This is a genomic window from Dysgonomonas sp. PH5-45, from assembly GCF_029893235.1.
Lineage (GTDB): Bacteria > Bacteroidota > Bacteroidia > Bacteroidales > Dysgonomonadaceae > UBA1309.
On record NZ_JARXWE010000012.1, the window covers coordinates 1 to 57,671 of the forward strand.

At 41.8% G+C, this 57,671-nt stretch carries 56 protein-coding genes and 1 tRNA gene (1 of these 57 running past the window's edge); 22 read left to right on the forward strand and 35 right to left on the reverse strand.

What is annotated here, in order from left to right:
* Positions 1-271: 271 nt before the first annotated feature.
* From M2132_RS05920 to recF, 4 genes are all read right to left on the reverse strand, one after another.
* Entirely contained in the window at positions 272-895 is a 624-nt protein-coding gene (locus M2132_RS05920; RefSeq protein ID WP_280672280.1) for a hypothetical protein, read from the reverse strand.
* A 157-nt stretch (positions 896-1,052) separates the two neighbouring features.
* Positions 1,053-1,484: a thioesterase family protein gene (locus tag M2132_RS05925; RefSeq protein WP_280672282.1), complete on the reverse strand. Its 432-nt coding sequence runs from the start codon at positions 1,482-1,484 to the stop codon at positions 1,053-1,055.
* A gap of 8 nt (positions 1,485-1,492) precedes the next feature.
* The gene (locus M2132_RS05930) at positions 1,493-1,786 is read right to left on the reverse strand and encodes a DUF721 domain-containing protein (RefSeq protein WP_280672284.1); all 294 of its coding nucleotides are present in this window, start codon (positions 1,784-1,786) and stop codon (positions 1,493-1,495) included.
* Entirely contained in the window at positions 1,783-2,895 is a 1,113-nt protein-coding gene (gene recF, locus M2132_RS05935) for a DNA replication/repair protein RecF (protein WP_280672286.1), read from the reverse strand. The genes M2132_RS05930 and recF overlap by 4 nt, the downstream gene beginning before the upstream one ends.
* 278 nt (positions 2,896-3,173) lie before the next feature.
* On the opposite strand from recF, the gene M2132_RS05940 reads away from it, so the two are divergent.
* From M2132_RS05940 to M2132_RS05950, 3 genes are read left to right on the forward strand one after another with little or no spacing between them, the layout of a single operon-like run.
* Positions 3,174-3,773: a LuxR C-terminal-related transcriptional regulator gene (locus M2132_RS05940; RefSeq protein ID WP_280672288.1), complete on the forward strand. Its 600-nt coding sequence runs from the start codon at positions 3,174-3,176 to the stop codon at positions 3,771-3,773.
* A 4-nt stretch (positions 3,774-3,777) separates the two neighbouring features.
* Positions 3,778-4,473, forward strand: coding sequence for a hemerythrin domain-containing protein (locus tag M2132_RS05945; protein ID WP_280672290.1), 696 nt, complete (start codon positions 3,778-3,780; stop codon positions 4,471-4,473).
* A 14-nt stretch (positions 4,474-4,487) separates the two neighbouring features.
* Entirely contained in the window at positions 4,488-4,775 is a 288-nt protein-coding gene (locus M2132_RS05950; RefSeq protein WP_280672293.1) for a GNAT family N-acetyltransferase, read from the forward strand.
* 17 nt (positions 4,776-4,792) lie between these two features.
* On the opposite strand, the gene M2132_RS05955 is transcribed toward M2132_RS05950, so the two are convergent.
* Positions 4,793-5,287 (reverse strand): metallophosphoesterase, encoded by a 495-nt coding sequence (locus M2132_RS05955; protein WP_280672295.1) that lies wholly within the window; start codon positions 5,285-5,287, stop codon positions 4,793-4,795.
* A gap of 348 nt (positions 5,288-5,635) precedes the next feature.
* Here M2132_RS05955 and M2132_RS05960 point away from each other — a divergent pair, with 348 nt between their 5' ends.
* Positions 5,636-9,484, forward strand: a complete 3,849-nt coding sequence (locus tag M2132_RS05960) for a hypothetical protein (protein ID WP_280672297.1) — start codon at positions 5,636-5,638, stop codon at positions 9,482-9,484.
* Between the two features lie 79 nt (positions 9,485-9,563).
* Here the strand turns inward: M2132_RS05960 and M2132_RS05965 are convergent, their stop codons facing one another.
* From M2132_RS05965 to rpmB, 20 genes are all read right to left on the reverse strand, one after another.
* Positions 9,564-10,115: a LemA family protein gene (locus M2132_RS05965; protein WP_280672298.1), complete on the reverse strand. Its 552-nt coding sequence runs from the start codon at positions 10,113-10,115 to the stop codon at positions 9,564-9,566.
* A 119-nt stretch (positions 10,116-10,234) separates the two neighbouring features.
* The gene (locus M2132_RS05970; protein WP_280672299.1) at positions 10,235-11,857 is read right to left on the reverse strand and encodes a DUF3137 domain-containing protein; all 1,623 of its coding nucleotides are present in this window, start codon (positions 11,855-11,857) and stop codon (positions 10,235-10,237) included.
* 175 nt (positions 11,858-12,032) lie between these two features.
* Positions 12,033-12,965, reverse strand: a complete 933-nt coding sequence (locus M2132_RS05975; RefSeq protein WP_280672300.1) for a TIGR01212 family radical SAM protein — start codon at positions 12,963-12,965, stop codon at positions 12,033-12,035.
* Positions 12,966-13,067: 102 nt separating this feature from the next.
* Positions 13,068-14,363, reverse strand: a complete 1,296-nt coding sequence (locus M2132_RS05980; RefSeq protein ID WP_280672301.1) for an inositol-3-phosphate synthase — start codon at positions 14,361-14,363, stop codon at positions 13,068-13,070.
* Positions 14,364-14,568: 205 nt separating this feature from the next.
* On the reverse strand, positions 14,569-15,294 hold the full coding sequence (locus M2132_RS05985; protein ID WP_280672302.1) for an HAD family hydrolase: 726 nt from the start codon (positions 15,292-15,294) through the stop codon (positions 14,569-14,571).
* A 12-nt stretch (positions 15,295-15,306) separates the two neighbouring features.
* Complete coding sequence (locus M2132_RS05990) at positions 15,307-16,230, reverse strand: CDP-alcohol phosphatidyltransferase family protein (RefSeq protein WP_280672305.1); 924 nt, start codon at positions 16,228-16,230, stop codon at positions 15,307-15,309.
* Between the two features lie 16 nt (positions 16,231-16,246).
* Positions 16,247-17,119 (reverse strand): hypothetical protein, encoded by an 873-nt coding sequence (locus M2132_RS05995; RefSeq protein ID WP_280672307.1) that lies wholly within the window; start codon positions 17,117-17,119, stop codon positions 16,247-16,249.
* Positions 17,120-17,167: 48 nt separating this feature from the next.
* Positions 17,168-17,860, reverse strand: a complete 693-nt coding sequence (locus tag M2132_RS06000; protein WP_280672308.1) for a sugar phosphate nucleotidyltransferase — start codon at positions 17,858-17,860, stop codon at positions 17,168-17,170.
* Between the two features lie 25 nt (positions 17,861-17,885).
* Positions 17,886-18,977, reverse strand: coding sequence for a 4-hydroxythreonine-4-phosphate dehydrogenase PdxA (gene pdxA, locus M2132_RS06005; RefSeq protein ID WP_280672311.1), 1,092 nt, complete (start codon positions 18,975-18,977; stop codon positions 17,886-17,888).
* Positions 18,978-18,980: 3 nt separating this feature from the next.
* Positions 18,981-20,030: a 23S rRNA (adenine(2503)-C(2))-methyltransferase RlmN gene (rlmN, locus tag M2132_RS06010; protein WP_280672313.1), complete on the reverse strand. Its 1,050-nt coding sequence runs from the start codon at positions 20,028-20,030 to the stop codon at positions 18,981-18,983.
* 189 nt (positions 20,031-20,219) lie between these two features.
* Positions 20,220-21,569 carry a glucose-6-phosphate isomerase gene (locus M2132_RS06015; RefSeq protein ID WP_280672315.1) on the reverse strand — a complete coding sequence of 450 codons (1,350 nt, stop codon included), beginning with the start codon at positions 21,567-21,569 and terminating at the stop codon, positions 20,220-20,222.
* A gap of 8 nt (positions 21,570-21,577) precedes the next feature.
* Positions 21,578-22,579 (reverse strand): NAD(P)H-dependent glycerol-3-phosphate dehydrogenase, encoded by a 1,002-nt coding sequence (locus M2132_RS06020; protein WP_280672317.1) that lies wholly within the window; start codon positions 22,577-22,579, stop codon positions 21,578-21,580.
* 33 nt (positions 22,580-22,612) lie between these two features.
* A complete protein-coding gene (gene lysS / locus M2132_RS06025; RefSeq protein WP_280672319.1) occupies positions 22,613-24,343 on the reverse strand; it encodes a lysine--tRNA ligase in 1,731 nt (576 codons plus the stop codon).
* 5 nt (positions 24,344-24,348) lie between these two features.
* On the reverse strand, positions 24,349-25,710 hold the full coding sequence (locus M2132_RS06030; protein ID WP_280672321.1) for an HU family DNA-binding protein: 1,362 nt from the start codon (positions 25,708-25,710) through the stop codon (positions 24,349-24,351).
* The gene (locus M2132_RS06035) at positions 25,703-25,993 is read right to left on the reverse strand and encodes an HU family DNA-binding protein (RefSeq protein WP_280672323.1); all 291 of its coding nucleotides are present in this window, start codon (positions 25,991-25,993) and stop codon (positions 25,703-25,705) included. The genes M2132_RS06030 and M2132_RS06035 overlap by 8 nt, the downstream gene beginning before the upstream one ends.
* Before the next feature lie 26 nt (positions 25,994-26,019).
* Complete coding sequence (gene rimO, locus M2132_RS06040; protein WP_280672325.1) at positions 26,020-27,321, reverse strand: 30S ribosomal protein S12 methylthiotransferase RimO; 1,302 nt, start codon at positions 27,319-27,321, stop codon at positions 26,020-26,022.
* A 90-nt stretch (positions 27,322-27,411) separates the two neighbouring features.
* Positions 27,412-28,374: a signal recognition particle-docking protein FtsY gene (gene ftsY, locus M2132_RS06045; RefSeq protein ID WP_280672327.1), complete on the reverse strand. Its 963-nt coding sequence runs from the start codon at positions 28,372-28,374 to the stop codon at positions 27,412-27,414.
* Between the two features lie 140 nt (positions 28,375-28,514).
* The gene (locus tag M2132_RS06050; protein WP_280672329.1) at positions 28,515-28,676 is read right to left on the reverse strand and encodes a DUF4295 domain-containing protein; all 162 of its coding nucleotides are present in this window, start codon (positions 28,674-28,676) and stop codon (positions 28,515-28,517) included.
* A 20-nt stretch (positions 28,677-28,696) separates the two neighbouring features.
* A complete protein-coding gene (gene rpmG, locus M2132_RS06055; protein ID WP_280672331.1) occupies positions 28,697-28,885 on the reverse strand; it encodes a 50S ribosomal protein L33 in 189 nt (62 codons plus the stop codon).
* Between the two features lie 25 nt (positions 28,886-28,910).
* Positions 28,911-29,150 (reverse strand): 50S ribosomal protein L28, encoded by a 240-nt coding sequence (rpmB, locus tag M2132_RS06060; protein ID WP_280672333.1) that lies wholly within the window; start codon positions 29,148-29,150, stop codon positions 28,911-28,913.
* Positions 29,151-29,510: 360 nt separating this feature from the next.
* Between rpmB and M2132_RS06065 the strand changes: the two genes are divergently transcribed.
* Positions 29,511-30,881 carry an MATE family efflux transporter gene (locus M2132_RS06065; protein WP_280672335.1) on the forward strand — a complete coding sequence of 457 codons (1,371 nt, stop codon included), beginning with the start codon at positions 29,511-29,513 and terminating at the stop codon, positions 30,879-30,881.
* Positions 30,882-30,962: 81 nt separating this feature from the next.
* Here M2132_RS06065 and M2132_RS06070 read toward each other — a convergent pair whose 3' ends face one another.
* The 6 genes from M2132_RS06070 to tig form a co-directional block, all read right to left on the reverse strand.
* Positions 30,963-32,657, reverse strand: a complete 1,695-nt coding sequence (locus M2132_RS06070) for a S41 family peptidase (RefSeq protein WP_280672337.1) — start codon at positions 32,655-32,657, stop codon at positions 30,963-30,965.
* An 87-nt stretch (positions 32,658-32,744) separates the two neighbouring features.
* Positions 32,745-33,200, reverse strand: a complete 456-nt coding sequence (coaD, locus tag M2132_RS06075; protein ID WP_280672339.1) for a pantetheine-phosphate adenylyltransferase — start codon at positions 33,198-33,200, stop codon at positions 32,745-32,747.
* 9 nt (positions 33,201-33,209) lie between these two features.
* Positions 33,210-35,390 (reverse strand): DNA helicase RecQ, encoded by a 2,181-nt coding sequence (gene recQ / locus M2132_RS06080; protein WP_280672391.1) that lies wholly within the window; start codon positions 35,388-35,390, stop codon positions 33,210-33,212.
* Positions 35,391-35,573: 183 nt separating this feature from the next.
* On the reverse strand, positions 35,574-36,812 hold the full coding sequence (gene clpX / locus M2132_RS06085) for an ATP-dependent Clp protease ATP-binding subunit ClpX (protein ID WP_280672341.1): 1,239 nt from the start codon (positions 36,810-36,812) through the stop codon (positions 35,574-35,576).
* Positions 36,813-36,887: 75 nt separating this feature from the next.
* On the reverse strand, positions 36,888-37,553 hold the full coding sequence (gene clpP / locus M2132_RS06090) for an ATP-dependent Clp endopeptidase proteolytic subunit ClpP (protein ID WP_280672343.1): 666 nt from the start codon (positions 37,551-37,553) through the stop codon (positions 36,888-36,890).
* A gap of 246 nt (positions 37,554-37,799) precedes the next feature.
* Positions 37,800-39,185 carry a trigger factor gene (gene tig, locus M2132_RS06095; protein ID WP_280672345.1) on the reverse strand — a complete coding sequence of 462 codons (1,386 nt, stop codon included), beginning with the start codon at positions 39,183-39,185 and terminating at the stop codon, positions 37,800-37,802.
* Between the two features lie 400 nt (positions 39,186-39,585).
* On the opposite strand from tig, the gene M2132_RS06100 reads away from it, so the two are divergent.
* The 6 genes from M2132_RS06100 (at position 39,586) to M2132_RS06125 (ending at position 44,192) form a co-directional block, all read left to right on the forward strand.
* A complete protein-coding gene (locus tag M2132_RS06100) occupies positions 39,586-40,293 on the forward strand; it encodes a Crp/Fnr family transcriptional regulator (RefSeq protein WP_280672347.1) in 708 nt (235 codons plus the stop codon).
* Between the two features lie 8 nt (positions 40,294-40,301).
* Positions 40,302-41,819 carry a GH3 auxin-responsive promoter family protein gene (locus M2132_RS06105; protein ID WP_280672349.1) on the forward strand — a complete coding sequence of 506 codons (1,518 nt, stop codon included), beginning with the start codon at positions 40,302-40,304 and terminating at the stop codon, positions 41,817-41,819.
* Positions 41,820-41,971: 152 nt separating this feature from the next.
* On the forward strand, positions 41,972-42,799 hold the full coding sequence (locus M2132_RS06110; RefSeq protein ID WP_280672351.1) for an outer membrane protein assembly factor BamD: 828 nt from the start codon (positions 41,972-41,974) through the stop codon (positions 42,797-42,799).
* Positions 42,800-42,833: 34 nt separating this feature from the next.
* Complete coding sequence (locus tag M2132_RS06115; RefSeq protein WP_280672352.1) at positions 42,834-43,166, forward strand: DNA-directed RNA polymerase subunit omega; 333 nt, start codon at positions 42,834-42,836, stop codon at positions 43,164-43,166.
* An 8-nt stretch (positions 43,167-43,174) separates the two neighbouring features.
* Positions 43,175-43,627, forward strand: coding sequence for a DUF4293 domain-containing protein (locus M2132_RS06120; protein ID WP_280672354.1), 453 nt, complete (start codon positions 43,175-43,177; stop codon positions 43,625-43,627).
* A 136-nt stretch (positions 43,628-43,763) separates the two neighbouring features.
* Positions 43,764-44,192, forward strand: coding sequence for a PaaI family thioesterase (locus M2132_RS06125; RefSeq protein WP_280672356.1), 429 nt, complete (start codon positions 43,764-43,766; stop codon positions 44,190-44,192).
* Positions 44,193-44,313: 121 nt separating this feature from the next.
* On the opposite strand, the gene M2132_RS06130 is transcribed toward M2132_RS06125, so the two are convergent.
* Positions 44,314-44,979, reverse strand: coding sequence for a YceI family protein (locus M2132_RS06130; RefSeq protein WP_280672358.1), 666 nt, complete (start codon positions 44,977-44,979; stop codon positions 44,314-44,316).
* 302 nt (positions 44,980-45,281) lie between these two features.
* A complete protein-coding gene (locus tag M2132_RS06135; protein ID WP_280672360.1) occupies positions 45,282-46,550 on the reverse strand; it encodes a DNA recombination protein RmuC in 1,269 nt (422 codons plus the stop codon).
* Positions 46,551-46,809: 259 nt separating this feature from the next.
* On the opposite strand from M2132_RS06135, the gene aroQ reads away from it, so the two are divergent.
* The 11 genes from aroQ to M2132_RS06190 all read left to right on the forward strand — a co-directional run bounded on the left by aroQ (position 46,810) and on the right by M2132_RS06190 (position 55,158).
* Positions 46,810-47,238 (forward strand): type II 3-dehydroquinate dehydratase, encoded by a 429-nt coding sequence (gene aroQ, locus M2132_RS06140; RefSeq protein ID WP_280672362.1) that lies wholly within the window; start codon positions 46,810-46,812, stop codon positions 47,236-47,238.
* 9 nt (positions 47,239-47,247) lie between these two features.
* Positions 47,248-48,714, forward strand: a complete 1,467-nt coding sequence (gene pyk, locus M2132_RS06145) for a pyruvate kinase (RefSeq protein WP_280672364.1) — start codon at positions 47,248-47,250, stop codon at positions 48,712-48,714.
* A 16-nt stretch (positions 48,715-48,730) separates the two neighbouring features.
* The gene (locus tag M2132_RS06150) at positions 48,731-49,186 is read left to right on the forward strand and encodes a GNAT family N-acetyltransferase (RefSeq protein ID WP_280672366.1); all 456 of its coding nucleotides are present in this window, start codon (positions 48,731-48,733) and stop codon (positions 49,184-49,186) included.
* Between the two features lie 17 nt (positions 49,187-49,203).
* A complete protein-coding gene (locus tag M2132_RS06155; protein WP_280672368.1) occupies positions 49,204-49,848 on the forward strand; it encodes an O-methyltransferase in 645 nt (214 codons plus the stop codon).
* Positions 49,849-49,888: 40 nt separating this feature from the next.
* Positions 49,889-50,257 (forward strand): 30S ribosome-binding factor RbfA, encoded by a 369-nt coding sequence (rbfA, locus tag M2132_RS06160; protein ID WP_280672370.1) that lies wholly within the window; start codon positions 49,889-49,891, stop codon positions 50,255-50,257.
* Positions 50,254-51,498, forward strand: a complete 1,245-nt coding sequence (locus tag M2132_RS06165) for an FtsX-like permease family protein (RefSeq protein WP_280672372.1) — start codon at positions 50,254-50,256, stop codon at positions 51,496-51,498. The genes rbfA and M2132_RS06165 overlap by 4 nt, the downstream gene beginning before the upstream one ends.
* Before the next feature lie 121 nt (positions 51,499-51,619).
* A complete protein-coding gene (locus tag M2132_RS06170) occupies positions 51,620-52,612 on the forward strand; it encodes an acyltransferase (protein WP_280672374.1) in 993 nt (330 codons plus the stop codon).
* A 96-nt stretch (positions 52,613-52,708) separates the two neighbouring features.
* On the forward strand, positions 52,709-54,001 hold the full coding sequence (gene tyrS / locus M2132_RS06175) for a tyrosine--tRNA ligase (protein WP_280672393.1): 1,293 nt from the start codon (positions 52,709-52,711) through the stop codon (positions 53,999-54,001).
* Between the two features lie 29 nt (positions 54,002-54,030).
* Positions 54,031-54,101: transfer RNA gene (locus M2132_RS06180), tRNA-Gln, on the forward strand.
* A gap of 102 nt (positions 54,102-54,203) precedes the next feature.
* On the forward strand, positions 54,204-54,773 hold the full coding sequence (locus tag M2132_RS06185) for a SagB/ThcOx family dehydrogenase (RefSeq protein ID WP_280672376.1): 570 nt from the start codon (positions 54,204-54,206) through the stop codon (positions 54,771-54,773).
* Between the two features lie 16 nt (positions 54,774-54,789).
* Entirely contained in the window at positions 54,790-55,158 is a 369-nt protein-coding gene (locus tag M2132_RS06190; RefSeq protein WP_280672379.1) for a DMT family protein, read from the forward strand.
* Between the two features lie 77 nt (positions 55,159-55,235).
* Here M2132_RS06190 and M2132_RS06195 read toward each other — a convergent pair whose 3' ends face one another.
* Together M2132_RS06195 and M2132_RS06200 are read right to left on the reverse strand one after the other, a co-directional pair.
* On the reverse strand, positions 55,236-56,069 hold the full coding sequence (locus M2132_RS06195) for a hypothetical protein (protein ID WP_280672381.1): 834 nt from the start codon (positions 56,067-56,069) through the stop codon (positions 55,236-55,238).
* Between the two features lie 58 nt (positions 56,070-56,127).
* Positions 56,128-57,671: the 3' portion of a LuxR family transcriptional regulator gene (locus M2132_RS06200; protein ID WP_280672383.1), read on the reverse strand. Its footprint extends 205 nt past the window's final position; only the last 1,544 of its 1,749 coding nucleotides appear in the window; the start codon falls outside the window, past its right edge — the gene reads right to left on this strand; its stop codon occupies positions 56,128-56,130.

The following is a 57,671-nucleotide window of genomic DNA, read 5'->3' on the forward strand; positions in this document are numbered from 1 at the left end:
GCCGATGGTACTGCTTAAATGTGGGAGAGTAGGTAGCCGCCAACTTAAATCAGAGAGAGAAAGTCCTTCACCAACATATAGGTGAGGGACTTTTTCGTTGTATGTATATACTACTATATACATTGGAGGTGGAGGTGTGTATTGAATATGATGGGGCTATCCCCGCATATATAACCCTCAAACCTTACTTTAGTAGAAGAATCAACAAATAAGAAAGCGCCTCTAAATATTTAGAAGGCGCTTTTATGAATTTTATATATGTGATGTTGATTTACATTTGTTGTGTTGTAGATTGTTCTACATTAAAGCCATCAACAAATAGTTTTTTGTAAATAGTGGCAGTACATCCCAAGCTTATGGGGTAATAAAGTAAAAAAGCTATGAATGAAAGTATTCCGCCAATGGTATCACCTAATAATTTGAAAATAAAAGTGGCTACCAATAGTATAATTCCTAACGCTAAATTAACAAAGAATATAGTCCATTTATAACCATATGTTGCCTGATTGCTTTTTACAAGGGCTTCGCTGGGCGAAACGCCTTTATCTAATAATATGAATATAGCTAAAGACCAGCCTATACCTATTATATATGCCGGAATAACCATAAATAAAGCAGCCGGAATCAGCGATAGCATCATTAAGCCGATAAGAGTGAAGAACTCACCCATATATTGACGGTATTTAGCGTCAAAAATAAACAAAGGAGAAATGACATGCCCTTTGCTCAGTTCAACAGGTATTGAGCATATTGCTATTGTTGTACCCACATTAAGGTAGGGTATCCAGATTGTGATAAGCCACAATATAACGGCTCCGATAAGCGAAGCGATGTTTTTTAACCCAAGAGCAAAGCCTTCTTGCAACACTCCTGCAACAGTAATTTTTCTTTCCATATTAAGTAGTTTTATAAAAATGAACTCTAAAATATGGAAATATTGCAAATAATGCAAATTTTTACTTTAAAATGTGAATCAGCGGCATACCTCAAGCTCCAATTTGTCTTAATTGGAATATGCTGAAAACATAATTAGCATGCTTATAATGCGATTTTTAAAAAGTAACTTCCTCGAAACAGGAGATAACATCGCGCCATATTTGGGGGATAGGCATTGACTTTCCTTCGTCGGGATTGTAATAAACGAATGTCGATTTGCAGCGGCAACGTACTTCGTCTGTGTCGGTATTTCTGATTTGTTGCAAAAATACTCCGCTTTTGTTGCCTAAGTGCATAATTTTGGTGTCGACCGCTATATTTTCTTTGTAGAAGACGGGCGAAAAGAAATCGGTTTCGGAGCGGGCCAAAACAATGATGCCATCGGTCCAGTTTACAACACCGGCTTTCATGTCTTCAAAATAATGGCTTTTTCCCAAATCGAAATAACTGTAATAAATATTATTATTGATATGCCCTATGGCGTCGATATCGCCAAAGCGTATTTGAATAGGTATTGTTTTCTTAAAAACCTCTTGAGTAATTTCCATTGTTGTTTTCATCTAAATATTATGTCTGCTACAACATCCATGCCGGCATGGGTGTTCAGTGTTTTTATCATTTTTTCTTTTGCCATCATCAACTCCGAACGCAGTACTGAAGATGATAGATGTACATAAAGCACACCGTTGCGTAAATATACGTTTGTGGTATACGACTTTACCGTTGCTCCGAAAAGTGAGTGCCAACCGGATATAACACGGCTTTCGGCTATCTTTTTGCGGAAAAACGGATTTTCTTCAAAATATTGCCGCAGCACTTCGCCTATCGATTCGGTATTTTTTTTTCTCATAGACTGCCGCCTTCTGTTTTGGTAACACTTCCCTGCTCCACAAAAAAGAGCCTGTAATCTCCACCTATTTCCCGTAGCATTTCCGAAAGATGTTCCCTGTTGGTGTCGGTAATGAAGATCTGTCCGAAGTTTTCTTGCAAAACCAGCGTTATTATCTGCTTCACCCGTAGAGAGTCGAGTTTGTCGAAAATATCGTCGAGCAAGAGTATAGGGGTTGTTATTCCCGCGTTTACCAAGAATGCAAACTGTGCCAGCTTAAAGGCTATGGCATAGGTTTTTCGTTGTCCTTGCGAACCTGTTTTTTTTATAAGGTATTCGCCCAGATGCATTTCCAAATCGTCACGATGTATGCCCGCCGTTGTGAACCCCAGAATGGTATCCCTGCCACGGCTGTCTTTGAGCATGGAGGCCAAATCGCTTTCGTGCAGTTGCGAGCGGTATGTCAGTTCTACCTTTTCGTTCCGACAGCAAATAAAGTCGTAATAACGTTGAAATGTAGGTGTGAACTGCTCTATGAAGTTTTTACGGCGGCTAAAAACAATGGCACTTTCGTTCACCATTTGTTCTTCCCATAGATCAAAAAGTGTATCGTCGGCCATTCCATTTCCGGTTTTCAGCAAGGCATTGCGTTGTTGCAGGGCTTTGTTGTAACGTATCAGAGCGTGCAGGTATTCTTTATCGAGTTGCGAAAGTACCTGATCCATCAACTTACGGCGGGTATCGCTCCCTCCGGTAATAAACTCCGTATCTTCGGGCGATGTCATGACCAAGGGTAACGTTCCGATATGTTCCGATAGTTTCTCGTATTCTTTTTTATTACGTTTGAAAACCTTTTTGTGCCGGCGTTTCAGGCTGCAAAGGAATTCTTCTTTCCTGCCCTCCACGTCATACCACCCTTGTATAAGTGCCATATCCGAGTCGTGATTGATATTCTGGCTATCAACGGCATTGCTATGGCTTTTGCAAAACGAAAGATAATAGATAACATCAAGCAGATTGGTTTTCCCCATACCGTTATTGCCCAAAAAACAATTCAGTTTGGGTGAAAACGAAAGCTCACTTTGCCCTATATTTTTGAAATTGAGAATAGAAATCCGTTCTAATATCATTCTTCTTTGTTTTGCTTCTGCAAAGATACACATTTATTAGTTTACATCGCCGAAACCAAGAGGAAGCAACTTCTGCTTCGTGAAAACTGAACAATAGTGCAACGAAATTGGTTTAAGATGAATGAAGATATGGCGATAGGTTCAGACTGCTTATTTAGAAACATTCTAATATTTTGTCTGAGCTTTTAACAATCAATAGGGCATATTTTAAGAAATAATGGCGTACTTTGTTTGCCTGTAATAAAGAATGATTCTATATAAGCTATACTGAAATAGAAATGCGGAATATTAAAAAAATTCTGGCCGTTGCCGAAACATCATACATCATCCGTAAAGGACTGGTTTATGCCCTGTCGCAGTTACCGATGGTAGCAAAGGTTGTTGAAATAAAGGATTTTGAAGATATAAACCAACAGCTTAATATCATTAAGCCCGATGGGGTAATAGTGAACCCGATGTTGTTTGGGCATACTTCAAAACATGATGTGAAGCAACAACTGAAGCTCGATAAAGAAACGGCAGTGGTGGCACTTGTCTATAATATGATTGACGAACGCTTCTACCGCTCGTACGATGCCGTGATACAGATAAACGATTCGGAGCGGAAGCTGGAAGAAACTCTTAGCAATGCGCTCAACGACAACAAAGAACCGGAATCGGGGCAAGAAGATTTGAGCGACAGGGAAAAAGAGATATTGATAAGTATTGTGCGTGGTATGAGCAATAAGGAGATTGCCGAGCATCACAGCATTTCTATCCATACGGTTATCACACACCGCAGGAATATAGGGCGTAAGCTTGAGATACACAGTGTTTCGGGGTTAACGATTTATGCCATTGTGAATAAGCTTGTGGATATAAAAGAAATAAAGTATTAATGATATGATAAAGGATATAACGGTAGTGTTCAACAAGTCGATGAAAATGTCTGACCTTATAGATGCGGACTACAACCTTTTATTGTTGCTCAATAAATTGAATATCCGCTTGGGGTTTGGCGAGAAAAGCGTTGAAGCGGTTTGCCGCGAAAATAACTACGATGCCGATTGTTTCATATTTTTGGCTAATTTGCAGACAAACAAGTCGGTAACCGACCTTCAGGAAACCTTCAATACATTGCCTCTGAAGCCTATATTGAAGTATCTGAAAGGCGGGCATTCTTATTTTCTTGAATACAAACTGCCTCATATCCGCCGTAAGTTGCAGGCTGTTTTTGTGCAGGAAGACACAAATCTGGCAAGCCTTGTAATGAAATTCTTTGACGATTATACCCAAGAGGTAAGAGAACATATGGAGTACGAAGACGAAGTGGTTTTTCCGTACATAGAGTCTTTGCTGAACGGGCAAAAACAAGATTATTCGATCGGTATATTCGAGAGTCGGCATAACGATATAGAAGAAACGGTGAAAGAACTGAAGCAAATATTAATGAAATATATTCCCGATATAAAAGACCAGAGTCTGATAACGAATATATTGCTCGATTTGTATATGTGTCAGTCCGAACTTCGGGAACATACTTTCCTCGAAGATTTTTTTACCATACCCCGTATTAAAGAACTGGAAAAGGAAATCTAAAAAAAGAAAACGCTATGATAGAGTACGATGTTATTAATAATGATTTGCAGAGCCGCTTTGAGGCTGCGAGCGATGGGCAGGTTATAGGTCTTGCCGATTATGTATTGAGGGGTAATAATAAGGTGTATATTACCCACACCGAGGTTGATGATGCTTATGCCGGACAGGGCATTGCCGCAAAGCTGACCGCTGCCCTTCTGGATTGGATAAGACAGAACGGGTATCGCTTGGGCGAAAGGCCTATGTGCCCTTATACGGCTGCTTATCTGGAGCGTTATCCTCAGTATAAAGATTTGTTGTAGAAGCTTCCTCTTCCCTTTTATTTGTTTGCAATTTCAATCACTTCAAGGTCTTTGATATTGCCTTCGTCAATCACGAAGCGGAGCAGGGTGCGTACTTTATGAAAGCCATATATTCCGGCTGCCCCGGGATTCATGTCGAGGCATCCGTATTGCTTGTCGTACATCACTTTCAGTATGTGCGAATGCCCGCAGATAAACAATTTTGGGGGATTAATACGAAGAACATCCTGTACGGCAGGAGCGTATTTTCCGGGGTAACCGCCGATATGGGTCATCAGCACGTCCACGCCTTCGAGCGTGAACCGGAGAGATTCGGGAAAGGCCGCGCGTACTTTCATATCGTCAATGTTACCATATACGGCACGGAAGGGTTTGAAGGCCTCGAATTTTTCTACAAGGCGCATCGAACCAATGTCTCCGGCATGCCATACTTCGTCGCACGGAGCAAAATACTGAACATATTTTTCGTCCCAATGGCCATGTGTGTCTGATAATAATCCTATTTTTTTCATCTTCGCTCCGTAATGGGTTTACTTATACAAAGTTAATAAACAAACTTTGTTTTATTTCATTCCGTAAGCAGATTCCGCGTAGAAACGATGGTACAGCAGAACATTAAACCTGCATTTGGGGTTATATATAAATAAATATATCGGTGGTGCATTTAGAAAATAAAAACTAATAATTCGAGAAATAAGATATATTCATTTTGTCATCCTGAGTGTAACGAAGGTTCTTAAATAAAAGACACAGAGATTCTTCACTTTGTTCAGAAAGGCAAATACTATAAAATATTTATAATAAGCTATTTGATATAAATTCTCTAAATACACTATGGGTTAAATGATTATCTGTATATTTTGAAACGGACAACACGAAATAGAATTCTTTACGGGGCATTGGCAACGGTATGTTTGCTCATTGCGGTAGGCTTCGCTTTGAATTGGTATCTGACACACCGGCTCGAAAGCATGCTGCGCAAAACGTTGAGCGAAAAGATATTGACTGCCACCGATGGCTTTTATCGTTTCAATTTCAACAAGCTGGATATAGGTTTTTTTGATGGAGAACTGAAAATAGAGGGCATAAGCTTAGAACCCGACAGCCTGCGTTTGGCTCAGTTGGCGGCAACCGATAGCTTGCCTTCAACATATGTGAGGGCCAATGTAGGAATGATTCACTTTAAGGGTCTGAACCTGGCGTGGATGACAAGCCGCCGGAAATTACATTTCGACCTATTTGAAATCAAGAACCCCGATATTCAGATATTGGATTCATCTACCTCGCAGGCGGTCACTGCAAAGCACGATAAAGCCAATAAAACCTTGTTTGATGTGGTTGCGCCCTTTATAGACGAACTTACTGTAAAGGTAATAAACCTTGAACATGCAAATATTTCGTATACGGCTTTGGGGGCGGAGGTGCGGGCAACTTATGCTCTGAAGGACGCCAGTTTCCATGCCTATAAGTTCCGTCTTGACGAAAATTCTGCTAAAAGCGGTAAACTGTTGTATTCCGAGAATTTCGATTTTCAGGCAAACACGCCGCAACGCTTGCTCGATAGCGAATATTTTTCGCTGAATACAGACAATATACAACTCAGTACGCGCGATTCGGTGATACTCATTCAAGGTATTCATCTGATTCCCTACGATACAGATACAACAGAGCATACTAAAAGCATAGATGCTAAAGTATCTTCGATAGCCGTCAGGGGGATTGTTTTCAGCCGCCAGAATTCGCTCAATTATCTGGATGCGAATTCTTTTGTGATATCCGACCCCGATATTTTTCTGGCAGAAAAGAAAACAGGGGTACGCGATACACAGGATGATGAAATGTCGGATTTCACGGAATTCGAGGCTGATACAACCAATCAGCCGTGGTCTGTATATAAGATGATTAAACCTATTTTGAGAAGGGTATCTGTCAAGGAAATCAGGATAGATGCCGCCAAACTGAAATATACTGTTTCGACAAAAAATGGTATGGATACATACACGGTCAATCGTTTCGATTTTAATGCGCATGATTTTCTTGTCGATTCGCTTTCCGACTCCCGAAACCATTTTTGGTATACCTCTCATTTTATGATTGATGCCCAGAATATAAACGGAGAGGTACAGAGTAACAATCACAAGATAAATGTAGGGCGTTTCACCTTCGACATGATTAACCGCTACTTCGATATCAAAAATATCGAGGTGTCTCCTTTGTCAAGAAAATCGGAATCGGACTATCTTGATGGCACAATTGCTTCGATAAACGCTAAAGAACTGACCATAGAAAAAGGCATAGAAGCCGACGAACTGAATATTGTATCGCCAAACATAGAATATTTTAAACTGGGCAGTTCCTCCAAAACGTCCGTCACTGCTGCCGATACGCTTAAATTGCCCGTAGGTAAGGCCAAGAAAAATAACGCCTTAGGCCTTATTGAAGTATTTGTGAACCATCTTGCCATAAAACGAATCAGTTTGATGGGTGCAAACTTGGCTTATAACGACAGAAATGCCCGCATGAGGTATCGGTTGAACGATCTGAACCTTTTTGCCACAGATTTTTTCATGAATCACGAAACTCTGAAAAGGCAAGACCTGATATTCGATTATGAGGATTTTGGCCTTAGCTTCAGAAACTTCAACAATGTGCTGCCCGGTGGCCATTACAGACTGGTAATAGCCAATGCAAATATACAGAGCAAGGGTGGGGTGGTGCGTTTAGAAGGCGTCGATTTTGTACCGCAGGAGGGGAAATGGACTTCAGTTCCTCCTGTTTATTTAAGCCTTAAAGCTCCTTTGCTAGAAGTTAAGGGGGTGAACTTCGACCTCAAAAAAGAAGTGAATCGTTTTGATAATCTTTCGCTTGTCAATATACAGTCGCCCAAATTGCGGATTGTAAAGACCGCAGCCTCTGGCGCAAATAAAAAAACAGGTACGGCGTGGGAGGGGGATATCTTATCCCAGCCTCTTAAACTTGCTTTACTTAACCTGACGGATGCCGATATTGAATACGCTGACAAAACCAGCGGGCAGAATATGACTTCAACTTTCAAGACGTTTAAGTTGAAAGACATCAGTCTTGCTTCCGGTTCCCGGTTGAGAGTCGATGACCTTTTGCTCGATTCGCCTTCGTTGAAAATTACGGCAGGCGCACAAAACAATGGTACATCGGGCGGTTCTTCCACTCCGTTTTCCGGAGATATTGGCATAAATAAGGCGAATATCCGTAATCTGAATTTTCAGCAGAATAGTTCCGATAGCAGGTTGGCTGTTTCGCTACCTCAGTTGCGTATCGAGAAAGCACTCTGGAACACCTCTTTGCTGGAATTGGGTACGTTGAATGCCGAAGCGCCTCATATTGATTATAAAGTGCTTGGCAAAACACATGCCGCAGGAAAGGAATCGACAGAAAAATTCGATATTTATAAGCTTCTGGGTACTTATGCCGATAAAATATCTGTCGGAAGTATAAATATCAGTAACGCCGAACTGAACTATCAACACAACAAAACAAATAATGCTATAACCAAACAGAAGATAAATAAAACAAATTTTGGGTTGGAGCAACTCTCGGCCAATAACAAACAGCGCACAATGAGTTTGGGCGACCTTTATCTCGATACCGAAAATCTGGCGATACCTGTCGGTGATGGGTACTACACGCTCCGCTTTGGTAAAATAGCCGTCAGCAAGAAAAACGAAAGCCTTTCGGTGAGCGGCATTCACCTCGATCCATCTTATAGCAAAACGGAATTTGCATACAAGCATCCACGCCACAAAGATTGGTTCGATGTGCGGGTGGGTGGCCTAAGGCTATCGGGCATTGATGTGCCCCGTTATTTTTCGGAAAATATATTGGATGCTAAAAACTTGCATGTGAACGATGTTTATTTAAAAAACTTCAAAAACCAGCAAATTGAAATAGAGCATAACATCATGCCCATGATTTACGAAGGCTTGCAAACTCTTCCGCTTAAGTTTAGAATAGCAACGACGGACGTTAAGAACTTCAATGTTGAATACGAAGAGTTGCCCAAAAGCGGGAATGTTGCCGGAAAGATTTTCTTTACCGATATGAATGCTACTATTCCTGAACTGACAAACATCGCATCGCAACCCCATCAGTTTATCGACATAAATGCCGATGGTAAGCTAATGGGCGAGGGGTACTTCACCGCAAAATGGCAAATACCTGTCGATAAAAGTTATGACAGGTTTCTTTTAGGTGCGCATTTGCATAACTTTGATTTGCGAGAGTTGAATCGCCTGATAACCCCTATGGCTCCTGCCAAGGTGGTTAGTGGCACTGTTAAGGATGTCCGCTTCAACATAGATGCCTCGAGCCTTGGCGGAAAGGTTGATATGACGATGCTCTACAATGGATTGAATATAAATATATTGAAGGATTCGGAGGGGAAAACTCCCAATAAATTTATTTCGGGCTTAGCCAATCGGGTTATAAAGAGAGATAACCCCGACAAACCTAACAAGAAACCCCGTAGTTCGCATCTCGAAATTGAGCGCGACCCCTATCATTCCACATTCAATTATATGTGGCAATTGTTGCGTCCGCCGTTGGTAGAGTCGGTAGGGATTTCGCAAGGCAAGCAGAATTTCGTGAAGAAAGTTCAAGGCGTTTTTATCAGTGTCCGTAACTTCTTCTATCCTTCCCGAAAAGAAAAAAAGGACAGCAAAGAAAAGGAATAATGATGTTCGCCAAAGTGTGTTTTATTATGAAAAGGTATGTCCCTTTCGAGTGATAATAGCCAAACAGAAAAATGGAGATTTATTTAAAAAGCTCGTTTGCGTTCACGTTTTGGCGTTGAGCCTCGGTTGCTCTTTCCCATTCATGTTTTTTCATTCCGCTCATGCCAGCCACAATATTGCTGGGGAACAAGGCTACGGCATTGTTATAGTCGGTTATTGAGGCGCTCAGAAAGCGTCTGCCTGCCGCTATTTGTTCCTCGCATTCGTTAAAGCTGTATTGCAGGTTTGTAAACTGTTCACTGGCTTTTAATTGCGGGTAGTTCTCTACCTGAACCATCAGCTGTTTCATAATCTTGTCTATTTCTCCGTCTCTCTGATACTCTTCCGAGTTGCGGCTTGGGGTTCTCAGTTGGGTGATTTTATCCAAAGTATCTCTTTCGAAGTCCATGTATTGCCTTACGGTAGCTATCAGGTTGGGAATTAAATCGTTCCGTTTAATGAAGAGGGCGTCCAGTACAGAAAACGCGTTGTCTATCTGATTTTTGCGCTGTTTCAGCTTATTGTATGCCGAGATGTAAACTAATATTACTATTAATACTATGGCAACTATGGCTATAAGTGTATAATTCATGTCAACTCAATGTTTTTAAGCGATAATGCAATCGCTGTTATTTTAATATAGATTACAATAAATACTTACAAAAAAAATGTATATATTTAAAATGTTGAAATATAAATATTTAATGTGGGTTATCCCCAGATTTTGACATTCAGCTTCAGGTCGTCGATAATGGCAAACTGATCTCTGATTGTTTCGTAAAAATCGACCAACAGTTTATTATCATCCTTGGTTAGCGAATCGAAGAAGCCTACCCCGAATTTCGTGTTTTTACTGTTGTTGGTTATTGTTATTTTGTTGTTGTTGAAAGCGATATAAAATTCGCCTTTAGTCCGTTTGGCTATGTTCTTGATACGTTCCATTGTAGAAGGCGTCAGTATATAACGGGCTTCCACCTGATCGGTTCCGTAAACATCAAACATATCCATGAATTCCGGATCTTCAAGTTTAATCTTTTCGTCTGTAATGTGTGTATATCCGGAGCTGCCTTTTCGAGGTTTGATATATACGGAAGAAGAAAATTTCTTGTTGAATTTGGCTACAAAAAACTGTCCGGAAAATACACTATCGGGTTTGTCTTTCTCGTCAGAGAAGTTACGTTTGTGTGTAACCCACAATTCGCACATAATGAAAGGTACGCCATTGTGTCGGCCTGATATCTGGTCGTTTCCGTGAATGTTGTAATTTTTTTCTTGGTATAGTCCGCTTTCCAAAAATTCGGGTAAGCCCACATGTCCCATTGGCATATATTCTACCGTAGGGTTTATAAATTTAATGATTTTGCGGAATACAGTCTCATTCAATGAATTTCCGGCTGCCGCAGCGTATATGTCGCTGTCAGATACACTTTGTGTTCCTGTTGTTTTCTTATGTTTCCACCTCACGAAATAGCTGTATCCGAATCCGATAGCTGTTATTCCTCCGAAAAACAAAAGAAGTAGCGGGGTAGAACTTGCTACCGAATAATCGCCTGCGGCAGCTCCCTTAATGCTCGAATAATAATAGTATCCTGCAATACCTAAAACGGCAAGTATTACAACAGGTACAACAATCATCGTCATTTTGCGGGTGAATCCCCGTTGTTTATCTATCTCTACTATGGTGTCTTTCAGATTTTCGTTGAGAAAAGTTCTGAACTCTTCGGTAGTTTTCAGAGGGGTTTGTATTTTCTCAACTTCTTGCTGTGTGGATGTTTCGGTATCGTCGTCGGCATATAACGCCCTCTTTATTTCGTTCAACTTTTGTACATTGCCTCCACTGAGCAGGATTTTCATGTCGGCCAGATAAAAGCTATTTATCGGCAACAGATATGGCTTTACATCATTGTCGAGGTATATGCTGGCCATTGTTACCGGACATAGCTTAATATTTACTTTAAGTAGGGGGATGGTTACCTTATATTCTTTCGAATCGTGCACTGTTGTAGCTTTCGCTCCCGATTCTATTCTTGATAGCAAGTCTTCTATTTTCTGTGGGCGTTTGCTTAGTTTCCATATATGATAGAATGGGTATATAACAGCTCCACACATGATGGCTATTAATACATATTTTACATACCAAGGGTCGTGTTCCCTTCCACCGAATGCCTCGGATAGTGCCTGAATAGGGTTTGTATTGGTGGCATAAAATAAGAATGCGATTAGCCCCAGCACCAATAGCACGATGAAAGAAATGATTCCGTAATTGATAAAGATAAGTCTTCTGTCTCGTTTGTGTTCTTTAATAAAAAGTTCGCGTAGTTCTTGTATAGTCATAGTTTTGTGTAAAAGAATTTAAGAATAAAAAACAAAGATATAATTATTCATGAAGAATACTTCGTTTAAACCATCATAAATTTACAAAGATTCTTCGTTACACTCAGAAGCAACTGTTGGCTCCGCCAATTTTTAACCAAAGGGGTGTATGTAGTTAAATGACAGATGATTGATTTTATTGACAGTGCTTATACAGCCGCCCCTGATAGGTTTCTCTTTGAGCGAAACGTTTCAGAATCTTTGCCGTGAATTCATAGTTTTTCAGTCCCCAATCGGGAGCGATAAGCAACTCTTTGGGCGATTGCGACACGAAGCGTTCTATCACAAAATCGGGATTCAGCCGCTCGGCAAAATCAATGCAGAGGTCAATATACTCGTCCACTTCAAACAGGTTGAACCATTCGGGGTGCGCTTCGTACTGCTTGGCCATGACCGTACCGCGAATCAGTTGCAATTGGTGCAGTTTCAAGGAGGTAAGGGGCAAGGCCGATAGCTTATCGACATGCGACAGCATCAGCTCGCGGCTCTCACCGGGTAGTCCCAGAATTATATGCGCTCCTGTGTAGATTCCTTTTTGGGCTGTGCGGTGTATGGCTTCCTCGCTTTGGGCGTAAGTGTGACCACGATTGATGAATTGTAGGGTAGGGTCGAAGGTCGATTCCAGCCCGTACTCAATCATCACGAATGTGTGTTTTTTTAGTTCGGCAAAGTAGTTGAGCAGTTCGTTGGGCATACAATCGGGGCGTGTCCCCACAATTATACCCACCGTATCGGGGTAGCGCAAAGCTTCCTCATAAAGGGCAATCAGCTTCTCCAGACTATCGTAAGTATTGGTGTACGACTGAAAGTAAGCCAGATATTTCATTTGCGGATACTTTCGGCGGAAAAAAGCCACGCCCTCGTCCATTTGTTCTGTAACCGAACGCCGAGGGCCTCCGTACGCGGGGCTGAAGCTCTGATTATTGCAATAAGTACATCCGCCCACGCCTTTTGTTCCGTCACGGTTGGGGCATGTAAAGCCGGCATTGACCGATATCTTCTGAACCTTGAAGGGGAATATACTGTTCAAAAAATCGCTGAATTCCTTATATGGTTTCTTAGGTGTCATTATTTTTTTCTAACCGGTTGTAAAAATACAAAACAAAACGAGATAACTCCTTTGGGGTTACCTCGTTTTTGTATCATAAAAGATTATTTGTTGGTAAGAAAATTAGTCGATGTAATCAACAGTTTCTTCGCCAATCATCTTACGTAGAGTATTTTTAAGCTTCACGTATTGGATAAACAAGTCGTGTTCCGCAATCTTATCGGGAGCGTGCATTGGGCTCTTGAAGTAGAACGACAACCATTCTTGGATACCAACCATACCTGCGCGTTGAGCCAAATCTGTGAACAAAACAAGGTCAAGACACAAAGGCGCTGCAAGGATAGAGTCTTTACAAAGGAAATCCACTTTCAACTGCATTGGGTAGCCCAACCATCCGAAGATATCAATGTTGTCCCATCCTTCTTTATCGTCTTTGCGAGGAGGGTAGTAGTTGATACGAACTTTGTGATAAACGTTTCCGTAAAGTTCAGGATACAATTCGGGTTGAAGAATATTGTCGATAACCGAAAGTTTAGACTCTTCTTTTGTTTTGAATGAACCCGGATCGTCAAGAACTTCTCCGTCGCGGTTACCCAAAATGTTAGTAGAGAACCATCCGCTAAGACCCAACATACGAGTTTTGAACATAGGCGAAAGAACTGTTTTCAACATGGTTTGCCCTGTTTTGAAGTCTTTACCGCAGATAGGAGTCTGAGTTTTTTCGGCAAGCTCCCACATGGCAGGAATATCTACCGTTAGGTTAGGAGCACCATTGATATAAGGAACACCTTCGGCAACAGCTGCATAAGCATAGATGTTTGAAGGAGCAATATCTTTGTGGTTTTCTTTCAAGCCTTTTTCGAAGGCAGCAAGAGTTTTATGCACATCGCTAAGTGGAGTGAAGACTTCTGTACTACCGCACCAGATAACAACTACACGCTCGCAATTGTTGTCAGCTTTAAATTTGCGGATATCTTCGCGAACCTGTTCCATCAAGTCCCATTTTGTAGCACCTGTCTTAACCCATGTACCATGAAGACGTTTCACGTAATCTTGGTCAAAAACGGCTTTCATCGGTTTGATGGCTTGCATTTCGTCTTTCACCTTGTCAAGGTCGTCTCTTGTCAAAACTTCCGCATGGCGTGCGGCTTCGTATGCGTCTTCTTCGAAGATGTCCCATCCGCCGAATACGATATCGTTAAGACTTGCCAAAGGCACTGCGTCTTTGATTTTAGGGAAGCGGTTTTCTTCTCTTTTACCCAAACGCATTGTAGCCAATTGAGTGATAGACCCCACAGGTACGCCCAACCCTTTGCGAGTGATCAACGTTCCTGCCATAAAGGTGGTAGCAACAGCTCCAACACCAACAGAAAGAATACCAAGTTTACCTTTGGCTTCTTTTAATTGTACTTTTTCCATTTTTTTTAATTAAATATTAAAATACACTGCAACCCGCAGCAATCCTTTAAACAAACAGGCTCGAAGCCTATATAATAGATTAGCTTCGGCAAGCAATCCTCCATTTATTTTATTCTCCCAACCCGGGCTTTTCGGCCATACAAACGGCGTCCATTATTAAATCGGAGAGCTTGCGACTCTAAAGTACTACCAAATAAGTGTTTTTTCAATCAATCTGAAAAACGGATTTCAACTCCATGAAATCTGTTATTACAACGTCGGCCGTAGCTTCGGGATCGTCGTCGCCCCATCCAAGTCCTTTCAGCCAAATGGTTTTGCAACCGTTTGCCGTAGCGGGAATGATGTCTTTGGTGTGCGAGTCGCCGATAACTACAACTTCGTTGGCCGGCAACGATAAGGCCTCAACTCCCAACGCGAAAATAGCAGGATCGGGCTTGCGTACGCCAACAACAGCCGATTCTATTATCCGGTCGAAATGGCGATCCAGCCCAAAGTCTTTCAGTACTGCCGAAACATTACCATAAAAGTTCGAAACCAAAACCATAGGATATTTGGCATGAAGTTTTTGTAAGACTATTTCTTCTTCCGAAATCAGATTCCGAGCAAAGTTATAACATTGCCCCGAAATAGCAAGGCTATAAGTATTTGTTTTACTGTTTATTTCTAAAAAATTGTTTTCAACAAGATATTTAAGTTGTAAATCGATCTTTTTTTTCAGCAAATCGAGGAACGTATCTTCGGGTTTTATAACAGGGTTCTTTGCCAGATAACGCTCTGCATATACATACGCCTCGCGAAACTGCTCTTTAGAAACGGGCACGCCCGTATCCTGATAAGCTTCCCAAAGCACTTCGGCCCAGTGCTTACCGTTGCTGTCGATAGTGCCTCCGTAATCGAATATTATTCCTTTTATTTTTGTGATGTCTATCATTTAAGTTTTTGGTTATTTATCGTATTCTCCACTAATTATTTTTTCGGAGAATATTTTGCAAATCTTTTCGTGCTTGCTCTGCATATAGAGCAGCAAAATATTCAGTATTGTCAGTTCAAAAACAAAGTATATCCAAGGCATACTCACCAGCATTGATATAAAGAGAACGATGGCGCGTACGTTGAACGACAGTATGTTTGTCCATTTCATCAACGGAAGGCTTTTCTGGCGAAAGTCGTTTCTGAACTTTTCGGGGGCTGTTTCCCCGAAACGAACCTCAATAAGCCGGAACATTTCCTGAAAACGAGGCGTCCAGTTTTCCTGTCCCCGTGTATAGCTGCCATAAAAAAATGCTACAAGCTTCGAGAAAGAGTTTTTAGCCCACGACAGAGATTTGTATCGTGCTTCTATTTCCTTCGAATTGTCTAACTCGCTACCCGATTTTCCTTTCAGGAACAAGAGATGGATGTTCCGGTAATAATCGGCCATGGAAGCTTGTTTTGAATGGCACAGGCCGGCAATAGCCGCAAAACCCCATATCCACCAACCCCACTCAGGCATCAGCCGTAGGCATATTGCAATGTATATGGATGCAAACCAGAGGTCGCCCGCAAAGCCGTCGAGTATGCGCCCAAGGGGCGAAAAATTCTGAGTCATGCGCGCCAGCTGACCGTCGGCACTGTCGTACGAGTTGGCCCACACCAAAAGAAGTATGCCCAACAGGGTTATCCATATATTACCTTCAAAATAGAAGCAAACGCCCGACCCTACTCCCAGAAATATACTGGCTATGGTAACGGCATTTGGCGTGATACCTAATTTTTGGAATAATAATGCCCAACGGTAACCGATGGGACGGTAGAAGTATATGTCGATAGGTTCTTCCGTATCGGACGATTTCAGGGTCGATTCCAAGGAGGGTATTTTCTGCTCCATTTCTCTTATATAGTTTTTATTCCTTGTTTAATTTTCTGATAATCTGCTTGTGAATGCACTCCGCTATCTTGGGTGCGGCTTCGTCACGACATGGGGCAAAACTGGGCCAGTCGTTAAAATCGATGATTTTGAAAGACCCGTCGCGATTTACAACACAATCGCCTCCGTAAATCTTGATGCCTAACACTTCGCCGGCCTTGTCGCAAGCTTCTTTCAGTTCTTTTACGGAGAATGAATATTGATGCGCCTCTCCGTTTATTTTTTCGAGCCCGAATTTACTATGGCTCAAATCGAAGGGATAAAAGTAAAAGAAATAATCGGTATCGGCAACACCGTAAAACTTCACCAAATCGCCAACAAGATGCTCGTTGACAACAGCATTGGGAATATTTCTGAAAGCAAATTCTTTGATGATGGACTTTGCCTCCGATATGTTGCGGGCAAAGGTCACGTCCTCCCGGTGGATGGCGTGGAAGTCGCCCCGTTTAACCCAAAATGCTCCGGCATTCATCTCTTCGAGCTGCGAGGAGGGGTCTTCGTTTGTGTTGATAATAAAACTGTCGGGGTGGGGTATATGGTTATCCATTAGTATTTTGGTCATCCTGCCCCGTGTGCAGTTTTCGATGCCGTAGCCCGAGTTTATGACAAGCGAACCCGCGTCTTCCAACCTTTTGAGCCTCTTTATGGTATTAACGTCGCGTGCCATATTGAAGATGAAGTCTTCGTTAAGGTCGCTGAATACGAATTCGGGTTCGGTGTAGTCATGGACTTCGTACCCAAATTTAAGAAGAGACTCGACGGTCAGATTGAAAATCATGCCATCGTTGCCAATATGGTTGGGCGAATATTTTGTTTGTCGTTTAACTCCGGTCAATTTTATCTTTGACATGAGACGTATCGTTTTTTATTGTGAGTGTAATCCTATTTATTATTTCTGCTATGAGTTCAAAAACGCTTCGGCCTTTGCTATATCCCCGGCGTGGTCTACGTCCACTATCTTGGGGAATGGATGTGCCTTCAGCCGTAGTCCGTCGGCTACCAGCTGGCGTTGGAAATTGCGCATACGCGATTGCCCCGATTGCAGGCAGCCCTCGAGCGTGTCGATGGCTTTTGGCGTAAGCCCGTATATGCCACCCGATATGTATTTGCACGAGTCCGATTGGTCAAGGAAACCTGTGATGTTCATTTCCCTGTCTACATCCACATACAAGGGTTTTTCGTCGTCTATATAATCGGTCACGGCCATCATTCCGTCGGCTTCTGACGAGATAAAGGCGTTGATATATTTTCCGAAATCGTCTTCTTTAAATATTGTATCGACCGTTGTGAGGCAAAATTTATCGTTGCGCAAGAAGTTACGCAATTCGTAAAAACTGTGCATCGAACTGGGGGTAGATTTTACAATAAGGTTAAGGGGGATGTTCAGTTCTATTTGTTTTACAAACTCTTGAACCTGCGTCATTTCCTCATTCACGATAATACTTATCGACTTTGCGTTGTTGGCCGAGAAAATTCTGACAAGACGGGCTATCATTTCCGTCCCGTTCAGTTTTACGAGGGGTTTGGGTAGTTTAACCCCTTCTTGGGCTAAACGCGAACCCTCGCCGGCGGCTATTATTGCGTAATTCATTTCAGAACGGTTCTGATATTGGGGATTAATCTTCGTTATCTTCTTTTGTCAGGTCAAGCACTTCGTTGTCTCCGCCTTTTTCGTGGTAAAGTTTACGCAGCGGATTGGCATACGCTTTCTCGTAGTCTTTACGGTTGTTGTAGGTATCTATTGCCATGTAAATAGCGTATCTGAACGAAACCTCGGAAGCCTCATTCTTACCCGCGATATTATACGCCGTGCCGTGTGCGGGCGATGTACGTATGATTGGCAATCCGGCAGTGAAGTTTACGCCGTCTTCCATTGCCAGCGTTTTGAAGGGCGCCAACCCTTGGTCGTGATACATGGCAATGATTCCGTCGAATTTCTTGTAATAGCCCGACCCAAAGAATCCATCGGCAGCATACGGACCAAAGCAGAGTGTACCTTTTGCCGAAGCTTCGTCCAATGCCGGTTTTATTATATCGTTTTCTTCCGTTCCCAACAGCCCGTTTTCTCCGGCATGCGGATTCAACGAGAGAACGGCAATACGTGGTTTACCTATTCTGAAATCGCGTTTGAGCGATTCTTCAAAAACAGATATGGTATCCACTATTTTTTCTTTTGTAATGTTTGAAGGCACTTGAGCAAAGGGCAAATGACCTGTAACCAGAGCGATGCGCAGGTCGTCTTTTGCTAAAATCATTAAAGATTTTTGTCCTTGCCCGGCAAACTTGTTTTCCAGATACTCGGTATGTCCCGGAAACTGGAATCCGTCTTGCTGTATGTTGTCTTTGTTGATAGGTGCTGTTACCAGAACGTCTATCAAACCTTCTTTCAAATCGGCGGTGGCACGTTCTAAGGCGGCAAGCGAAGAATCGCCCGCGGCTTTTGCCGATTTGCCTAAATCAACTTTGATATCGTCGGGTACACAGTTTATGATATTCACTTTGTTGAAGCTGGCATCGGCCGCATTTTGTATCAGGTTGAATGCTACGGGAGGCAGTTCCAAGGCTTTGCGATGGTATGCCGCAACTTTTGTGGAGCCGTAAATGACGGGAACGCAAAGCTCCGTCATGCCTGCATCGGCAAAAGTTTTAAGGATAACTTCGTACCCTATGCCATTTATATCTCCGTGTGTGATTCCTACTTTTATCATGCTTTATTTCGTTTTTTCTTGTATAGTTTCTTTTTTATTCTTTAGGGTCGACAGCATTCCACAGGCGGCAAAAATATCTTCGCCCCGCGACGAGCGTATGGTGCAGGTCAGGCCTTTGCTTGTGAGGTAATCTCTGAAGCTTTCCATTGTTTCTTTTGCCGATGTCCGTAAATCGACTCCGGGAATGGCGTGGTAGCGGATGAGGTTTACCCGGCAATCCAGAGCGCTGAGTATTTTTACCAGTTCGCGGGCATGCGCCGGCGAATCGTTGAAGCCGCTGAACATTATATATTCGAACGACAGCCGCCTTTGCTTTGACCAATCGTAGCCACGTAGCAGCGACAAAACTTCGGATAGCGGATAAGATTTTTCGCAAGGCATTATCTCTTCCCTCTTTCCGGCAAAGGGCGAGTGCAGGCTTATGGCCAGATGTGCGGAAGTTTCGTCCAAAAACAACTTCAGTTTGGGGGTAACGCCTGTTGTTGAGAGGGTTATCCGTTTGGGACTCCATGCAAAACCATAGTCGGCGGTGATGATGTCAATAGCCTGTTTTACCTGCGGGTAGTTGTCGAGAGGCTCACCCATCCCCATAAAGACGATATTGGTAAGTTTATCGGCTTCGGCAACAGAGCATATCTGGTTGATGATTTGATTGGACGTGAGGTTACCCGAAAAACCTTGTTTACCCGTCATACAAAACAAACAGTTGAATTTGCACCCCACTTGCGATGAAACACACAGGGTGTATCTGTCATCGTCGGGAATCATAACTGCCTCCACCGATTTTCCGTTGCCTGCCGGAAACAGGTATTTCACTGTCCCGTCAACCGAGCGCTTGCTTTCGGCAGGAGGAATTCGTCCCACATCGTAATTTTGCTCCAATAGGGTACGGTTGGCCAGCGAAATATTTGTCATTTGGCCAATATCCGTAACTTTCTTTTTGTAGAGCCAATCGGCAATCTGTTTGGCGGCAAACCGGGGCAAACCACACTCGTGGGCGACCTCTTTGAGCTCGTCGAACGTCATTCCCAGTAAGTGCTTTTTTTCTGCCATATTTTTTTACAACCAAATGCTTACACTTGTTTTTTGGCAAGAGTAAGCATTTGTGCTAATAGTTTTATATTGAAACCGTAATTGACATTTTCTTTATTTTTGTCATGCTGACAGCAGGAAGCATCGGTTTTTAATAGGATTTTTCACTGCGTTCAAAATGACAAAGAGAACGTTTTTTAATGTTCGTAATTACAACCGTTTCTGAATATCTTCGTGTTCTTTTTCAAAACCCGGTTTATTCAACAGAGCGAACATGTTTTTCTTGTATGCTTCTACGCCCGGTTGGTCGAACGGATTCACGCCGAGCATATAGCCGCTAATTCCGCAGGCTTTCTCGAAGAAGTAAATCAATTGTCCGATGCAATGCTCACTCAACTGGGGTATTTCTATCTTTATATTTGGAACGCTACCGTCTACATGGGCTAACTGTGTTCCCAACTCGGCCATTTTGTTTACGAAGTCAACACGCTTGCCTGCAAGGAAGTTAAGCCCGTCCAGATCGGCTTCGTCGCTTGGTACTTCCAATGTATTGTTAGGACTGGCTACCGAAATTACGGTTTCGAAAATACTACGTTCGCCTTCCTGTATCCATTGTCCCATAGAATGGAGGTCGGTAGTGAAATCGACGGCAGCGGTGAAAATTCCTTTGTTTTCCTTGCCTTCGCTTTCGCCATACAGTTGTTTCCACCATTCTGCAATGAAGTGAAGCTTAGGGTTGAAGTTGGCAAGTATTTCAATCTTTTTTCCTGCCTTATACAGTTCGTTGCGGGTAACGGCATATTGTTCTGCCAAATTATCCTCGAAGGGTACATCGGGAGCGGTGTTTTTTTCCATCAGGACAGCTCCGGCAATGAGCGATTTGATGTCTAATCCGGCGATGGCGATAGGCAGCAATCCTACGGGTGTCAGCACCGAAAAGCGTCCACCTACATTGTCGGGGATGACATACATTTTATATCCTTCTTGTTTTGCCAAAGTATGCAACGCACCACGGGCAGCATCGGTTATGGCAACGATACGCAAGCGGGCTTCGTCTTTGCCTACGGCGGCTTCGAGTTGTTGCTTCAAGATACGGAAAGCAAGGGCGGGCTCGGTTGTTGTGCCCGATTTTGATATATTGATTATCCCGAACGATTTGCCTGCAAGGTATTCTTTCAGCTCGTAAAGATAGTCTTCGCCGATGTTTTGTCCGGCATATACTATCACAGGGTTTTCGCGGTCTTTTTGCAACCAGTCAAAGGAATTCGATAGCGATTCTATAATCGCTCTGGCACCAAGGTAAGAGCCTCCGATACCAACCACCACAACTACCTCGCATTTGCTGCGCAAGGCGTTTGCCGTTTGTATTATATCGTCCAGATGGGCGTTTGTTATTGATGAGGGTAGATTTACCCAACCCAAAAAGTCGTTGCCTTTTCCTGTGCCTTTGTGCAACGCTTCGTTACATTGTTTTGCAGAAGCAGCATTGGCTGCTATTTGACCTTCGCCTATAAAAGGCAACGTCTTATCTATATTGAGACTGATAACTTTGTTGTTCATAACCTGTTCTATTTTAAAACGTTTTCTCTTAAATATTTAATTTCCGCACGAGGCGACGATTTTTCATAAAGAATACGATAAACGGTGTCGGCGATGGGCATATCCACTTTATAGGTTTCGTTCATTTCGCGGATACATTTTGTGGCATAATAGCCTTCGGCTATCATTTCCATTTCCATCTGGGCGGCTTTTACCGAGTAACCTTTACCTATCATAGAGCCAAATGTCCGGTTACGGCTAAAGGTTGAATAGGCGGTAACAAGCAAATCGCCCAAATATGCCGAGTCGAAGATACATCTATTTGGCATAGGAGAGGCCGCGGCTACAAACCGTTCCATTTCTACAATAGCATTCGATATGAGAACGGCTTGGAAGTTATCGCCATACTTCAAACCATGACAGATTCCGGCAGCTATGGCAAACACATTTTTCAGAACGGCAGCCAGTTCAATACCATTTACGTCGGTCGATATGGTTGCTTTCAGAAAACTGTTGTTCATTATCCGTGCAAAAGCCTCTGCTCTGTCGGGGTCTTTGCATCCGATGGTCAGATACGATTGCTTTTCCCAAGCTATTTCTTCGGCATGGCAAGGGCCGGCAATGATTGATATATTGTCGGGCGACACCCCATAAGTATCCGAAAAATAATCTGTTATAATCTGGTTACTTTCGGGCACAATACCTTTGATGGCCGATACGATGAACTTATCGCAGATAGGTTCTTCGAGCTTTGCCAAGTGCGCTTTCAGGAAAGGTGACGGAACGGCAAACACCAAGGTGTCGGAGTTGCGTACCAGCTCGTTGATGTCGGACGTAAAAAATATCTTAGACGTGTCGAAAGTTACGGTAGACAGATACGAAGGATTGCGCTTTTTGCGCATGAAGTCTTCTATTTGCTCCGAACGGCGCATATACCAGTTGATTTCCGCCCCACTCAGTAAAAAGATTTTAGCAAGGGCTGTTGCCCATGTTCCACCGCCTAATACAGCTATTTTTCCGGGAAAATCCATATTAAATACATCTAATTTAACAATATAGCCGTTTTATTTGGCGTTTTCGACCCACGTTTTTACTTCCTCGTCCTTCGGATTATCGAGTCCTAATTTATATTTTTTGTTCAGTTCGCACAGTTCTTGGCGCAATTTATTAGGATTGGCATCCTTCAAATCATCGACGGTCAGGTATCCTGCTTTTTGTATGGCGGCAACCCATGTTTGGGGTATGCCTATTTCCGTATATTTGGCTTCGGGGTCTTTTTTAGCAGTTTTTTCGGGACGCATTTGGGGGAACAACAGTACCTCCTGTATGGTTGTTTGCCCTGTGAGCAGCATAACGAACCTGTCCATACCGATACCCATGCCCGATGTTGGAGGCATACCGTACTCCAAAGCACGTAAAAAATCCTGATCTATGAACATGGCCTCGTCGTCTCCTTTTTCCGAGAGTTTGAGTTGTTCTTCAAAGCGTTCGCGTTGGTCTATCGGGTCGTTCAGTTCAGAATAGGCATTTGCCAACTCCTTACCGTTAACCATTAATTCGAAACGCTCCGTAAGTTCCGGATTGGAACGGTGGCGTTTGCACAAGGGCGACATTTCGATAGGGTAGTCGGTTATGAAGGTAGGCTGTATGTAGCGGCCTTCGCATTTTTCGCCAAAAATTTCGTCTATCAGCTTGCCTTTACCCATCGTTTCGTCCTGCTCAACACCAAGTTGCTTGCATACTTCGCGAAGCTGGTCTTCGTTCATTCCATTGATGTCTATACCTGTATGTTCCTTGATGGCATCAATCATCGTCACTCTTCTGAAAGGAGCTTTGAAGTTGATAGTGTTTTCGCCAACCTGTACTTGGGTTGTGCCCAGCACATCGAGGCAAACGTGTTCTATCATCTGCTCGGTAAACTCCATCATCCAATTGTAGTCTTTGTAGGCTACATATATTTCCATTACCGTAAATTCGGGGTTGTGCGTGCGGTCCATCCCTTCGTTGCGGAAGTTGCGCGAAAACTCGTACACCCCTTCAAATCCACCCACAATAAGGCGTTTCAGGTACAACTCGTTGGCAATGCGCAGATACAACGGAATGTCGAGCGCATTGTGGTGGGTGATGAACGGACGGGCCGAAGCTCCGCCGGGAATACTTTGCAAGACAGGGGTATCCATTTCGAGGTAACCTCTCTCGTTGAAGAAGTTACGCATCGAGTTGAAAGCTTTTGTACGCTTCACGAATATGTCTTTTATGTCTTCGTTCACCACGAGGTCTACATAACGCTGGCGGTAACGCATTTCGGGGTCGGTAAATCCATCGTAAGTAACACCGTCTTTTACCTTAACGATAGGCAGCGGACGCAACGATTTCGACAATACGGTGAGGCTTTCGGCATGAACCGATATTTCGCCCATCTGTGTGCGGAAAACATATCCGCTGATACCCACAAAATCGCCAATATCGAGTAGTTTCTTAAAAACGATGTTGTACACGTCTTTGTTATCGCCGGGGCAAAGGTCGTCGCGCGATATATATACCTGTACGCGTCCTTCGGAGTCTTGCAACTCCATGAAAGAGGCTTTACCCATAATGCGGCGGCTCATGATACGTCCGGCTATGGTAACCTGACGTTTTTCGAGAGCGTCGTCGCTGAAGTTTTCTTTTATCTCGGTAGAATAGGCATTGGTTGGATATAAGGCCGCGGGATAAGGGTCTATCCCCATCTGGCGCATTTCGTCGAGGCTTTGCCTGCGGATTATTTCTTGTTCACTTAGATCGAGTATGCTCATTGCTTTTATTTTGTTTTATTGTTTTCTATTTCAAGTTCCAAATCTTTGGCTTGTTTCAAGGCATCTTCGGCGGTTTGGTTGCCTGTATACTTCTTCAGGTCGGGGATGCGCAAAACCGTGCCTACATTCAATACATTAGGATTTTTAATTTTGTCTTTGTTTTCCTGAAAAATATAAACCCAGAATATTTTGTTGCCATAGTGTTTGGTGGCTAAGGTACGTAAACTGCCGCCTTTATTCAATGTATCGAGTACAGCCTGATTGCTGTTGATGGGAGTTTTGTCTGGTTCGGCAATATTTCCCTGCACAGAATCGGAGGCCGATTGGATATTAGCCGCTAAAGAGTCAAGAAACAGAGAATCGGGGATAGCATAAAACCCTTCTGTGGGAATTATGGCCGGAGTGTGTTGCGTACGGTTAAACAGCCTGTAAAAGGCATAAGCAACACCGCTAATCAGCACTAATGATAATAGGATGATAGGCAGGTGATGTTTTACCTTATACCAAAAACCGGGCTTTATATCATATTCGCCCAAAGATAAATTATATTCGTCAGACGGATTGTTGTTACCGGATGTATCGTGTAATTGTTCTTTTTGCTCTTTGCTGAGCGATAAATTTTTATCGGATTCCGATTTCGGCTTTGCCGGGGAGGAAACGGGAAGGGTTATAACCGTTTTCGTAGAATCGCTTTCAAAAATAATATCCTGAAGTGGCGAACGCTCTTTGCCAGCTTCGGCATCCTGTATATCGTTGTTGGTTGCAGGAGCTTGGGGCGCTTCGAGTGTATCTTCAATGACTTCGCTTTGGGCATCAGTTATGGTTGTTTCCTCTTGTGGTGCTTCGTCATGCTCGATTGCTTCGCCGGACGGTTGTTCTTCGTCTTCTAAGACAGGTTCTTCGTTACGAATATCATTCGTAATGGTTTCTTCCGATATCATGTCTTCGTTATCCGAGAAATCATTATCGTCGGAATACTCGTCCACAACTATTTCTTCGGCCTGCTGTTCAATATTTATCGCATTGTTAGGCAAAACATCATTGCCATCGTATAAAAGGGTGGTTTCGAAAGCCGAAAAAGGTTTGTTTACAAGTTCCTTCAATGCCTTATCGGGCGAAAACGTGAGGCGTATATGAGCCGGTATCCGTATTTTTTCTCCGGTGTTTACATTTACGCTTTCGCGACTGTTGATAAGGGTTGGTTTAAACGTTCCAAAGTCTTTTATAGAAACCGATTCATTATCAAGAATGTTTTCGCTGATAAGGGCAAATAGTTCCTTTAAAAAAGATTCAGCATCTTTTTTAGAAATTTTGGCTTGTTTTGCTAATAAAGCGGTAATATCTTGTAATGTTAGTTTCTCATTCATTGGCAGTTGTGTTTTTAAGTTTGTCTTTTATTATCTGGCTAGGACGGAATGCCGGAGCAATTTTGGGAGGAACCAGAAAGCGTTGCTTAGAAACAGGGTTAACGGAGATTCTCTCTTGTAGCTTTTTTGTTTCAAAAACACCAAACCCCTGTATACTTACCGTGTCGCTTTCTGATAAACTATTGCTCAGCACATCGACAGCGTTTTTCAGCACATCGGCCGTTTGGTTTTGTGTCCAATCGAGTCGTTTGGCCAACGTTTCTATAAGTTCTTTGTTTGTCATACCAGTATTTTTCCGGAAAAAAAGGCTTATGGCTCTATAACCTCTCCGTATAATTCGAAAGGTTGAGCTTCGGTTATTTTAACCTTGTAAAAATTTCCTACTTTTAGTTTACAGTCTTTTTTTATCAGAACCTCAGGGTCTACTTCGGGTGAATCGAACTCTGTTCGCCCGATATAAAAATCGGGTTCTTCTTTGTCTATGATTACCCTGAAGACCTTACCCAACTTCTTGTCATTGACTTCGGCCGATATGTTTTCCTGCACCCTCATCAATCTGTCCATGCGATCTTGTTTGGTTTGGGGCGACACATCGTCTTTGTAATGATTGTAAGCATAAGTTCCGTCTTCGTTAGAGTAAGGAAATGCCCCCATTCTTTCGAAGCGTATATCTTCTACAAAGTTAAGCAATTCTTCGTAATCTTCATCGGTTTCGCCGGGATGTCCCACCATTAGGGTTGTACGCAGGTGAATACCCGGAACTTCCCGACGTATGGTGTGGAGCAAATCGAATGTTTCCTTGCGGGATATATTGCGGCGCATCAAAGACAGCATATTGTCCGATATGTGCTGAAGGGCAATGTCGAGATACTTGCATACATTGTCGCGTTCGCGCATCACACGCAGCAAATCGAACGGAAAACGGGCAGGATAGGCATAATGCAGCCTTATCCATTCAACCCCCTTGACGTCCGAAATGCGCTCGATAAGCTCGGACAGCATCATCTTTTTGTAATTGTCCAAGCCATAATACGAAAGGTCTTGGGCTATTATCTGAAACTCTTTTACGCCTTGCTTTACAAGGGCTTCTACCTCTTCCACTATTTCCTCCATAGGGCGGGATGTGTGTTTACCCGTTATAATGGGGATGGAGCAGTATGAGCAGGCTCGGTTGCATCCCTCCGATATTTTCAGGTAGGCATAGTGCGGTGGGGTGGTAATGGCTCTGCCTGAGGCGGCGTCTTGTTGGTACGATTTACCGAGGTCTTGAATCAGGTTTTTCCAGTTGAATTTTCCGTAGAACTTATCAACCTCGGGTATCTCGGTTTCGAGCTCTTGCATATAACGTTCCGAAAGGCAGCCCATAACAAACAGTTTGCTTATGCGGCGGGCTTTCTTTGCCTCAACAAAATTCAGTATGGTATTTATAGATTCCTCTTTGGCGTCGCCTATGAATCCGCATGTGTTGATGACAACAATTTCGCCGGTTACTTTTTCGGCATCATGCTTCACGGTGTACCCGCCGGCCAGAAGTTGTTTCATTAACAGCTCCGAATCGACAAGGTTTTTTGAGCAACCAAGAGTTATTACATCTATCTGATTTTTATTCATTTACTGGTATATATGCTATTCTTGTGCCGGAAAAGCAGTGATTTGCCCGGCGCAAGACGCGATAATAAGCTTATAAAGATAGTAATTTTTTTATTTTCCGAATAGCGAGTCAACAAACTCTTTGCGTCTGAAAACCTGCAAATCGTTGATACCTTCGCCCAGACCGATGTATTTCACGGGGATTTTGAACTGGTCGGATATGCCAACCACTACACCGCCTTTGGCCGTGCCATCGAGTTTGGTGATAGCCAAAGCCGTAACTTCGGTGGCGGCGGTAAACTGTTTGGCTTGTTCAAATGCGTTTTGCCCTGTCGAGCCATCAAGCACCAAGAGAACCTCATGCGGGGCTCCCGGAACGATCTTGTTCATCACGTTCTTTATTTTGGTAAGCTCGTTCATCAGGTTTATTTTGTTGTGCAAGCGTCCTGCTGTATCAATGATAGCAACATCGGCGTTGTTGGCCTTGGCCGAGCTGATGGTGTCGAAGGCAACGGATGCGGGGTCGGCTCCCATGTTTTGTTTAACAACGGGCACGCCTACACGCTCACCCCAGATAACCAATTGCTCTACGGCTGCTGCGCGGAAAGTGTCGGCAGCACCCAGATATACCGATTTGCCAGCTGTCTTGAATTGGTTTGCCAGCTTTCCTATTGTAGTTGTTTTGCCAACACCGTTCACGCCTACAACCATTATGACGTAGGGCTTTTGGTCTTCCGGAACAGAAAAATCGTCCCGGTCGAGGCTATTGTTTTCGGTAAGAAGTTTTGTGATTTCGTCGCGCAACAAGTCGTTCAACTCGCCGGTATTTATATACTTGTCTTGCGCCGCCCTTTTTTCTATGCGGTCTATTATTTTCAGAGTTGTGTCCACGCCAACGTCCGACGAGAGAAGAACTTCTTCCAGATCGTCAAGGAAATCGTCGTCAACCTTCGATTTTCCTGCAACAATCCGCGAAAGTTTAGAAAACATGCTTTCTTTGGTTTTCTCCAGACCCTTGTTGAGGTCTTCCTTATCTTCTTTTTTCGATTTGGAGAAAAAGTCGAATAGTCCCATATTCTGTTTATTTTAAGATTCCCTGTGTTCGAGCGTTAGTTAATTGCCATGACTAAACTTCTGCAAAATTATACAATGTAAAACAAAAGACCTCCCTACAAATTCATGGAAGGAGGTCTTTTAGGTATTATTAACTTTTATTATTTAGCAAAATAATCTTTCACTGATTCGTTAGGTATCATTTCTTCTTTAAATGTATAAGCACCTGTTTTGGGCGACTTTTCCATTTTTATAACTTTTGTATAATTACGACCGTCTTTCGAAGCTGGGTCACGATATCCTGCAACTGTTTTCTTTGCCATGGGTTATATCTCCTCTTTTTTTACTTAATTTCTTTATGAACGGTTACTTTCCTAAGAACAGGGTTGTATTTTTTCAACTCAAGCCTTTCGGTAGTGTTTTTTCTGTTTTTGGTAGTGATATATCTTGATGTTCCTGGCATACCACTTTCTTTGTGCTCTGTGCACTCCAGTATAACTTGTACTCTGTTTCCTTTTGCTTTCTTAGCCATCGCCTATATTCTCCTCTTCTTAAAGTTATGCGTTTAAAAAACCTTTTTCGTCAGCTCTTTTGATAGCTGCATCCAACCCGATTTTGTTTATTGTGCGAAGACCCGCTGCCGAGATATTAAGGCTAACCCAACAATCTTCTTCTACCCAATAAAATTTCTTTGTAAACAGGTTGACGTTAAATTTTCTTTTAGTCTTCTTATTTGAGTGAGAAACATTATTGCCAACCAATGCTTTCTTTCCTGTTATTTGACAAATCTTAGACATTGCTATATAGTATTTTATTATTTCTTTTATCGTGTATAGATACCCAAAACGGATTGCAAAAGTAGTTATTTTTTTCTATCGAGCAAATGTTTGGTGCGTTAAATGATTTTTTTTTCTGTATGTTGGTTTAATTTTCCCTAAAATGAAAGGCTAAAAATAAAACCGGTGCAAAGATAACTATTTTTTTGACGGATAAAACATGTACCTTTGCATTCGTAAAAATAATAATGGCAGCGTGTGTTATGCCAATTGTGAATGATATGAAAAATGGCAGTGAAGGAGCAACTGTCTGTACCCTTGCAGTGATGCAAGGTTTTTTTAGTTAGATTGGCTCTCCACTTTTTTTGATTAATAAGTTTTATGTCGAATTCGGCGAATATTGAAGAATTATCTCAGAAAAAAATAAGTAAACTTCTTTGGCAATATGCCTTGCCTGCCATCGTGGGTACGATAGTCAACACCTTATATAATATAATAGACGGTGTTTTTATCGGTCACTGGGTAGGAAAAGAAGCGCTGAGCGCGCTGGGTGTTATTCTGCCTATTATGAACCTTACGGCGGCCGTTGGTATGTTGGTGGGCGCGGGTTCTGCCAGCAGAATGTCAATTTATTTGGGGCTGAAAAACCGCGAAAAAGCAGAACAGATTGCAGGTACTTCGTTTGTGCTGACTTTGGCATTGAGCGGAAGTATGATTGCCGCGATATTGATTTTTCTGAAGCCTATATTGATGTTTGCCGGGGCAAGTGAGGTTACTTATCCTTATGCGCGCGATTTTTTGGTAATTTTTTTACCGGGAAACCTGTTCCTGTCGATGTGCTTTAACTTCAACAACATGATGCGTGCTTCGGGTTACCCTTTCAAGGCGATGTACACGATGCTGATAAGCGTTATCGCCAATATTGTTCTGGCTCCTATTTTTATCTTAGGGTTTGGATGGGGAATGAAGGGCGCTGCCGCGGCAACATTCCTTTCGATGGTGATAAGTTTTTGCTTTGTGATGCACCATTTTCTGAACAAAGGGAGTTATATCCGGTTGCGAAAAATACATATGCGTTTCCGTGCCGATATTGTTAAGGGGATAGTATCCATAGGTTTGGCTCCGTTTTCGATGCAGGTTGCGGCTTCGGTAGTGGTGGTTTTCTATAACTCGCAGTTACGGGCGTATGCTGGACTGGCGGGAGCTACGGGCGATGACGCGATTGCTGCTTTTTCGAACGCAAACCGTTTGATGATGTTGGTAACCATGATTGTAATGGGGCTTACGCAAGGCATGCAGCCGATAGTAGGATATAATTACGGTGCTAAAAATTATGCGAGGGTTAAGGAAACCTTAATCTACACGATAAAAGTGGCGACTTGTATCACATCACTGGGATTTGTTTTGGGCTTTTTCTTCCCCGAAGTTTTTGTGAAGGCTTTCAGCGCCGATGCCGAAATTACGAGCTTGTCGGCAGTGGCATTACGCTGCTTAACGCTGGCTTATGTTATTGTAGGTTTCCAGATTGTGACTTCAAACTTTTTCCAATGCATCGGTATGGCCAGTAAATCTATATTCTTAAGCGTTTCGCGCCAGTTTTTATTCCTTCTTCCGGCAATGTTTATCCTGCCCACTTTTTTTGGGCTCAATGGCGTGTGGCTTTCGGCTGCGGTGTCGGATACGCTATCGGCCATTACAGCAGGATGTATGCTTATATGGCAAATAAAGAAGTTTAATAAAGCATTGGTATAAAAGCGGATATTTAAATACAACAAAAGGCATCCTGACTTATCTGCGGGATGCCTTTCGTTTTATATATTTTTATGGAGGTGATTACCTTCCTCTTTCCAGCAATTGATTGTATAACTGATCGTTGTTAATGATTTCGAGACCTTTCTGGAAGATATCGTTTGTGTCGTTCATTATCTTATAGAAGGCAGCCGTGTCATACACATCGCGGGCTATGAGAGCTTTCATGTATGTTTCCATTGATGGCTTGGCTTCATCGAAATCTTTTTTCGTAAATTTCTTATCAGAAGATGTGGTTTCCGTCTCTTTCAGATCGGTAGGCGAATCTGCTGTATTAGCATCTTTTACAAGATCAATTTTGGTGCTGTCAGTACCAAATATACCTTCGTCTTTGGCCGATTTAAGCAGTGAAGCATAAACAGCTTCCGATACCTTGTAGTTAGCCTTGAAGTCGTCGATTGTAGGGTATTTCTTTAATATGGCTTTTCGGTTTTCGTCAACTTCGGCTAAGGCTACCTTGTAAACCAATCCCTTGGCATTGATTCGTAGGTATATATCAGAATACTTGGTAGTATCGAGAGGCACAAAATAGTCGGGCATGATGCCACCACCACCGTATACGGTGCGTTGGTTTGTCAGTGTTTTATATTTGAGCGAGTCGGGAAAGTGGATGCTGTCGGCACTTAGCATTTCTCCATTATTATAGCGGGCAATGATGTCTTTGTTGTAAGCATCTTTTTCTCCGTTTTCGTAAGGTTTTTGTATGCACCGGCCTGTTGGCGTATAATAGCGTGCCACAGTGAGGCGTATCATTGAGCCATCGGGTAGTGGAATAGGTCTTTGCACCAATCCTTTACCAAAGGTACGGCGACCCACAATAACCCCTCTGTCCCAGTCTTGAACGGCACCCGATACAATCTCGCTTGCCGAAGCCGAAGCCTCGTTTACGAGTACAACAAGCTTCCCGTTTTCGAGCGAACCCCGTGCGTTCGATTCTTCTTTATACCGGGGTTGGTTGGCTCCTTCGGTGTAAACGATGAGTTTATTAGGACCCAAAAACTCATTTGCGATACCTGTTGCGGCAGAAAGATAGCCTCCACCATTATATTCAAGGTCAAGAATGAGATCCTTCATGCCCTGTTTTTTTAAAGTGCCGAGGGCTTCGCTAAATTCACTTAAGGTAGTTGCCGCAAAGCGTGATATGCGGATATAACCGATTGTAGGATTAATCATGTACGATGCCTCTATACTGTAAATGGGAATTTTATCGCGGGTTATTTTGAAGTTTATAAGTTCGGACACTCCCCGGCGCAAAATCTGTACGTTGACCGTAGTTCCTTTCTTTCCGCGTAGGCGGCGCATCACATCCTTTTGCGGCATTTTCACTCCGGCTATGGTTGTGTCGTTAACGGCAATAATACGGTCGCCGGGCATGATGCCTACTTTTTGCGAAGGCCCTCCGGCTATGGTTTCGATTATGTAGAGCGTGTCGGTGGTCATATTGAAGGTAATACCTATTCCGTCGAAATTACCATCAAGAGGCTCATTCATTTCTTTTACTTCTTCGGGATTCGCATAGGTAGAGTGGGGGTCTAATTTCCCAAGTAGCGATTTTATTGCGTCTTCTGCCAGTTTGTTTTCATCAACCTCGTCTACGTATAGTTTTTCGATGGCAAACATCGTATTCCTCACCTTTTGATATGCCGGACTTGATGCCTGAGAAAAACAGACTCCGGCCACTAAAAAGCAACAAACGAAAGTTGTAAGTAGTTTTTTCATTCTTTATAGCATTTTTTTATTGTGTATATAGTAAAGATATATAGCCAAGCTCTGACGAAGCCTTGGCTATACATGTATATTGTTTCCTTATTTTATTTTCAACCCTTTTGGGATGAAGCTTGCGACGTCCCGCCCATACCTCAGCAGTTCTCTTACTATGGTAGAACTTATGTGTGTCAGTTCGGGTTCGGTGTACAAAACAAATGTTTCTATTCCCGCCAATTTCCGGTTCATGTCGGCAATCGTTTTTTCGTATTCAAAATCATTGACCGAACGTATGCCACGTAAAATGAATTCCGCGTCAATTTGTTTAGCAAAATCTACGGTCAGGCAATCGTACGACGATACACAAACCCTTGGGTTATCGCGATATAAACCGTCAATCATCCGGATGCGTTCTTCTACCGAAAAGTAACTTTTTTTTGCATCGTTGATACCTATCGCGATCACTATTTCGTCAAAAAGCTTCAATCCTCTTTCAACCAAAGAGTAATGTCCTATTGTAAAGGGATCGAATGTTCCCGGGAAAACGGCTTTTTTCATTCTATGCTTTTAGTTAGCCATGTCGGAGATAAACTTGATGCGCACCAAGCGTATCTCGTCTTCGGTATATTCACCCAATTCTTTGATGGCTTCTTCCAAATCGTCCGACTCGGCTTCTTGGAAATAGTCGAAGATATCGGCTATATGGTCTTCGTCCACAACTTCGTCGAGGAAGTAATCTATATTTATTTTTGTTCCCGAAAAAACGATGGCTTCCACTTCGTCGAGTAGTTCGCGGAATTCTATCCCTTTCGATTCGGCCAAATCGTCGAGAGCCACTTTTCGGTCTATTGCCTGAACGATGGCGACTTTTAGTTTCGACTTATTGGCTACGGTTTTTACGCGGAGGTCTTCGGGGCGTTCAATTTCGTTTTCCTCCACATGTCTTTTTATTATGTCGAGAAACTCCGAGCCGTATCTCTTTGCCTTACCGGCACCTACTCCCGGAATATTCTGCAACTCCTCCATTGTGATAGGATAGATGGTTGCCATGGCCTCGAGCGAAGGATCTTGGAAGATAACGTAGGGGGGAACGTTCAGTTTTTTCGACATTTTTTTCCGCAAGTCTTTCATTATTGAAAACAAAACGGGGTCTACCGCCGAACTTCCTCCACTGCTTTTTATGATGATTTCGTCGCTGTCGTCAACGTCTTCTTCGCTCTCGTGAGCTATTTTGAAGGACGAAGGATTTTTCAAAAAGTCTTTCCCCTTTTTTGTAACTTTCAGCAAACCATAGTTTTCGATATCCTTATCGAAATATCCGGCCACAATGGCTTGGCGAATCACGGCATTCCATGTGTCTTCGTCCGTATCGTCGCCAGAGCCGAATGCTTCCAGTTCCTGGTGTCCGTACGTTTCTATCTCGGAGGTTTCTTTGCCTCTGAGAACATTGATTACGTATTCCGGTTTAAATTTTTCTTTCAGAGCAACTACCGCTTCGATGGCGGTTAATAATAAATCTTGAGCTTCCACTTGTTTTTTAGGGTTTAAACAGTTGTCACAATTACCACAATTCGATTGGTTATATTCTTCGCCAAAGTAATGCAAAAGAACTTTTCTTCGGCATAAGGCTGTTTCGGCATAGGCGGCTGTTTCGAGCAGGAGTTGCTTTCCTATTTCCTGTTCGGCAACGGGTTTGCCTTGCATAAATTTTTCTAATTTCTGCAAATCTTTGTACGAATAAAAAGCTATGCAGCGCCCTTCGCCTCCGTCTCTGCCGGCACGGCCTGTTTCCTGATAATACCCTTCCAGACTTTTAGGGATATCGTAGTGGATCACAAAGCGTACATCGGGTTTGTCTATACCCATACCAAAGGCAATGGTGGCCACGATGATGTCTGTTTTTTCCATCAGGAAGGCATCCTGATTTTCGGAACGTGTGGCCGCATCGAGCCCGGCATGGTAGGCAAGGGCATTAATATTATTGGCACGAAGTATTTCAGCAAACTCTTCTACTTTCTTTCTGCTAAGACAGTATATGATTCCTGACTTGCCTTCCTGCGAGCGTATGAACTTAATAATTTCTTTATCGCGGCTATTCGTTTTGGTACGTACCTCATAATAAAGGTTTTCGCGGTTGAAAGACGATTTAAAAACCTTGGCGTTTGTCATCCCCAGGTTTTTCTGTATATCGTGCTGCACTTTTGGCGTTGCTGTTGCCGTCAGTGCTATAACCGGACGTTTCCCAATTTCGTCTATTATGGGTCGTATCCTTCTGTATTCGGGACGGAAATCGTGCCCCCATTCCGAGATACAGTGAGCCTCGTCTATCGCATAGAACGAAACTTTTACGTGACGCAAAAAATCTATGTTTTCTTCCTTCGTTAGCGACTCGGGAGCTACGTAAAGGAGTTTTGTTTTTCCTCTTACAATATCTGCTTTAACGCAGTCGATAGCTGCTTTGTTGAGCGACGAGTTCAGGAAATGGGCAATACCGTCTTCTTCGCTGAAGTTGCGCATGGCATCGACTTGATTTTTCATCAAGGCAATCAGTGGCGAGATGACGACTGCCGTACCCTCCATTATAAGTGCGGGCAACTGATAGCACAACGATTTGCCGCCACCTGTGGGCATCAAAACGAATGTGTCTTCTTCGTCCAGCACGTTCTGAATGATATCTTGTTGGTTTCCTTTGAACTTGTCGAACCCAAAATTCTCTTTCAGCCTTTCATGTAAAATTTTGTCGCTAATTGGCATATTGCATCAAGGTCAACAGATTAGTTTTTTCACGAACAGCAGTTAACTTCATTATAGTATATAAATGAAGCTTACACTTCCATATAAAGTTTTTTAAGCTCAATACTATTACGAAGATAAAGCGCACAAATGAAAACTCCAACCAAAATAGAAACTTTTTCTGATAATAAAAATCGATTAAGCTTCTTTTAGTTGGTCGAGCTGCGACTCGTTGAGGCGTTCTTTGGCATAATCTTTAGAGATATGCAGTTTTTTCTTTTTCGTGGACGGAGTGTCGTACATGGCATCCATCATAATGGTTTCGACAATCGACCTCAAGCCCCTTGCTCCTAATTTATACTCAACCGCAATGTCTACAATATAATCGAACACATCTTCGTCGAAGGTGAGGATAACCCCGTCCATAGCGAACAGCTTGATGTATTGTTTGATAATAGAGTTTTTTGGCTCAGTGAGGATACGGCGCAGCGTACCCTTGTCAAGAGCATTGAGGGAGGTAAGGATGGGCAACCGGCCAATGATTTCGGGTATCAGCCCAAAGGATTTCAAATCCTGATGTGTTATGTATTGCAACAGATTGTCGCGGTCGATCCGTTTTTTCTTGTTTGCCGAGGCATAGCCAACCACTTGGGTATTGAGGCGTTGTGCAATTTTGCGTTCTATGCCATCGAAGGCTCCGCCACAAACAAAGAGGATGTTTTTGGTGTCGACGGCTATCATTTTCTGGTCGGGATGCTTGCGTCCTCCCTGAGGGGGAACAAGAACAACCGAACCTTCCAGCAGTTTGAGCAATCCTTGCTGAACTCCTTCGCCGCTAACGTCGCGGGTGATGGAAGGGTTGTCGCCCTTGCGGGCAATCTTATCTATCTCGTCTATGAACACGATACCTCTTTCGGCGGCTTCCACATCGTAATCGGCAGCTTGTAAGAGGCGTGTAAGTATGCTTTCTATGTCTTCGCCTACGTATCCGGCTTCGGTTAGTACCGTGGCGTCTACTATGGCAAAGGGAACATGCAGCAGTTTGGCTATGGTGCGTGCCAAGAGGGTTTTCCCCGTTCCGGTAGGACCAACCATGATGATGTTCGATTTCTCGATTTCTATCCCGTCATCACCACTGTCTTGCAGAAGGCGTTTGTAATGGTTATATACGGCAACCGAAAGATATCGCTTGGCATTGTTTTGCCCGATGATGTACGAATCAAGAAATTCTTTAATTTCCTTAGGGTTCGGTAAACTTGCTTTGTCTAAACTTCCAAATCCTGATTTTTTGGAGGTCAGAGCTTCTTGGACAATCGTGTAGGCTTGTTCAACACACGAATCACAAATATGACCCGACAGGCCGGCTATAAGTAGGTTTGCGTCACCCTCGCTACGTCCACAAAAACTGCAAAAATCGTTCGATTGTTTTTTTGCCATATTTTAAAATCCAAAGAATTTATCCGTTTAACGAGTAATGTTTCCGGATAAATTCTTCATATAAGGTTATTGATTTTATTTTTTCATTAAGATTTCGTCAATCATGCCATATTCTTTAGCTTCGGCAGATGTCATCCAATAGTCGCGGTCGGCATCTTTCTCTACTTTTTCTATAGACTGGCCCGAATGTTCGGAAATGATGGTGTAAAGTTCTTTTTTTACTTTAGCAATTTCGCGATATGTGATTTCTATATCCGATGCTTGGCCTTGCGCGCCACCCAAAGGTTGATGTATCATCACGCGCGAGTGTTTCAGCCCGAAGCGTTTGCCTTTTTGTCCGGCAACGAGCAATATAGCTGCCATTGAGGCTGCCATTCCCGTACAGATTGTTGAAACATCGCTGCCAATGAACTGCATGGTGTCGTAAATGCCATAGCCCGCATATACCGATCCGCCCGGCGAATTGATATAAATAGATATATCTTTTCCGCTATCGGCCGAGTCGAGATACAAAAGCTGAGCTTGAATAACATTGGCCGTATAGTCGTCTATCTGCGTGCCCAAAAAAATGATGCGATCCATCATCAGGCGCGAAAAAACATCCATCTGAGCCACATTCAACTGACGCTCTTCTATGATAGTTGGCGATATATAGCTGCTTGTTATATCAATATATTTGTCGAGAGCAAGACCATTCATGCCCAGATGTTTGGTTGCGTATTTTTTAAAATCGTTGTTCATAATCGTATCAGTTTTATTATTGTTTCCGGATTCTGTATAACAAATACTGTGCCTGTATTTGCGTTTGATGGGCAAATCATAAGAAAACACAGAAAAGGCTTCTACCTTAAATTTGTCTTATCGGAGGTCTGCACCAAAACAAAGGTATAAATAAAAACCTAAAAGGTGCAAGCCGAAAGTTTGTTATTCACAAACTTTATTTTTAAGGTAAAAGCCTTTTCCTGAACGTATATCGCGAAAAACGCTTTATTTTTCTGTTTCGTCAGTGGCAGCAGGTTCGAAGAATTTTTTGAATTCGTTGAGCGATATGCTTACTTCTTTCAAGCCAAGAGTCTTTTTAAGGAACTCTATGATTTTGTTTTCCATAGCCTTGTCCAAAAGATTTCTGCGCTGATCGTTGTTTTTCACCATTTCGGCAGCATAATTTTCAATGACATCGGCCGGAACATTCATCATTCCGTATTGTGCAAATTGTGCTTGAGTGGCCATGATAGCAACTTCTTTAAGGTCGGCTTCCTCTATTTTCAGGTCGTTGGCTTTTGCAATCTCTTCTTTGATGAGGTGGAATTTAAGATCTTCCATAATTTTAGGATAGTCTTCTTCTATAGCCTCCGGAGTTTTGTCTTTGCCTGTGGTGAGTAACCATCTTTTCAAGAAAGCATCGGGATATTGCAGGTCGCCCACTTTCTTTTCAAGAAGAGCTTTGGCATCGAGCAAAAATTTATAATCGCTATCGGGTGCTAACTGATTTGAGATATTTTCTTTTACTTTTTCTCTGAAGTCGGCTTCTGTTTTAACAACGTCTTTACCGAATATGCGGTCAAAGAACTCTTGGTTCATCTCAGCCTCTTTGTATCGGGTAACGTCTTTTACCTCGAACGAAAATTCGGGCGAAATTGTTGTTAAATCTTCTTTTTTGAGGTGAAGAAAAGATGCTATCTCGGCTTCATTTCCGTCGTATGCTTTAGCTGGGTTCATGGTTATGACATCCCCTACTTTAGCTCCTACAAATTTAGCTTTTTCGGTTTCGTCTTTCATGTAAGAAGGCATCAATACACCATCTTCAACAACTATTCCGCCTTCAAGAGGTTTGCCCTCGGCATCAAGTTCGGTTACAATACCTTTCAATAGGTCTGTATCTTTAGCTCCTTCTTCTACGGCTTTGTATGTTCCGTAGTTTGCTTTGTAAGACGCTACTTGTTTGTCTACAAGTTCTTCATCAACAGCTATTTTATAGTATTCTACTTTGTCCCTCTTGGTTAGGCTTAGTTTTATTTCGGGAGCCAGACCAAGGTCGAAGAAGAATTCGTAATCGCCTTCCGTGCCAAAGTCTACGGCTTGTTGTTTTTCGATGTTTGGAAGCGGTTCGCCCAAAACATTCAATTTGTTTTCGTTTATATAATTATAGATACCTTCACCTACAAGTTTGTTAACTTCTTCGGCAAGGATCGACTTTCCGTACATTTTTTTCACCATGCCCATAGGTACTGCACCCGGACGGAATCCCGGAATATTTGCTTTTTTACGGAAATTTTTAAGCGCTCCGGTTACTTTTTCTTGATAATCTGCTTGGTTGATTTCAACTTTAAGAATAGCATTTACGCTATCAACATTTGTAAGAGATACGTTCATCTTTACTTTATTATATTATTTGTTGTTTAATTTTTTTATGATTTACCCCGTGTTTATCAGTTGTTTTTGAGTTATCTATCCGCATATTAGATACATAGCCCTTGAAAAGCGGGTTTGAAATTCAGCATGCAAAATTACTTTTATTATCTCAATATACAAACTTTCTGAATCTTATATTTCAAATAAAGATTTAAGAAGGAGTATTTTTTAACTTTCAAAAAGTAAGAAATATTAACCGATAAGGTACGTTTTAATGCTTTAGTATTTTGTAACATAGTTAAAAAACAGTTTTTTGTTGATTTCTTATCGCATTTAAAAATAAATACTAACTTTGTATAGCAATGTGTCAAAGTGTTTTGACTGGGTGCTGAGAAAGACTGTGATGACTTGATAGAACAGAATGATGAAAGAAAATTCCGAAAAAAATATAGCAGACATAGCGGGCGATTTGCATGAAATGTGGAATGTGCTGACCGACCAGGAGCGCGAAGTTATTAAGCAGAATTCAAAAATTGTAGATTTTAAGAAAAATGAAGTAATCTACAACGAAGAAGAAACGCCGGAGTTTCTGATGAGCTTATTGAAAGGTAAGGTAAAGATATATAAGAATGGAGTAGGGGGGCGAAGCCAGATTATACGGATGATACGCCCTGTGCAGAATTTTGGTTATCGTGCCTACTTTGCCAATCAGCCTTATGTAACTGCCGCTACGGCTTTCGAGCCCAGCACGGTTTGGTTTATCCCAATGAAAATCATAGAAAACATAGCAGCCAGCAATGCCCGTTTTGCAATGTATTTTATAAAAGAACTGTCTACCGACTTAGGTATTGCCGACGAGCGTGTGGTGAACCTCACCCAGAAGCATATACGCGGACGCTTGGCCGAATCGCTTATCTTCCTGATCGAGAATTATGGATTGGAAGAAGATGGCGCTACAATAAACATCTATCTGTCGAGGGAGGATTTGGCTAATTTGTCGAACATGACTACATCGAATGCCATCAGGACTTTATCTACTTTTGTTGAGGAAAAAATCATTTCGCTCGATGGACGTAAAATCAAGGTGCGCGACAAAGAAAAACTTCAGAAGATAAGTAGAATAGGATAATATGCCGGATGATTACCCGATTAGCACACAAATACTTTGATTTTCGCTACCGTGAGGTAGACCGTTTTGTGCAGAATCCGATAGATGTACAGCGAAAAGTATTTAATTACCTGATAAAAAACGGAAAAGAAACTTTTTTCGGGAAAGAATTTGGTTTTGATTCTATCCGTAACGAAGATGGTTTCAGAAAAAAGGTTCCGGTTTTTCACTACGAGCAACTGCGTCCTTTTCTGGATAAAATAATAGTCGAAAAAAAACAAAATATACTCTGGAACAAACCAGTCCGTTGGTTTGCCATGTCTTCGGGGACAACCGAAGATAAAAGTAAATATATCCCCGTTACGGACGAATCTTTAAAAACCGGACATTATAAATGTGGTGAGCAGATGCTCGCTATTTATGGGCGTGCAAATAGGGATGCACGTTTTTTTTTCGGGAAAACTCTCGTTATGGGAGGCAGTAAGCAGATAAACGAGATAGGCGATGGCGTTTTTACGGGCGATATTTCGGCCATACTGATTAAAAACCTGTATTTCTGGGCTAAACTTAGCCGTACACCGGAGAGTATATCGCTCTTGCCCGATTGGGAAGAAAAGCTGCAAGCCCTTGCCTATTATGCTGTTTCGCACGATGTGCGGGCTTTTATGGGTGTTCCGTCGTGGTTGCTTGTTCTGCTTAAAAAGATAAAACAAGACACAGGGCGCGAACTAACTGATATCTGGCCAAACCTTGAAGTGTTTTTTCACGGTGGAGTCAGTTTTACCCCTTTTGCCGAACAATACAAAAAAATCATACCGAAGGCTTCGATGCGTTATTGGGAAACCTATAATGCTTCCGAAGGGTTCTTTGGGGTACAGTTCGATTCACACTCGAAGGATATGCTCTTGATGCTCGACAGTAATATCTATTACGAGTTTGTACCGATGAGCCAATGGGATTCTGAAAACCCTGAAACCTTGACTTTGGACGAAGTGAAAACAGGCGAAAATTACGCATTGCTCATATCTACCAACGGAGGGTTGTGGAGGTATATGATTGGCGACACCATAGAATTTACGTCGCTGAAGCCATATCTGTTTAAGATAACAGGACGAACAAAACATTTTATAAACGCCTTTGGCGAAGAGTTGATTATAGACAATGCGGAAAAGGCTTTGCATGAAGCCTGCCTGAAAACGGGAGCAACGATAACCGAATATACGGCTGCCCCTGTTTATTTTGGCGACAATAATGCGGGTGCCCACGAGTGGCTGATAGAGTTTGAGAACAGCCCTTCTTGTTTAGATGTTTTCGGAACGGAGCTGGACGAAGCTTTAAAGAAAGTGAACTCCGATTACGAGGCAAAACGTTCGTACGGGCTTTCGTTGCAAGCGCCTGTGGTGCGGAGTTTGCCTAAAGGATCGTTCTACGAATGGATGAAGTCTATCGAAAAAAGCGGAGGGCAGAACAAGGTTCCCCGTCTGTCGAACAACCGTGATTATCTGGAGCGAATGTTTGTATTTTTGCATTCAACCGGGCGGATTTAAAAACAATGGCTATTGCCTGCGGTCTTTGCTTGGCAGGAGTATAACATCGTGTAGCCCAAAAAAAGCTAAAAAGCCGAAGTTTTTTTTCATAATATAAAAGCTTTACTTAAATTTGCTGCCTGATTTCGAAACGTTTTATTAATATCCAAAGGATGAGAGTTAAATTTCTGTACTTACTGGTTTTGATTATTGCTTTATCATCGTGTGGTGAGTATAATAAGGTTCTGAAAAGTACGGATATCAATCTGAAATATAACTATGCCAAGAAGTATTTCGATGAAAAAAAGTATGCGAGAACATACACTCTGCTTGAGGATATTCTTCCTTACCTGAAAAACACACCGAAAGAATCGGAAGGATTATACCTTTTGGCACAGGCTTTCTTTTACGATAAAGATTATCCCACGGCTACGCAATATTATATACAATATTATTTGAGCTATCCTAAAGGCGAGTATGCCGAAATGGCACGCTTCAATGCTGCCTATGCGATGTACCTTAATTCGTCCGACCCGCGCCTTGACCAAACAAGTACGGTAAAAGCCTTGCAGAATTTCCAAGATTTTTTGGAATCTTATCCGCAAAGTGATAAAGCACAGGAAGCACAGGAATATATGTTTGGCTTGCAGGAAAAATTAGCTTATAAGGAGTTGATGGCTTGTCAGTTGTACTATAATCTGGGTGACTATATGGGCAATAATTACGAATCGTGTATTATTACGGCTCGCGAGGCTCTGAAAAACTACGCGTACACAAAATATGCGGAAGAAATGCAGATGCTGATTCTTAAATCGCGCTACGAACTGGCTGTGAAAAGTGTGGAAGAAAGAAAAGCTTCCCGTTTCCGTGAAGTGATAGACGAGTATTTCAACTATACCAATATGTTTCCCGAAGGGCAGTTTCTGAAAGAAGCTACCAAGTATTATCAGATAGCTTCGACGGCTGTCGAAAAACTACAAGATTCTTCGGAAGGCGCTTAAAAACGAAAAGAAAAACGAAAAGAAAATATTATTTATGGATTATAAAAAAACAAATGCGGCAAGCAACACAGTGACCAGAGATTTGATGTCTCTTTGCCAAGACACTCAAAATATTTACGAAACTGTACGTATCATAGGAAAACGCTCAAACCAGATTGGGGCTGAGATGAAGCAGGATTTGGATAAGAAACTTCAGGAATTTGCTTCGTACAACGACAATTTGGAGGAAGTGTTCGAAAACAGAGAGCAGATAGAAATATCCCGCTATTACGAAAAATTACCAAAACCAAGTTTGATCGCTATTCAGGAGTATATCGACGGAAAGGTTTATTATAGAAATCCAAGCAAGGATAAAGATTTGTTCTAAAAGAAATAATGATACAACGTATACAGTCGGTCTACTTATTGCTGGTTGCAATTTTAATGGCAGTGGCAGCATTTTTGCCTCTGGCCGAGTTGAAAAGTACAGGCGTACTTTACGAATTTGAAGCCGCGGGTATTTTTTTTGAAGGACATAAAGTTTTTGCTACTTGGGGAGTAATCACTTTTGCGGTACTGAGCGCATTGGCTTCTTTCGCAAATATCTTTTTGTATAAGAAAAGAAAAGTGCAGATATCCGTGTGTGCCATAACTCTGTTGTTTATAATGCTGTTTTATGTAGCATTTGGAGTTTATATGAATGTGGCGGTAGCCAAATTGAATGCCGAATTTTTGGGTTTTGAATTTGGAATATCGTTGCCTGCCATAGCCTTTATATTGAATATACTTGCCTGGCATAAAATAAAAGCTGACGAAAAGTTGGTACGTTCGTTAGATAGAATACGTTAGAAAAGAGTATATACCTAAAATACAGTTAAGAGACCGTTGATGTGAAAGCAGGATGGTCTCTTCTCTTTTGGGGATTCCCTTACTGCAAAGGGATTCCGGGTTTTTATAATTGTGTAAGAATTTAAAAGGACTAAAAATGAGACTTCTGAGGAATAATGTAACCTCCCGTATAGAAAACACATTGGTGCAAACCCTGAAGATGGAGGTTATAGAAGACGATAACCCCACTTCGGTAACTATAAAAATGCCCGTGGGACGTTTCAATTGTCAGTCGTTGGGATTGCTGCATGGCGGGGCAACCATCGCTTTGGGCGAAACCGCTGCGGGAATAGGCTCGAATAACATCTGCGACGAAGACAAAGCATGCGTAGGAATGCAAATCAGCACCAACCACATATCGAGTGCTCAGATAGGCGATGTGGTAAGAGCCGAAGCCGAACTCATACATAAGGGACATACCACCCATGTTTGGGACGTAAATGTGTTTTCAGAAAACACCGGCAAACTGATATCATCCCTGCGTGTAACCAACAGTGTTATTAAACGGCCTCCGATAAATACTTAAATATCTATTGTCTCCGGAACGGCTTTTCTAATAATTACAATCTTTATACAATGATAAAACGGTTTTGACTGCAAATTACAGTCAAAACCGTTTATATATAATGCAAGATAAGCATGAGGAATTAATTTGTTTCTGCTTTTTCGGGCTTGGCAATAATAGTTATTTGCAGTTCTATGTTATCGTTTATTATGCCATCTTTCAGTTCTGCAAAAAGAGTTTTAGATCCGTACTTAACATTCCATTGTGTGCGGTCTATCGTAAAAGGAACGGTTACAGCTTTATAGGTGTCACCTTCTTTAGTAATCTTCGCTCCAAAACGGATGTTTTTGGTAACGTCTTTAATTTTGAGGTTACCATTCACGTAGTGCGTAACGGTATCTCCGGTAGCGGCGGGTTCTATCTTTGTTATGTCGAACCGGCTTTGGGGATATTGGGCTATATCAAAAAAGTCAGCGCTTTTCAGATGGTTTACCAACATTTCGTTCATTTTTTTGTCGGTCAAATCTTGATTCACGATAGCGTTCATGTCGATAATGAACCATCCTGATGCCAAATTGTCGGCCGAAACAAACACTTTTCCGCTCTTGATGCCAATTGTGCCATAATGGTCGCCTCCGGGTTTCGACCCTTTCCAATGTATGGACGATGCTTGCAGGTCTGCAGTTAAAGCTGCGCCCTGTTCCGTAGCTACGGCTTGAGCGTCGGTTCCTTCAATCTTATTCTTCGGGGTATTACTGCACGATGCAGCAAAAAGCAGCATTGATAATGCTAATAAATAATTTTTCATGATGATTTCTATTAGTTAATGTTTATATCTGATGTCTTAGGTTTGGGTTTTACCACGTTCCGGTAATTGTATATGGAGTTTACCACCGAACCAAATGGCTACGCCAACAATTATATTGTAGTACATTTATTTATTCGGAGTCTTTTTTACATATCTTCAATCTTATCTTTGCTTATAACGTACCACATTCGGAGTTTGTTCAATGTCTCATGTTTATCTGCTGTTTTTAGGCCATTAAGCGTTATAGCGGTATAAATGAGTTATATACCGTACAGATAAAGAGTGATGTTGATTCGCGTTGATTATTGACTGTCGGGCAATTCTTTTTGCGATTTTACGCCCAGTTCTTTAAGCATCTCTGCTTGGCGTATAAGGTTGCCGTTGCCGTCTTTCAACTGGCCGAAGGCCTTATCGTAGCTTTTTTGTGTACGTTCTATGTTTTTACCTACGTCTTGCAGGGTTTCAACAAATCCGGCAAATTTGTCGTAAAGTATTGCCCCGCGTTTGGCTATTTCTTGTGCGTTGCGACTTTGGTATTCGCGTTTCCATAAGTCGGAAACCACTTTGAGCGAAGCTATCAGATTGGTGGGGCTGATAAGCAATATACGTTTTCGGTATGCGTAATCCCAAAGGGTGGTGTCGAGTTGCATAGCCAGAATGTATGCCGGTTCGTTGGGAATGAACATCATTACAAAATCGAGAGAGTCTATGTAGTCTTGGTACGATTTCAGGCTCAGCTCGTCAATGTGTTTTTTGATGGAAGTGATATGTTCTTTTTCGGCAATGGCCTTTTCGGTATCAGATTCCGATTCGACGTATCTGACATAAGCATTGAGCGAAACTTTAGAGTCGATAACTATTTTGCGCCCACCGGGATAGGCAACAATTATATCGGGTTGCATATATTGGTTTTGATCGTTGCGGATACGCTCGCCGCTGTCGTTTTTTATGAAGTCTTGGGTGTAGTATTCTTCGCTTTTTTTTAATCCCGATTTTTCGAGGATTGACTCCAGAATCATTTCGCCCCAGTTGCCTTGTATTTTGTTATTGCCTTTCAGGGCTTTGGTCAGATTGTTGGCATCTTCGCTTATGCGGTTGTTGAGGGCTACGAGGTCTTTTATTTTTTCTTCGAGCGAGAATCGTTGTTTCGATTCCTTATCGTAGGTTTCTTCTACCTTGGTTTTGAACTCGGCCAGCTTTTCGTTCAATGGTTTCAATATAGCGTCTATATTAGCTTTGTTGGTATCGGTGAAGCGGGTTGTTTTTTCTTCCAGAATCCGGGTTGCCAAAATCTGGAAGTCTTTGTTCATCTGCTCGCGAATGTTGGCTACCTCATTTTGTTGTGCTTGCAAAAGCTCTTCTTTGGCCGATAGCGTTGCCCTCAATTGGGCTATGGTTTCTACATCGTCCATCTGTTTTTTGTGCAGGGTGTTTATTTCCTGCTCCCATTTTTTCCGTTCGGTTTTAGCCTCTTCTTTTGTCGCGCTTATTTGTTGCTTCGCATTTTTTTGTATTACAAATACCAAAATAAAAGCGATGAGAATGACTATGAGTATGATAATATATTCCATGTTTTTTTTGATTCTTTTTAGAGAATTACAGGCCAATTGCTAAGATACGAAAGTAAGAAGAATTTTTATGATATATGGAGCGAATTTTATTTACGGAAACTAAAAAAATGTGCAAATAGTTTTAAAATCCTAATGCTGTAAACAAAAGGCTTAGGGCAAATGTTAGATACAGAAATAATGATTACTTTTGTGGTCTGGGAAATTAAAGGCAGATAAAAACAAACCGAAAGTAAAAGCATTTTTTAAGTATTTAAAGGTAATGGAAATTCTGATAATAAACGGGCCAAATTTGAATCTTCTCGGCAAGCGGGAACCTTCTGTATATGGCAGTACTTCGTTCGATGATTATTTTTCCGAATTACAGGCAAACTTCGAGGGTAGATGCCGGCTTTCTTATTTCCAGTCTAACCACGAAGGAGATTTGATAGACAAAATCCATGAAGTAGGATTTTCGTATCATGGCATTATTATCAATGCCGGAGGGTATTCTCACACTTCTATAGCTCTGCACGATGCTATAAAGTCTGTTACTACTCCTGCCGTGGAAGTACATATTTCAAACATTCAGGCTCGCGAGGAGTTTCGCCACAGGTCGCTTGTGGCAGCGGCGTGCCGGGGGTCTATATCGGGCTTGGGGCTCGACTCGTACCGATTAGCAATAGAGCATTTAATCAAGAAAACAAAATAAAACTACTTTATGTTTAAAAAGACAAAGATTGTTGCAACAATTTCGGATTTGAAATGTGATGTCGATTTCATTCGCTCATTATACAACGAAGGTATCAACGTTGTTAGGATGAATTCGGCGCATATGTCGGAAGAAGGATTTGTACAGGTTATAAATAACGTTCGCACCGTGTCGGAAACGATTGGTATCATGATGGACACAAAGGGTCCGGAAATACGTACGATGGCAACCGAATCGGGCGATAAAATAGCGGTAAAGACAGGGTACAGGCTCAAGGTTGTTGGCGATGCTAACCGTAAATCGAACTCGGAGGTTATTGCCGTTTCGTATCAGAATATAGTTACGGATGTTCCTATGCACAGCACCTTGCTGATAGACGATGGCGAAACAGCTCTCAGAGTTATAGAGAAAGGAGAAGATTACCTTCTTTGCGAAGTGCTGAACGATGGAGTGATAGGTAGCCGCAAAAGTGTGAATATTCCGGGGGTAAGAATAAATCTGCCTTCTATCACCGAAAAGGATAAACGGAGCATTGAAATAGCCATCGCAAACGGCGCCGACTTTATAGCTCACTCTTTTGTGAGGAACAAAGAAGATGTTATTGAAATCCAAAAAATTCTTGATGCGCACAATAGCGATATAAAAATCATTGCCAAAATAGAAAATCAAGAAGGGGTTGATAACATAGACGAAATATACGAGCATGCCTACGGTGTAATGGTTGCCCGTGGCGATTTGGGTATTGAAGTACCTCAGGAAAACATCCCCGGCATACAACGTTTGCTTATCCGTAAGGCAATACAATATAAAAAACCGGTTATCGTGGCCACGCAAATGTTGCATACCATGATCGAAAACCCTCGCCCCACAAGGGCCGAAGTAGCCGATATAGCCAATGCCGTATATTACGGAACCGATGCGGTGATGTTGAGCGGCGAAACAGCTTACGGAAAATATCCGGTAGAGGCTGTACGCACAATGGCATCGGTAGCACGGGCTGCCGAGATATCAAAGCTACAAGAAAAATCTATGTCGGTTCCCTTCAGCGATAGCGAGTACGACCGCACTTCGTTCCTTGCCAAACAGGCGGTTAAGGCAACCAACCAATTGGGAGTTAAAGCTATTATCAACGATAGTGTATCGGGGCGCACAACACGAACCTTGGCTGCTTTCCGGGCTAAAGTTCCTGTATATGCTTTCTGCTATAAACCCGAAATTGCCCGTCAACTGTCGCTTTGTTATGGGGTGGATGCCCGCTATCAGGCTGCTACGGGTATGACAACCAATAAGCACAAAGAATATTTTTTGGCTGCCCTCAAGGCTCTGACCGCAGAAAACGCAATATCGAAAGATGATTTTGTTGCATACCTAAGCGGGGCTTATTCCGACGGAATAGGTGGTACTTCGTTTTTGGAGATAGAGAAGGCAGGACATGTTATCGACGCCGGGAAAAAATATTTTGTACCGGTAGAATAAGAGCAAAGTATTGCGTATGATACAAATAAGAGAGTACAGAGCATCTTATATGCCGCTTATAACATCGCTTATCTATAAGACGGTGCATGCGATAAGCAACAAGTTCTATTCCGAAGAAGAAAAGAACGCTTGGATGCCGGAGGCCTTTCTTGAAAAAGAAATTCCGCTGAAGTACACTCTGGTTTGTTTTGAAGGAGAAGAATTGGTAGGGTTTGTTGATTTTGACGAAAAAAACGGCTTTATCAATTACCTTTATACTTCGCCCGAACATCAGCGAAAAGGTATAGCCTCGATGCTCTATGCGAAAATAGAAGAACGGATGCGTATGCTCGGTTTGTATCGTATATCGGCACGGGCATCGAAGGCGGCTGTTGCTTTTTTTGAGAAAAAAGGGCTGGATATTCGTTGGGAAAACGAAATAATGCGGCAGGGCATTGTACTTACTAACTATACGATGAGTAAAAACCTGTAACGTAAAGTAAACTGCGAATGGACAAAGAACGATTGGAGGCTCTTGAAGATTACGTTCTTCAGCATATTGACGAAGAAAGCGACCTGCTGAAACAGCTCGACCGTGATGCCCATGTTAATTTGCTCCGTCCACGGATGCTTTCGGGGCACTTGCAAGGGCGGATTCTGAAAATGTTTTGTCGTTTGCTCAATCCGCGCCATATACTTGAGATAGGAACATATACCGGTTATGCAACCCTTTGTTTGGCCGAAGGGGCTGCCCACGATGCCGAGATACACACTATTGAGGTGAACGACGAGTTGGAGGATTTTATACTCAAACATCTGCATAAATCGAAACTCAAAGATAAGATTCATCTACATATTGGCGATGCCATGCGGATAATACCAACAATAGATTGTATCTTTGACCTCGTGTTTATTGATGCCAATAAACGGCATTATGTGGAGTATTACGATTTGATATTCGATAAAGTGCGCTCCGGAGGGCTTATCATTGCCGATAATACCCTGTGGGATGGCAAGGTGCTTGACGAACCTCACCATACCGATAAACAAACAATAGGCATACAGATATTTAACGAAAAAATAGCGAAAGACGAGAGGGTGGAAAAAGTAATACTACCCATCCGTGACGGACTGACTTTGATTTGGAAAAAGTGAGGCCGGAAAAAAACAAGAACCCTTTTATAATCTACGAGATATGGAAACAACAAGACAACAGAAAATAAACAGGCTTATACAAAAAGAGCTTGGCGATATATTCCTACTGCAAACAAAACAAATGCAAGGCGTGTTGGTATCGGTCAGCACGGTACGCATCAGCCCCGATTTGGGTGTGGCTAAAGTGTATTTGAGTATCTTCCCTTCGGCCAAGGCTAAAGAACTGCTCGAAAATATTAAAACAAACGCCAAAGCAATACGTTTCGATATAGGCAAACGGATGGGCAAGCAGTTGCGTATCATTCCTGAGTTTGCGTTTTTCTTGGACGATTCGCTTGACTATCTGGAGGGAATAGATAAGCTTTTGAAAACTGGAAATAAACCGGAAGATACAAACCCCTCGGAGTGAACCTTCCGTTCTACATAGCCCAGAGGTATTTGTTCTCCAAGAAATCGCATAATGCCGTAAATGTGATTTCGCTCATATCGGTATGTGGCATTGCTGTGGCTACAATGGCAATGGTTTGCGCCTTGTCCGTATTCAACGGATTTAAGGACTTAAACATGAACTCATTCAGTAGCATCGACCCCGACTTGCGGATAACCGCAGTGAAAGGCAAAGTTTTTGATCCTAACACTAAAAACATACAGGCAATCAGGAATATACCGGAAGTGACAGCCGTTTGCCAGTCGATCGAAGAAAATGCTTTAGTAAGGTTCGAAGACCGTCAGGTTTTAGCCACGGTAAAAGGCATAGATTCAAGCTTTATAAAAACTATAAATCCTCAGAAATTACTGCTTGAGGGGAAATTTTCGGTAAAAGAAGGCGATACCTTTTATTCGGTAATAGGCGTAGGTTTAGCTATGAACTTAGGCGTCAGAGCCGATTTTGTAGCACCTCTTGAACTCTATGTGCCTAAGCGAGATGTAAAGGTGAATATGGCTAACATGAATGCGGCTTTTACCCACGATTACGCTTATCCACGGGGACTGTTTTCAATAAATCAACAGAAATATGACGAGGAACTACTTTTCATTTCGATGGAGCAAGCCCGTTATCTGTTCCGTTACGATAAAGAAGTAACCTCACTCGATATTAGTTTGAAAAACGAACAATCGGTCGATAAAGTGAAAGCAGAAATAAAATCACTTATCGGTCAGGAGTATAACGTGAAAGACCGTTACGAACAACAAGAAGAAACATTCCGGATGGTAAATATCGAAAAGTGGGTAACCTTCCTTATATTGGTGTTTATATTGGTTATCGCCGTGTTTAATATAATAGGTTCGCTTTCTATGCTTATCCTCGATAAGAATGAGGATGTAAGAATATTGCAAAATCTGGGAGCAAACAATAATCTTATATCGAAGATATTTTTGTTCGAAGGTTGGCTCATATCCATGTTTGGCACCATTATAGGTTTATTGTTGGGTATAGGTTTATGTCTGTTGCAGCAGCATTTTGGCTTGCTCAAGCTGAATAGCGAATCGGCTTTGTTGGTTGTAAATGCGTATCCGGTTGTGGTTGAATTTCTTGATATCCTTGCCATATTTCTAACTGTGAGTTTTATAAGCCTACTGTCGGTTCTTTATCCGGTCAGCAACCTGCGTTCACGGTTGCGGAATAGATGTATTGGAAATGAAGGCTAACGCCCATTTGATTTCATTGTTTAAAAAAAAGGTTTTATATTTGTCGTTTTAGAAAGTAAGCACACATATTTTGTTTGATAGTGTTGTTTTCTAATTAAGTGCAATGTAAAACATAATATAAATGAACATCAAATTATTTAGTGAGTATAGATTACAACTGTTAGGAATAGCTATTATTTGGTGTTTATTATTTCATTCTGGATATCATTTCTCAATACATAGTTTCAATTATCTTGTGTTTTATGGATGGGCTGGAGTAGATATGTTCCTTCTTTTATCTGGATTAGGAATCTATTTTTCATTGAGAAAAAATTCATCTATAAAAGAATTCTACAAAAGGAGATTTTTCCGGATTTACCCATCTTTTGTTGTGGCAATAGTTGTGCATTCTATTTATAAAAGCTATAGCCTATCGGATACGATTCTGGATATGTTGACCATTAATTATTGGATAGGTTCACCACATATATTTAATTGGTTTATATCTGGTTTGATAGCTTTTTACCTTCTTTCGCCATGGTACTATAAACTGTTTAAAAGAAATCCGGGTGTTACTACTGTTGTTGGAGTATTGTTCTCGCTTTTGTTGGTATTTATAACGCCATTATATCTTTTCTTTTTTATAACAAGAATACCTATATTTTTAATTGGATTTTATATTGGATATCTTATTGCTGAAAAGAAAGAAACTGGGAAACCCAATAAAAAATATGTGTGGATAATGTTTAGTGCATTTGTTTTTGGTTGTATTAGTTTATTTCTTGTCCATAAAAACATATTCGTCTCTATCCCCCAAACAAAAACATTATGTATGGTATTTATTATACCATTCTTATGTTTGTTTATAGCGAAAATTTTGTCTGTTTTTAAAAATTATAAATATCCTTTCCTTTCATTTGTGGGAAAATATACTTTCCCTCTTTATTTGTTTTATGATATGATAGCTGACTATTTGATAAGGGTAGATTATGCCTTGTATAAAATTGTGGATATAAGTTCTTATCCACTATGGGTATCTGAGATAATAGTAGCGGTCATTGGTCTGATATTTTCATATTTTTTTCAAAATATGATGGATAAAATAACGGATAAGATAAGATTGAAACTGGAATAATAGAACCTTTTCGTATTGAAGTAAAATCATAGTCTTTTTTCGTACTTCGGGAAAGAAGTCGTACCTTTGCTTCCCGAATTTTTTAGATAAATAATGATGAATTTTGTTGAAGAATTGAAATGGCGCGGCATGATACACGATATTATGCCCGGAACAGAAGAACAACTGCAAAAAGAGCTTACCTCGGGGTATGTAGGTATCGACCCTACTGCCGACTCTCTACATATAGGGCATCTTGTCAGTGTTATGATGTTGAAGCATTTGCAACGTGCGGGTCATCGTCCTATTGCCTTGATAGGTGGCGCAACAGGCATGATTGGCGATCCTTCCATGAAGTCGCAAGAAAGAAACTTACTCGACGAGGAAACCCTGCGCCATAATCAGGATTCTATCAAAAAGCAGTTAGCAAAATTCTTGGATTTTGAATCGGATAAAGCTAACGCTGCCCTATTGGTTAATAATTACGATTGGATGAAGAGTTATTCGTTCTTGAACTTTATCCGCGATATAGGCAAGCATCTTACCGTAAATTATATGATGGCTAAAGATTCCGTAAAGAAGCGTCTGAATGGAGAGGCTTCCGAAGGGATGTCGTTTACCGAATTTTCATACCAACTTTTGCAAGGATACGATTACCTGCATTTATATACCGAGTTTGGTTGCCGTTTGCAGATGGGTGGTTCAGACCAGTGGGGTAATATCACTACCGGAACAGAGCTTATACGTCGCAAAACTGGCGGCGAAGCTTTTGCTTTGGTTTGTCCGCTGATAACGAAAGCCGACGGCGGTAAGTTTGGGAAAACCGAGTCGGGCAACGTATGGCTCGACCGCCGTTATACATCGCCTTATAAGTTTTACCAGTTTTGGTTGAATGTGAGCGATGCGGATGCGGAAAAATATATCAAGATTTTCACAGCCTTACCGAAAGAGGAAATTGATGCGCTTGTTGCGGAACAGGCTTCGGCACCGCATTTGCGTCCTTTACAAAAAAGGTTGGCTCAGGAAATAACAACCATGGTTCATTCGGCCGAAGATTACGAAGCAGCAGTAAAAGCATCGGGTATATTGTTTGGCAATGCAACTTCCGAGGCCTTGAAAGAACTTGACGAAGAAACTCTGTTACAGGTTTTTGAGGGTGTTCCCCGCTTCGAAGTAAATAAAGATGATCTGGCAGATGGAATTAAGGCGATTGATTTATTAACCGAAAAAGCTGCGGTTTTCCCCTCAAAAGGCGAAATGCGTAAAACAACGCAGGCCGGAGGAGTAATGATAAACAAAACCAAACTGGAAAGCCAAGATGAGGTTATAGACCTGTCTTATCTGATTGGAGGGAAATATTTACTTGCTCAAAAAGGAAAAAAGAATTACTTTTTGATTATTGTAAAATAAAAAAAGTATTATTTTTGTACTCAGATTTTTGTCTCATGGTGTAACGGTAGCACAGCAGATTCTGGTTCTGTTTGTCTGGGTTCGAATCCTAGTGAGACAACAAGAGAGCAAAATGTAAAGATGTAGGTTTAATAGCTTGCATCTTTTTATTTTATGTGTAGATTTACATAAAATACAATATCATCATAAATTTATATAAGGTATGAAAACGATTAAATTGTTGGAACATTCTTTTGCGGGAAAAGAAACCTTGGAACAACTATTGGAGAACAGACATTCTTGTAAAGAATTCTCAAGTAAAGAGCTCACTTTGCAGCAACTATCAAACGCATTATGGGCCGCAAATGGTTTAAACAGGACAAATGAGGGACGCCGCACGGCACCTTCTGCTATGAATAGGCAAGACACCGATATTTACGTTATTCTTAAAGAGGGAATTTATTTTTTCGATCCGTTTAAAAATGAATTACAGCCTGTCATTGAAGGCGATTATAGCAAACTGACAGGTCAGCAGGAATATGTGTGGGCAACGATGGCCAATTTTATTTATGTGTCGAAAGGCAAGCGCAGAGAAGAGGATATCGAGGCTTGGCGTCTCTATATTGGAATGAATGTAGGGCATAGTTCTCAGAATGTTTACTTATATGCCCAATCGGAAGGTTTGGGATCTGTTATTCGTGGATATGTGGATCGCGAAGAACTAAAAAAGATTCTGAAACTCGACGAAAGTGATTTTGTAGTAGCAGGGCAGACGATAGGTTATCCACGTTGAAAAAACGGAAAGAATCATGTCGGGACTATATACTATTTTGCTACTTGTCGCATCCAATATTTTTATGACCCTTGCGTGGTATGGGCATTTGAAACTAAAAGAATTTTCCTGGTTTTCATCGTTGCCGCTTATTGCTGTTATTTTATTCAGTTGGGGTATAGCATTTTTTGAATACTGTTTTCAGGTTCCGGCCAACAGGATTGGTTTTGAAGGAAATGGAGGGCCTTTCAGCTTATTACAATTGAAAATTATACAAGAGGTTATAACACTGGTAGTATTTGTTGTATTCAGTTCGTTGGTATTTGGGTCGGGAGGGCTGAAATGGAATCACTTTTTAGCTTTTCTGTTCTTGATAGCGGCTGTGTATCTGGTGTTTAAAAATTAGATTCTTGGTGATGACTCATAGAAAAGGTCGGTTCTTTGTTTGAGCCGACCTTTTACTTTACAGTTTTAAACGAGTGTTTAATTCTGCTTATATCTGATACTTACCTCATACTTGTTAGATTCTCCTCCCCATTCTGCAGTAGAGGGGTAGCCATTGGTATTGTAAGTGTAGTTTATTGATGTGTAATATCTGTAATCGTATTCATTGTTCCATGTTATTTCTGTTAGATTATTCTGCCAGTTAAGCATTGTTTTATTATGGAGATCTACCACATACAATCCAATAATTGTTTGCGAGACGTTAATGAAATTTGCAAAAAACCATTTAGGCATATTAACATTTTGCCAGATACCCGGATGTGAATCGTATTTAAAATAGAATGCCCCCTGTCGATTATGCGCTTTAGATAAACGTCCTGCTTTATCATATTTGAAAGAGAATGCTTCGATATATGAACTATAGTCTAATAACATTGTACCAGATACGGCACGTCCGTGGGAATCTATTTTTATTGTTTTTTCTTTTGGTCCGGAGTCTTTCGTTCTAAATTTCACTATTTGTCCCTCGTATGTAACCGGGCATTCCATTGTACCGCCGCTTGTTCCATTATTGTTAAAAAGATTTATTATATATTTTTCCATCTGCCCGTTTTCTTTATACGAAAAAATATATCTCCATCCTCCCCAAGAATGGTTTTCGATAATTTGGGTTATCCGGTTTTGTTCGTCATACTCAAAATTGTATTGGGTTGTGGTGTTATAATCCCTCCCATCCGAAAAGTTTACGATAATTTCTTCGGGAACATAACCTTCAATACGTCCGTTATTATCGTTGTCGTCATCACCATCACAAGCGGCGAATAAAAACAGGGCGGCAATCAGCCCTAAAGTAAGAAGTTTAATGTTTTTCATGGGTTTTGATGTTTTTCGTTGTTCGTAAATTCTTTCTGTAAAATAATGGTAAATTTAGTTAAATATTTCGCAGAAAATCGTCTAATCCATCCTCTTCTCCTAAGCCTAACTTCTTTTTTATGCGGTGGCGGTGAATGGATACCGATGCCGGAGTGATATGTAGTATCTGTGCTATTTGTTTTGTAGACATTCCGAGCCTGTAATAAGCGCATATCCGCAGATTGTTTTCGGTCAGGTCCGCGCGGTGTTGCTTCAGCTTGTCGAAGAAGCTGGGATGAACTTTCTCGAAGTGTATCTTAAAGTCGCTCCATTCGGTTTCGGATTGAAAGTTATTCTTTATGATGGTATTGATTTTCTTGGTGTACTCTTCAGTATCTTTTTTGTTTTTGGCCAATTGGGTGTTGATGTTCAGTATTTCCTTTAATATACTGTTCTTGTTCGATAACAAAAGAGAGTATGAGGCTATTTCACGGCTTTTGGCTTCAATGACCTCGTCTTGACTTTTTTTCTGTAATTCTTTAATCTTTTTCTCGTGGTCGAGCTGTTTGGTTAGCTCTCTGTTTTCGTTTTCTTTAAGGCGTTTCTGCTGGAGCAGTAGTAGGGCCAGAAGCACAAGGGTTACGGCAATCATAACAACCGTGATTAGCTGTCGGTTGCTTATCTTTATTTGTTGTTCGGCTATCGTTAATTCATTTTTAGAGGCTTCAAGAAAAGTAGATACATATGCCTGATATGCTTCTATTGCTTTGGGGCTGGCCGCGAGTTTTTGGCTTAGCAACTGATGCTCTACCAAATACACATAAGCGCTGTCAATATTGCCTGTCAGCTCGTAGGTTTGCGAAATAATATCGTATATAGATGCCAGATGTATAAGGTTGTTGTTGCGTTCGGATATTTGTTTGCTCAGAGTGAAATATTCCAGGGCTTTTTCATAATCTTTGTCGAACAGAAGGTAGTAAACCCCCATGTTTTGATAAAGAACAGAGTTGAGCCGCGGATTGTCTACGTTTTGTATCAGATTTTCGGCAATTTTCCAATAATGGTATGACTTCTCTTGATCGCCCTTCTTTAAATAGAACGACCCTAAATTTAGGTAACCTGTTATCTTGAGTCCCAAATCGTACTTGGTGTTCAGCGAAGATATATAGTCCGACAAGGAGGCAATGGCAGAATCACGGTCGTCGTCCAGAAGGTTTAGCCTGTAGATGTTGAGTTTTATTTTGTTGTATTCGTAGTCTTTGGAGGTTGCCCAGGAAAGGGCTTCTTCGTAATAATCTTTACTCATACCAAAGAGGCTGATATGGCTGCAAATTGTGCCCAAAGTATTCAGCGATTTGGCAATGAATGTGCTGTCGTCCAATTCTTTGAATTGCTTTACGGCTTCCAGCGATGCGGTGAAGGCATCGGAGTAATCGCCATTGGCCGATAGGTCTGCTCCTAAAGAATATAGCAATAAAGCATTTTCGAAGGGGTATTTATTTTTGTCGATCAGTTTTATTTGCTTTTTTATCCTTCGGGTCAGGGTTGTGTCTATTGTGCCTTGGGCATAACTTACCATAGCTTCTTTGTAGAGGCATTGCGATAATAATAAGGTGCTGTCGG

Excerpts from the sequence above, each read along its gene's own strand:
- rbfA (WP_280672370.1), top strand. The coding sequence starts at position 49,889 with ATGGAAACAACAAGACAACAGAAAATAAACAGGCTTATACAAAAAGAG.
- M2132_RS06120 (WP_280672354.1), top strand. The coding sequence starts at position 43,175 with ATGATACAACGTATACAGTCGGTCTACTTATTGCTGGTTGCAATTTTA.
- M2132_RS06070 (WP_280672337.1), bottom strand. The coding sequence starts at position 32,657 with ATGAAAAAACTACTTACAACTTTCGTTTGTTGCTTTTTAGTGGCCGGA.
- M2132_RS05950 (WP_280672293.1), top strand. The coding sequence starts at position 4,488 with ATGATAGAGTACGATGTTATTAATAATGATTTGCAGAGCCGCTTTGAG.
- clpP (WP_280672343.1), bottom strand. The coding sequence starts at position 37,553 with ATGAACAACGATTTTAAAAAATACGCAACCAAACATCTGGGCATGAAT.
- tyrS (WP_280672393.1), top strand. The coding sequence starts at position 52,709 with ATGAATTTTGTTGAAGAATTGAAATGGCGCGGCATGATACACGATATT.
- M2132_RS06190 (WP_280672379.1), top strand. The coding sequence starts at position 54,790 with ATGTCGGGACTATATACTATTTTGCTACTTGTCGCATCCAATATTTTT.
- pdxA (WP_280672311.1), bottom strand. The coding sequence starts at position 18,977 with ATGATAAAAGTAGGAATCACACACGGAGATATAAATGGCATAGGGTAC.
- M2132_RS06050 (WP_280672329.1), bottom strand. The coding sequence starts at position 28,676 with ATGGCAAAGAAAACAGTTGCAGGATATCGTGACCCAGCTTCGAAAGAC.
- rlmN (WP_280672313.1), bottom strand. The coding sequence starts at position 20,030 with ATGGCAGAAAAAAAGCACTTACTGGGAATGACGTTCGACGAGCTCAAA.
- M2132_RS06065 (WP_280672335.1), top strand. The coding sequence starts at position 29,511 with ATGTCGAATTCGGCGAATATTGAAGAATTATCTCAGAAAAAAATAAGT.
- M2132_RS06100 (WP_280672347.1), top strand. The coding sequence starts at position 39,586 with ATGATGAAAGAAAATTCCGAAAAAAATATAGCAGACATAGCGGGCGAT.
- lysS (WP_280672319.1), bottom strand. The coding sequence starts at position 24,343 with ATGAGCATACTCGATCTAAGTGAACAAGAAATAATCCGCAGGCAAAGC.
- M2132_RS06170 (WP_280672374.1), top strand. The coding sequence starts at position 51,620 with ATGAACATCAAATTATTTAGTGAGTATAGATTACAACTGTTAGGAATA.
- M2132_RS06150 (WP_280672366.1), top strand. The coding sequence starts at position 48,731 with ATGATACAAATAAGAGAGTACAGAGCATCTTATATGCCGCTTATAACA.
- M2132_RS05920 (WP_280672280.1), bottom strand. The coding sequence starts at position 895 with ATGGAAAGAAAAATTACTGTTGCAGGAGTGTTGCAAGAAGGCTTTGCT.
- pyk (WP_280672364.1), top strand. The coding sequence starts at position 47,248 with ATGTTTAAAAAGACAAAGATTGTTGCAACAATTTCGGATTTGAAATGT.
- M2132_RS05955 (WP_280672295.1), bottom strand. The coding sequence starts at position 5,287 with ATGAAAAAAATAGGATTATTATCAGACACACATGGCCATTGGGACGAA.
- M2132_RS05940 (WP_280672288.1), top strand. The coding sequence starts at position 3,174 with ATGCGGAATATTAAAAAAATTCTGGCCGTTGCCGAAACATCATACATC.
- M2132_RS06000 (WP_280672308.1), bottom strand. The coding sequence starts at position 17,860 with ATGAATTACGCAATAATAGCCGCCGGCGAGGGTTCGCGTTTAGCCCAA.
- M2132_RS06115 (WP_280672352.1), top strand. The coding sequence starts at position 42,834 with ATGGATTATAAAAAAACAAATGCGGCAAGCAACACAGTGACCAGAGAT.
- recF (WP_280672286.1), bottom strand. The coding sequence starts at position 2,895 with ATGATATTAGAACGGATTTCTATTCTCAATTTCAAAAATATAGGGCAA.
- M2132_RS06110 (WP_280672351.1), top strand. The coding sequence starts at position 41,972 with ATGAGAGTTAAATTTCTGTACTTACTGGTTTTGATTATTGCTTTATCA.
- M2132_RS05985 (WP_280672302.1), bottom strand. The coding sequence starts at position 15,294 with ATGATAGACATCACAAAAATAAAAGGAATAATATTCGATTACGGAGGC.
- M2132_RS05990 (WP_280672305.1), bottom strand. The coding sequence starts at position 16,230 with ATGGAGCAGAAAATACCCTCCTTGGAATCGACCCTGAAATCGTCCGAT.
- M2132_RS06185 (WP_280672376.1), top strand. The coding sequence starts at position 54,204 with ATGAAAACGATTAAATTGTTGGAACATTCTTTTGCGGGAAAAGAAACC.
- ftsY (WP_280672327.1), bottom strand. The coding sequence starts at position 28,374 with ATGGGACTATTCGACTTTTTCTCCAAATCGAAAAAAGAAGATAAGGAA.
- M2132_RS06035 (WP_280672323.1), bottom strand. The coding sequence starts at position 25,993 with ATGACAAACAAAGAACTTATAGAAACGTTGGCCAAACGACTCGATTGG.
- M2132_RS06125 (WP_280672356.1), top strand. The coding sequence starts at position 43,764 with ATGAGACTTCTGAGGAATAATGTAACCTCCCGTATAGAAAACACATTG.
- M2132_RS06030 (WP_280672321.1), bottom strand. The coding sequence starts at position 25,710 with ATGAATGAGAAACTAACATTACAAGATATTACCGCTTTATTAGCAAAA.
- M2132_RS05965 (WP_280672298.1), bottom strand. The coding sequence starts at position 10,115 with ATGAATTATACACTTATAGCCATAGTTGCCATAGTATTAATAGTAATA.
- M2132_RS05970 (WP_280672299.1), bottom strand. The coding sequence starts at position 11,857 with ATGACTATACAAGAACTACGCGAACTTTTTATTAAAGAACACAAACGA.
- M2132_RS05945 (WP_280672290.1), top strand. The coding sequence starts at position 3,778 with ATGATAAAGGATATAACGGTAGTGTTCAACAAGTCGATGAAAATGTCT.
- M2132_RS05925 (WP_280672282.1), bottom strand. The coding sequence starts at position 1,484 with ATGGAAATTACTCAAGAGGTTTTTAAGAAAACAATACCTATTCAAATA.
- M2132_RS06105 (WP_280672349.1), top strand. The coding sequence starts at position 40,302 with ATGATTACCCGATTAGCACACAAATACTTTGATTTTCGCTACCGTGAG.
- M2132_RS05980 (WP_280672301.1), bottom strand. The coding sequence starts at position 14,363 with ATGGAAAAAGTACAATTAAAAGAAGCCAAAGGTAAACTTGGTATTCTT.
- rimO (WP_280672325.1), bottom strand. The coding sequence starts at position 27,321 with ATGAATAAAAATCAGATAGATGTAATAACTCTTGGTTGCTCAAAAAAC.
- M2132_RS06015 (WP_280672315.1), bottom strand. The coding sequence starts at position 21,569 with ATGAACAACAAAGTTATCAGTCTCAATATAGATAAGACGTTGCCTTTT.
- tig (WP_280672345.1), bottom strand. The coding sequence starts at position 39,185 with ATGAACGTATCTCTTACAAATGTTGATAGCGTAAATGCTATTCTTAAA.
- M2132_RS06195 (WP_280672381.1), bottom strand. The coding sequence starts at position 56,069 with ATGAAAAACATTAAACTTCTTACTTTAGGGCTGATTGCCGCCCTGTTT.
- clpX (WP_280672341.1), bottom strand. The coding sequence starts at position 36,812 with ATGGCAAAAAAACAATCGAACGATTTTTGCAGTTTTTGTGGACGTAGC.
- coaD (WP_280672339.1), bottom strand. The coding sequence starts at position 33,200 with ATGAAAAAAGCCGTTTTCCCGGGAACATTCGATCCCTTTACAATAGGA.
- rpmB (WP_280672333.1), bottom strand. The coding sequence starts at position 29,150 with ATGTCTAAGATTTGTCAAATAACAGGAAAGAAAGCATTGGTTGGCAAT.
- M2132_RS06155 (WP_280672368.1), top strand. The coding sequence starts at position 49,204 with ATGGACAAAGAACGATTGGAGGCTCTTGAAGATTACGTTCTTCAGCAT.
- M2132_RS06020 (WP_280672317.1), bottom strand. The coding sequence starts at position 22,579 with ATGGATTTTCCCGGAAAAATAGCTGTATTAGGCGGTGGAACATGGGCA.
- aroQ (WP_280672362.1), top strand. The coding sequence starts at position 46,810 with ATGGAAATTCTGATAATAAACGGGCCAAATTTGAATCTTCTCGGCAAG.
- rpmG (WP_280672331.1), bottom strand. The coding sequence starts at position 28,885 with ATGGCTAAGAAAGCAAAAGGAAACAGAGTACAAGTTATACTGGAGTGC.
- M2132_RS06130 (WP_280672358.1), bottom strand. The coding sequence starts at position 44,979 with ATGAAAAATTATTTATTAGCATTATCAATGCTGCTTTTTGCTGCATCG.
- M2132_RS05995 (WP_280672307.1), bottom strand. The coding sequence starts at position 17,119 with ATGTCAAAGATAAAATTGACCGGAGTTAAACGACAAACAAAATATTCG.
- M2132_RS06135 (WP_280672360.1), bottom strand. The coding sequence starts at position 46,550 with ATGGAATATATTATCATACTCATAGTCATTCTCATCGCTTTTATTTTG.
- M2132_RS05930 (WP_280672284.1), bottom strand. The coding sequence starts at position 1,786 with ATGAGAAAAAAAAATACCGAATCGATAGGCGAAGTGCTGCGGCAATAT.
- M2132_RS05975 (WP_280672300.1), bottom strand. The coding sequence starts at position 12,965 with ATGACACCTAAGAAACCATATAAGGAATTCAGCGATTTTTTGAACAGT.